Origin of the sequence: Pseudomonas sp. QLc11A (genome assembly GCF_052112305.1) — a bacterium.
GTDB classification, from domain to species: domain Bacteria; phylum Pseudomonadota; class Gammaproteobacteria; order Pseudomonadales; family Pseudomonadaceae; genus Aquipseudomonas; species Aquipseudomonas laurylsulfatiphila.
The window spans coordinates 113,404-171,074 of record NZ_JAVAJJ010000001.1 but is presented as its reverse complement, the minus strand read 5'-3'; the positions used below and the strand labels follow the sequence as shown (position 1 = coordinate 171,074).

The following is a 57,671-nucleotide window of genomic DNA, read 5'->3' as shown; positions in this document are numbered from 1 at the left end:
TCACGGATTCCCTGCGTTACCTGTATTGCGAGCCATGCCAACAGTCTTTTATCCGGGAAATTCAATGAGCGACATCAAGACAATATTTTTGAAGCAGTTGCGCCGCCTGACCCACACGGGTATCGGTGCGTGCGCGCTGATATGGGCCGTACAGGTCCACGCCGACGGCATGGTGCCTGATACCTCCGTGATCATCGTCAATGAAGCCAACGGGGAAACCGCCGTATCCGTGACCAATACCGACGCCAGCCTGGCATTGCTACACGTCACCATCGAAAACATTCCCGAAGACACCGACCCCTTGGTGTTCGTGACGCCACCCTTGGCACGCGTTGAGGCCTCCAAGACACAGTTGGTGCGTTTCATCCTGCAATCGGAAAAGCCCCTGCTCACCCAGCGTTTGAAGCGGGTGATTTTTGAAGGTATCCCCCAAGGCAGACCGGTTTCCGAAGCCGGGTATGCCCGTGTGGGTATGACGGTACGCCAGAACCTGCCGATCATCCTTCACCCCGCAGGCCTGGCGCCCAACCGCACACCATGGACCGACCTGAAGTGGTCGCTGCAGGAGGGGCAACTGACCGTACGCAACGAAACACCTTATGTCGTACGCCTGGCTCAGGAAGTACAACTGCTGCCTTCCGGAAGCGCCGCGATGCTACCGCGAACCTACGTACTGCCCGGTGAACAGATCAGCGTTTCGGTCCCTGCAAAAGCTGCCACCCAGGTTCGAATCTATCCAGCGACCGTCTATGGCTTTGCCGTGCCTCCCTATGACGCGCCGCTCGCCTTCTAGGGCGGACATCATCGATAGCGCCGCGCAGGGAAAAGCAGGCGTCGACATTTCAGCGTGACGGAATCCGAAGCGGATCAAGCCGACACCCCGGCATAACCCAAGTGAATCTCATGAACACCGTATTGAAATACCGTGATGGCGAAGCCATGCCTGCGATTCGGCCGGCCAGCCCTCCCCCTCATCTGTCGCGAGTCCGGACCGGCATGGTGTTGCTGCTTGGCAACATGCTGATAGGGCTCGAAGCCAATGCCGACGACCTCGATGCTGCTTCGTTGCTGACTTCGTTCGACCAGAAAACGCTGATTCAACGTGGTATCGACCCCAGTCTCGCAACCCAACTATTGGCCGCCCCGAGCTTCACCGCTGGCCGACATCCGATCACCCTCACGGTCAATGGCCAGCGTCGCGGCCGGGTCGACGTCACGTTCAACCGGGAGGGCGACTTGTGCTTTGACCGTTCCCTGCTTGATGCGACAAACCTGAGCGAGCCATCGAATCCGGCCAACGACAAAGGCTGTTTCGATGTGCTCGCCACTTGGCCGCAGGCGCGAATCGAACAGGATCCAGCCAATCTCGGCCTTTCATTGATAGTGCCCACCCAGGCGATACGTCCGGTGGTCCGGGATATCTCTGGTTATCAAACCGGTGGTATCGCCGGGTTACTCAATTACGACATCAACAGCCTCCACAGCCAATACGGCAATCGATCGAACCGCTACCTCTCAGCCAACACCGAAGCCGGCTTCAATGCCGGCGACTGGATTGTACGCAGCCGTCAGGTACAGAGCTGGCAGAACGATGTGTCGCGCACCACTCACCTGGCGGCTTACGCCCAGCGCACCTTTGCCAGCCACGAAACAGTGCTTCAAGCGGGTCAGGTCAATATCTACAACCCGGTACTGGCCGGCGCGCAGATCACCGGCGTTCAGCTCATGACCGAGCAGGCGCTCCAGGTCGAAGGCCAAGGCAATCCCATCGAAGGGATTGCCCGCAGCCAGGCACAGGTCGAAATACGCCAGAACGGTTCGCTGATCCACTCGACAGTGGTACCGGCCGGACCGTTTTCCCTGAGTAACGTACGTCGGCTCGACAGTCGCTCCGATGTTGAAGTCACCGTCAAGGAAGCGGATGGCAGCGAGCAACGCTTCACAGTCCCCGTCGCCATGCTCGGCGTTGGCCTGCCGGCTCCCGGTTTTTCGTTGGCCGCCGGCCAGGTACGCAGTCTCGGCGATACCCGGAGCGGCGAACCCTGGGTGATCAGCGGCGGCTGGAGTGGAGCACTCAACCCGAATGTCCTGCTCAGCACCGGTGCCACCGGCACCGCCGATTACCGTGCTGCAGGCGCTGGCCTTAGCCTGCTGCCAGGGCCTGCCACACAAATCCAGACCACCCTGCAAGCGGCGGACACCAGCACCCGCCAGGCCGACAGGGGGCTTCAGGCCGACCTGAATGTTTCGCAACGTTTGGGTGAACAGTGGTCGATCAATGCCGCAACCTCGTACCGGACCTTCGGCTATCGCGACTTGTCCGAGGCGGTGTTCGATACTCAGTCGGAGCGTAGCCAGTCGCGCTACCGCGATCAGCAGAGCCTGTCGCTGACCTGGTCACACCCCGGGTTTGGCGCGTTCAGCAGCGGCTTCAATCGCTCAACGACATTCGACGGGCAAAACAGCAGCCGCGCCCTGGCGTCCTGGGGCACCCGGATTGGCGACGTGTCGGTGTCGGCCACCGCGCAATGGCAAGTCAGCGGCACCCAACGTAGCGACGACAGTGTTTACCTGAGCCTCAGCATTCCACTGGGTGAACGTCGCCGGGCGCGTACTTGGGTACGCAGTTCCGCTGGCGAATACCGCAGCGGTGTCGGCTTGAACGAGCAGATCAACGACCAGTTGAGCTACCGGGTCGGTGTTGAGCACGACACACGAGACAAACACGTGCAGTCCTCGGCGGGGGTTTCCCTGCTGCCGCGCTACAGCCAACTGGACTTGAACTACACCCGCTCCGATGCCGAACGTTCCAGCTACCAGGTTGGCGCGCGTGGCGGGGCCGTTCTGCACGGCGATGGCCTGACGTTATCGCCATACGCCGTACGGGACACCTTCGCGCTGCTTTCGGTTGGCGACGAAAGCGCCATCAAAGTCTCGACTCCAAGCGGTCCGGTCTGGACCGACTGGAAAGGTCAGGCCGTGGTGCCTCAAGTGAGCGCCTATGGGCGCAGCCCGGTAGAAGTCGACACCCGCTCGCTGCCGCGCAACCTCGATATCAACAACGGACTGGCCGTGGTTTCCGCCGGACGCGGGGCCGTCGACAAGGTCGAGTTCGGCGTCACCTTGACCCGCCGTGCCCTGCTCAAAGTCACCACGGACGACGGTGCCCCCCTGCCCCGTGGCGCGACGGTAAGCAGCGCAGACGGTGAGTTCATCACGCTCGCTCAAGAAGGTGGATTGGTGTTTCTGCCCAACGCACTGACCACCCGCGACCTGTGGATAACCGCACCAGGGCTGGAGCGCTGCGAGCTGCGTTTCGAACTGCCGGCCAAGGCCAATACCCAGGTGTATTACGAGACCGCCGACGCCCGGTGCCGCACACTTTGAGGATCTCCCCATGAAGCTGTCCCACCCTCTGCTGTTAACACTCGGCACGTTGATGTTGAGCGGACTTGCGCCGCACGCCAGGGCCCTCGCCGATGAATGCAAGCTCACCCTGAGTCAGCCGGTACTCGATTACGGTTTGACGAATCGGGCTATACGCGCCAATGGCTCCGCAGAGCGAACCCTGGGCGAGCGTCATCTGAGCCTGAACCTGAGCTGCCCCCAACCCACTGACATGACCTTGTTCTACCGTGCCATGGCCGCGACCGCCGAGCGCTTTCGCTTTGCCGAACACGGCAGCTATGCCGTGCGCATGAGTGACGCCGTGCTCGACGGGCAACCGGTGGACCTGGGCCTGATTTCTGCCGTCGGCCAAGTACCTGAAGCAACCGCTTCGAGTCTGCTTTGGCAACCGCAGCAGGCCATCGTTCCGGTTCGGGGCGGTGTGGCGGCGCAAGGGCAAAGTCTTTCGGCGCAACTGGAGCTGACAGCCTGGGCGTCGGAGAAAGCGCTGCAGGTACGTGACGCCGTAACCTGGGAAACCACCGGCCTGTTCGACGCGGTCGCGACGGGCCGCTCAAGTGAGATAACCCTGCGCGCCAGTTTCGCCCCCACCGCGTGCAAAGTGGATCTGTCCAATGGCGGCCTGGTGAACTTCGGTCAGCTAACGAAAAACGATCTGAACGCTGACAAAAACACCCCACTGCCACCCAAGGATTTGACCCTGCGGGTTGACTGCGACGCCCCGACGGAGTTTGCCCTGGTCATGCATGACAACCGCCCTGGCTCGGCAACGGACAACAGAGAGATTTACTACGGACTGGGTCTGGATCACCGCAGCAACAAGATCGGCCTGTACTCACTCAATGTCGATCCCGCTAACGCCAGCGCCGACAGCTTCGCCCGCCTGTATCAAACCTACTCCACCACCCAGGGCGATGTCTGGAGCACCTCCAGCTCGAACCCGATTCCGTTCGCCCAGAGAAGCTATCTGGGCTTTACCGACAGGGCCGGCAGCACCGCAGGCCCGGCCTTTTTCCAGAACCTCACTACCACCGTGACGGTCGAGACCGTCATTGCCCCCACCAATAACCTGGACCTGAGCACTGCCGTTCACCTCGACGGCTCGGGGACGATCGAAATTCTATACCCGTAACACCCACCCTGCCTTGTTGAAGCCGCGGTGCACTTACGCCCCTCGGAACATTCAAGGCCAACAACTAAAGAAAGGAAGTTTTACCCATGAAAAAGTACTTCGCAGCACTTGCTACTACAGCTGTAATCAGCACCGCCCCTCAGGCCTTCGCAGTGGACAATACCCTGGAGGTCAAAGGCATTATCACTCCAGTCGCTTGCACGCCGGTCTTCTCCAATAATGGCACCATCGAACTAGGCAAGATTTCGTCCAAAGAGCTTAATCCAGACACCCATAAAAAGATCAGGGAAAATAACATTCAACTGGTCGTAACCTGTAGTGCTCCACAAAGTTTCTCACTGAACCCAATTGACAATCGACGCGAGACATCAACTGGTGATTGGTTTGGCCTTGGTCTGACCACCAACTTAGAAAAGTTGGGCTACTTTTACCCCGCAATTGTGAGTGTCAATGACGGTGCAACACCGCTGGACCCAATCGACTCAACAGACGAGGAGAACTGGTCGAAAGCAACCTCTGCCAAACCGGGACGTTACTTGTCCGTTGCCGCTATTGGCGACACCTCACCGATTAAAGCAGAAAATGTCACCTTTGATTTTAGGGTCGATACCTATATCGCCCCCGCCAACGGGCTGACCCTGGACCAGGACGTCACCATTGACGGCTCCGCAACGTTCGACCTGGCGTACTACTAAGGGCCAAGGCACTGAACCGTTCGTTGCCTGAATGAACGGTTCAGTGCCTGAACTTCTACGAGAAAAAGGAATTTATCGATGAAGCGTATTCCCATGGCTCTGACCACTGGACTGCTGATGGGCACAGCGACTGCTGCCCTTGCGGTGCCCCCCAATGAACTCTTGGTCAAAGGCACCATCACCCCGGTCGCCTGCACCCCGACTTTCTCCAACAACGGTCTTGTCGACTACGGAAAAATCTCGCGACAGGACCTGAACGTCGACACAAGGACGCAACTGCGTGACGAGTTCCTCGACCTCAGCATCAGCTGCAACACAGCGGCGCATTTCGCATTGATCATGCGGGATAACCGCGAAGGCTCGGCCATCGTCAACAGTGAAATCTACTACGGCCTGAACGTCGACCGCAGCGGCAACAGGATCGGCCTGTACTCACTGCACTTCGATCCTGCCCACACCGTAGCGGACGCTCTGCCGCAAGTGTATCGAACCGACTCCACCACTGGCGGGCGGGGGTGGAGTCAATCCACGTCCCGTCCCTTAGAGATTGCCGCCAACAGCTGGCTGGGCTTCACCGATGTGGCGGGCAGCACCGCAGGCCCTGTCGAGATCAGGAACCTGCGCAGCCGGGTCACTCTAGTCGCCGTCATTGCCCCCACCTCAACGCTGGACCTGACTGACGATGCAATACTCGACGGTTCCGCAACCCTGGAGGTTGTCTATTTATAGACATCCGTCACGGTTGAATTTTCTCGCTGCTGACTTGCACATACAGTGCCCTCCCGGCACCGAGACCGGCGATGATCGCACCCAGGCCGATGACGCCGAAGATCCAGCCCACGGCCGTCCAGCCACCGGTCCAGTCATGCACGAGACCGACCGCGAACGGCCCCATGGACGCCAGGGTATAGCCAAAACCCTGGGCCATGCTCGACAGGTTCGCCGCCACGTGGGAATCCCGCGAGCGCAGCACGATCAGGGTCAATGCCAGGCTGAACGTGGCGCCCTGCCCCAGCCCCAGCACGATCGCCCAGCCCCACAAGCCTTCGATCGGCGCATACAGGCAACCGAACAGACCACCGAGGGTCAGGGCCATCACGATGACGATCGCCAGGCGCTGGTCCTTGCCACGTGTAGCCAACCATGGCGCGGCGAGCGAGCTGACCAGTTGCACGATCACCGAACCCGACAGCACCAGCCCGGCCTGGGTCGGGGTCAGGCCGCGACCGATCAGGATCGACGGCAACCAGCCGAACACGATGTAGGCCAGGGACGATTGCAGACCCATGTACAAGGTCACCTGCCAGGCCAGCCGATCGCGCAGCAAGCCTCGAACGCGGTAGGCAACGTTGTGCGCGCCGTGTTTCTGGCCGACTTGCGGCAGCCAGAACAGCGCTGCCGCCAATGCCGGAATAACCCAGAAGCCGAGACCCAGCGCCCAGCTGTTGTCGAAGTGCTCACTCAGCGGCACGGTCGCACCCGCCGCCATCGCCGCGCCCAAGCACAGAGCCATGGTGTAGACACCGGTCATGGTCCCGGCCTGTTTCGGGAAATCGCGCTTGACGATACCTGGCAGCAACACACCAATCACGCCGATGCTGGCACCGGCCAGCACACTGCCGGCAAACAGGCCGATCCCACCGAATGAACTGCGCAGGATGATCCCGCCAGCCAGGATCAAAAGAATGCCCAGCACCACCCGCTCAGCCCCAAAACGTCTGGCCAGCAGCGGAGCCAGCGGCGCAAACAGGCCAAGGCAAAGCACCGGCAACGTGGTCAGCAAACCGGCCTGCGATGCCGACAAGCCGAGGGACTTCGAGACGTCGCTGAGCATCGGCGCCATGCTCGACAGCGCCGGGCGCAGGTTCAGCGCCACCAGAATCAGGCCCAGCAGCAACAGCCACGGCCGGCGCAGAACCGGGTGGGTTTGCTGAACCTGTTCGTCATCGGCCTCGGCATCGATCAGCAGTTCTTCCAGCTCTGCCGAACGTTTTGCGGCTGTGGATAAATTACTGCGCGGTATCGACTTCCCGGTTTCAAGGTTCATTGATCAACTGCCTCGACAAGGATTTGGCCCGCTCCGGGTCGCGTTGTTCGACGGCATCGAGCAACTCGATATGCAGGTCGAACACTTCCTGGCGGCGCGGGACGATGCTCAGGGTCTGGCGCAACTGCGCGCCGACGACGCTGGAGAAATAGCGATACAACTCGCTGAGAGTCGGGTTGTGCGCGGCGTCCACCAGGCGGCGGTGGAACACCAGATCGCAGGCGATGTAGGTGTCGAGATCGCCGTGGTAGTGACTGCCGCTGACACCCAGCGCCTCGCGCAATGCCACCAGGTCTTCATCGGTGCGACGCATGGCTGCCAGGCCGATGGCCTCGACTTCGAGGATGTGCCGGGTTTCCCGGGCCTGCTCAAGGGAGCAACGGGACAACGCCTTCAGGGTATCGAGCGGATCGACCACCGCCCGCAGGTAACTGCCGTCGCCCTGGCGGATTTCGATCAACCCGGAAAACGCCAACACGCGCATGGCTTCACGCACGGTGTTGCGACTGATGCCCAGTTCCGCCGACAACTCGGGCTCGGTGGGCAAACGCTGGCCGACGACCCAGATACCCTGGTTGATACGCTGGCGCAGTTGGTCCAAGGCCTGATCGACCAGGGATCGTTTTACCAATGGAGAGATTTCTGACATGGAATTCGCCCTTTCATCCAATCATAGGATGAATTTTCTGACATGTTAGTCAGCTTAATCCACCTACACAACCCCTGTAGGAGCTGCCGAAGGGTTGGGCACAAAATCGCAGGCAAAAATAAACCCGGAACTCAGTCCGGGTTTATTTCAGTGCCTGGGTTCGATCAATGCAGGATCTGGCTCAGGAACAGCTTGGTGCGATCATTCTGTGGGTGGTCGAAGAAGTCGTTCGGCGCGGCCTGTTCGACGATTTCGCCCTTGTCCATGAAGATCACGCGGTTGGCCACGGTGCGGGCGAAGCCCATTTCGTGGGTCACGCAGAGCATGGTCATGCCGTCTTCGGCCAGGCCGATCATGGTGTCCAGTACCTCTTTCACCATCTCCGGGTCGAGTGCCGACGTCGGCTCGTCGAACAGCATGATTTTCGGCTTCATGCACAGCGCGCGGGCGATCGCCACACGCTGTTGCTGACCGCCGGACAACTGCCCCGGGTACTTATGCGCCTGCTCCGGAATGCGCACGCGTTCCAGGTAATGCATGGCAATTTCCTCGGCTTTGCGCTTGGGCATCTTGCGCACCCACATCGGCGCCAGCGTGCAGTTCTGCAGGATGGTCAGGTGCGGGAACAGGTTGAAATGCTGGAACACCATGCCGACTTCGCGGCGGATCGCTTCGATCTGCTTGAGGTCGTTGGTCAGTTCCACGCCATCGACCACGATGCGGCCCTGCTGGTGTTCTTCCAGGCGGTTGAGGCAGCGGATAGTGGTGGACTTGCCGGAACCCGACGGGCCGCACAACACAATACGCTCGCCCTGCTTGACGTTGAGGTTGATGTCTTTCAACACGTGGAACTGGCCGTACCACTTGTTCACGCCCTGCATCTGAATAATGCCTTCAGGGCTCACAGGCTTTTTATTTGCTTCGCTCATAAAAGAACTCCTAACGCTTGTGGCCTGTGTCGAGCTTGCGTTCCAGATGCATGGAATAGCGCGACATACCAAAACAGAAAATCCAGAACACCAGGGCGGCAAACACATAGCCTTCGGTGGCCATGCCCAGCCATTTCGGATCGGCGGCGGCTTGCTTGACGCTGTTGAGCAGGTCGAACAGGCCGATGATGATCACCAGGCTGGTGTCCTTGAACAGCGCGATGAAGGTGTTGACGATGCCGGGGATCACCAGCTTCAGGGCTTGCGGCAGAATCACCAGGCCCATGCTGCGCCAGTAGCCCAGCCCCATCGCTGCAGCCGCTTCGTACTGCCCCTTGGGAATCGCTTGCAGACCACCGCGCACCACCTCGGCCACGTAGGCCGACTGGAACAGGATCACGCCGATCAGGGCCCGCAGCAGCTTGTCGAAGTTCATGCCTTCAGGCAGGAACAGCGGCAGCATCACCGAGGACATGAACAGCACCGTGATCAACGGCACGCCGCGCCAGAATTCGATGAAGGTCACGCAGACCACGCGAATCGCCGGCATGTTCGAACGACGCCCCAGGGCCAGGACAATCCCCAGCGGCAGCGCACCGGCGATGCCGACGGTGGCGATCACCAGGGTCAGCATCAGGCCGCCCCACTGGCTGGTCGCCACGGCGTCCAGACCCAATACGCCGCCATGCAGCAGGCACCAGGCAATGATCGGGTACAGCACCAGGAAGCTCAGTCCGTACACCGCCTTATGGTGAAAGCGCGAGATGAACAACGGCGCCACGCCAACGATCGCCAGCCACACCGTCAGGTCCACGCGCCAGCGCAGTTCCGGCGGGTAGTAGCCGTACATGAACTGGCCGAAGCGCTGCTGGATGAACACCCAGCAGGCGCCCTCCTTGGTGCAGTCGGCCTGGCTGGTGCCAACCCAGTTGGCATCGAGGATCGCCCACTGCAGGATCGGCGGGACAACCAGGTAAATCAGATAGAACGCAAACAGGGTCAACAGCGTGTTGAGCCAGCTGGAGAACATGTTCGCGCGCATCCACGCCACCACACCGATGCTGCTGCTCGGTGGGGGCATGTCAGGTTTGAAAGTATGAGTGCTCATGCGCTTTTCCTTACCGCTCGATCAGCGCAATGCGCTTGTTGTACCAGTTCATCAGCAGGGAAATGCTGATACTGATCGCCAGGTACACGCTCATGGTGATCGCAATCACCTCGATCGCCTGGCCGGTCTGGTTCAGCACCGTTCCTGCGAACAGCGAGACCATTTCCGGATAACCGATACCGGCCGCCAGCGAGGAGTTCTTCGCCAGGTTCAGGTATTGGCTGGTCAGCGGTGGAATGATCACGCGCAGGGCTTGCGGGATGATCACCTTGCGCAGGGTCGGACCATTGCGCAGGCCGAGGGAATGCGCCGCTTCGGTCTGGCCGTGGCTGACCGACTTGATGCCCGAGCGCACGATCTCGGCGATGAACGCCGCGGTGTACACGGTCAAAGCCAGGGTCAGCGCCAGCAGTTCCGGGATCAGTACCCAGCCACCGACGAAGTTGAAGCCCTGCAGCTTCGGCATCTCCCAGTGCACCGGTGCGCCGAAAACCAGCGCGCACAGCGCAGGGATCACCAGGAACATCGCCAGGCCAACCCAGAACTTGTGGAATGGCACACCGGTGGCTTCAAAGCGTTTGGTGGCCCAGCGGCTCATCAGCACAATGGCGACGATGGCGACTACAACGCTGATCACAAACGGCCAGAAACCGTCCGCCATCAACGCCGCCGGCATGTTCAGGCCACGGCTGCTGACAAAGAAGGTATCGCCGAAGTTGTGGCTGTTGCGCGGCCCAGGCATGGTCAGGAACACCGCGAAGTACCAGAACAGGATCTGCAGCAGCGGCGGAATGTTACGGAAGACCTCCACGTACACCGTCGCCACTTTGGCGATGATCCAGTTCTTCGACAGCCGCGCCACACCCACGATGAAACCCAGGATCGTCGCCAGGATCACACCGATGAAGGTCACCAGCAGCGTGTTGAGCAGGCCGATGACAAACACCCGGGCGTATGTGTCCGCCTCGGTGTAGTCGATCAGGTGTTGAGCGATGCCGAAACCGGCACTGCGCTCCAGAAAGTCGAAACCGGAGGTAATGCCCCGGTGCTGCAGGTTGGTCTGGGTGTTATCGAACAGATACCAGCCCAGCGAGACCACCCCGATAACCGTGATGATCTGGAATACCCACGCACGCACTCGTGGATCGCTGAGGCTGAGCCTCTGCTTAGGTGCGCCGATTGAATTTTGCATGAAGTGCCCCGGAAATAATGGAACAGAACATCACCCGGTGGTTGGCCCACCGGGTGATAGAACCATCAGCGCACTGGTGGTGCGTATTGAATGCCGCCAGCGTTCCACAGAGCGTTCAGCCCGCGGTCGATTTCCAGCGGAGTGCTCTTGCCGAGGTTTTTCTCGAACACTTCGCCGTAGTTACCAACCTGCTTGACGATCTGCACGACCCAGTCTTTCTTCACTTTCAGGTCTTTGCCGTATTCACCGTCGGTACCCAGCAGACGGGCAACATCAGGGTTCTTGGTGCCCTTGGCTTCGGCTTCGACGTTCTTCGAAGTGATACCGGCTTCTTCAGCGTTGAGCATGGCGTAGCCAGTCCAGCGCACGATGGCCAGCCACTCGTCGTCGCCATTACGCACGACCGGGCCCAGAGGCTCCTTGGAAATGGTTTCCGGCAGAACCACGTAGTCCTTCGGTGATGCCAGCTTGCTGCGCTGGGCGAACAGCTGGGATTTGTCGGAGGTCAGTACGTCGCAACGACCGGATTCCAGCGACTTGGCGCTTTCGTCGGAGGTGTCGAAGGTGATCGGGGTGTATTTCAAGCCGTTGCCGCGGAAGTAGTCGGAAACGTTCAGCTCGGTCGTGGTACCGGCCTGGATGCAGATGGTTGCACCGTCCAGCTCTTTAGCGCTTTTCACGCCCAGCTTGTTGTTTACCAGGAAGCCGATGCCGTCGTAGTAGGTGATGAAGCCCGGGAATTTCAGGCCCATGCCCGCATCACGGGAGCTGGTCATGGTGGTGTTGCGCGACAGAATGTCGATTTCGCCGGACTGCAGCGCGGTGAAGCGCTCCTTGGCGTTCAACTGGCTGAACTTGACCTTGGTCGCGTCGCCGAAGACAGCCGCCGCCACTGCACGGCAGTAGTCAGCATCGATACCGACGATCTTGCCGGTGGAATCCGGAACCGAGAAGCCTGGCAGGCCATCGCTGACGCCACACTGCACGAAACCTTTCTTCATCACTGCATCCAGGGTTGCGCCCGCCTGGGCAAACCCGCTGACACCGAGCGCTGCAGCTGCAGTCACGATAGCCAGGGTGGATTTCAACATCTTCATTCAAACCTCCAGTTTTGCTCTTGTTGTGTCGGAGCGTGAGTCCTGTCGCACCCTTTTGAGGCGTAGTCGACCCGTGTTGGCTTGTTTTTGGGTCAACCGACGTAAGACGTTAGCTATGAGTCTAGTAGGAGAAAAATCCACATCATGGAAAACTCGCTCTCACCAGTCGGCCGAACGGGCTGTAGCCCTTTCACGTTCGCGAAGCCCCGTATCGGCCTTTGGCGAACATCCATCACCGGATTCTTTTCAATCCCACTAACAACCTCGGCCTGATAGTGTTACCGACAGGCGTAGGATTTTTCATACAGAGTTCGCCATAGCAAAGCCCGTACCACACCGCTCGCCGAAGCGGTTCAGCTGCAGGTCAATAGCAAAACTTGTAACCTTGCGACATCTTCGTAACTGATCAACCACACACGCACTCAGCCCTCGCACTCAATGAGAGCGCACGCACACTTTTGGAGCAGCCATGACCAACCCCTTGATTCTTGAACCCGTCAAGACCGCAGACGCCTGCGTTATCTGGCTGCACGGCCTGGGTGCCGATCGCTACGACTTCCTGCCAGTGGCCGAAGCCCTGCAGGAATCCCTGTTGAGCACCCGCTTTGTTTTGCCCCAGGCGCCGAGCCGCGCCGTCACCATCAACGGCGGATACGAGATGCCGAGCTGGTACGACATATTGGCCATGAGCCCCGCGCGCGCGATCAACCGCGAGCAACTGGAAGAGTCTGCCAACTGGATCATCGAACTGGTCGAATCGCAGAAGGCCAGCGGAATAGACGCCTCGCGGATTTTCCTGGCCGGCTTTTCCCAAGGCGGTGCCGTGGTGATCCACACCGCTTTTCTGAAGTGGCAGGGACCGCTGGGTGGCGTCATTGCCCTTTCTACTTATGCACCGACCTTCAGCGACGAACTGCAACTGTCCGCCAGCCAGCAGCGCATTCCGGTACTGTCGATGCACGGCCAATACGACGATGTGGTGCAGAACTCGATGGGACGCAGCGCCTACGAGCACTTGAAGCATCGTGGTGTCACCGTGACATGGCAGGAATACCCAATGGGCCACGAAGTGTTACCCGAGGAAATTCGCGACATCGGCACCTGGCTCACCGAGCGCTTGCGTTGACCCTCCAGGTTCCTTTCTTTGTTTAAAAGGCCCCTTTGATCCATCCCACTACGCCGCGCCCGATTCTTGCATTACACTGGCCGGCGTACATTCCTTAACCAATTGATGAGATGACCGTGCTCAAAGCACTCAAGAAAATGTTCGGTAAAAGCGAGACTGAGCAACTCGCGCCAGTCCCCAGCGCTCCGTCTCACGCTCCCAGCCACCGCACCGACGGTAATCAGCCTGAACGGACCGCCACCACGACGGCACCCAAGCATGAGCCCAAGCCCGCACCCGCTGCCCAACCTGTGGCGATAGCAGCCCCGGAACAGCCGCTCAGCGAAACACCGAAACCCGCCAAACCGCGCCGCGAACCCAAGCCCAAAGCGCCGGTCATCCCATGGAAACTCGAAGACTTCGTTGTCGAGCCCCAGGAAGGCAAAACCCGCTTCCACGATTTCAAGCTGGCCCCTGAACTGATGCACGCCATCCAGGACCTGGGCTTCCCGTATTGCACGCCGATCCAGGCACAGGTGCTGGGCTTCACCCTCGCTGGCAAAGACGCCATCGGCCGCGCCCAGACCGGTACCGGCAAAACCGCTGCGTTCCTGATCTCGATCATCACCCAGTTGCTGCAAACCCCGCCGCCGAAAGAGCGCTACATGGGTGAGCCACGGGCGCTGATCATCGCGCCGACCCGCGAACTGGTGGTGCAGATCGCCAAGGACGCCGCCGACCTGACCAAGTACACCGGCCTCAACGTCATGACCTTCGTCGGCGGCATGGACTTCGACAAGCAGCTCAAGCACCTCGAAGCCCGCCACTGCGACATCCTGGTGGCCACGCCGGGCCGCCTGCTGGACTTCAACCAGCGCGGCGACGTGCATCTGGACATGGTCGAAGTGATGGTGCTGGACGAAGCCGACCGCATGCTCGACATGGGCTTCATCCCGCAAGTGCGCCAGATCATTCGCCAGACGCCGCCGAAGGCCGAGCGCCAGACGCTGCTGTTCTCCGCGACCTTCACCGAAGACGTGATGAACCTGGCCAAGCAATGGACCACCGACCCTGCCATCGTCGAAATCGAAGTCACCAACGTGGCCAACGAAAACGTCGAGCAGCACATCTACGCCGTGGCCGCTGCCGACAAGTACAAGCTGCTCTACAACCTGGTCAACGACAATGGCTGGGAACGGGTGATCGTGTTCGCCAACCGCAAGGATGAAGTGCGACGCATCGAAGAACGCCTGGTGCGCGACGGCATCAACGCTGCGCAACTGTCCGGCGACGTGCCGCAGCACAAGCGCATCAAGACCCTGGAAGGTTTCCGCGAAGGCAAGATCCGCGTTCTGGTCGCCACCGACGTGGCCGGTCGCGGTATCCACATCGACGGCATCAGCCACGTGATCAACTTCACCCTGCCGGAAGTGCCGGACGACTACGTGCACCGCATCGGACGGACCGGTCGTGCTGGCGCCGACGGTGTGTCCATCAGCTTTGCCGGTGAAGACGACTCCTACCAGTTACCGTCCATCGAGGAAAAACTGGGGCGCAAGATCAGCTGTGAAACACCACCGACGCATCTGCTGCGGGCGGTTGAGCGCAAGCGCCCACACTAAAGGACGCTGAAAAGACAAGCGCAGCCGGAAACGGACTGCGCTTTTTTTTCGCCCGGATATTGTGAGATACAACTAAAAGTCCATAATGGACAAATTAGTTTACTTTCAGTCCCGGAGCCGACCATGTCCAATACGCCCCAAGTGATCAACCAGAACCAGGCTCGCGAATTGCTGGCGCAGGTCGACGTGCCGCAGATCCTGCGCAAAATGTTCCGTGACCTGGCGGCCGGGCAAGCCGTGCAACCGGCACAACAACTGGTGGAATTTCCCCAGGGCGCCGGTGACTTCATCAACTACCTGGGTGTGTTGGCCGAAGACAGCGTGTACGGCATCAAGACTTCACCGTACATCGTCCGTGAGCAGGGCCCCTTGGTGACTGCATGGACTGTGCTGATGTCGATGCACACCGGTCAGCCGCTGTTGCTATGCGACGCCGGCGAATTGACCACCGCACGCACCGCCGCGACCACCGCCGTGGCGGTCGATGCCCTCGCGCCGCTTGCTGCCAATCGCCTGGCCATCATCGGCAGCGGCAAAGTGGCCCAGGCGCACCTGCATTACGTGAAAGGCCTGCGCGACTGGCAGAGCATCAGCCTGTACGCGCCGCACCTGAGCGATGATGCTCAAACCGTGAGCCTGCTGAAAAACATCGAACCACGCCTGAACATCGTTGAGAGTCGCGAAGCTGCCGTGCAGGACGCCGACGTGATCATGCTCTGCACCTCATCCGCAGGTCCGGTGATCGATCCGTCGAGCTTGCGCAAACCGGCGCTGATCACCTCCATCAGCACCAACGCCCCGCGTGCCCACGAAGTACCGCCGCAAAGCCTCAATGACATGCAGGTGTTCTGCGACTATCGCCTGACCACCCCGGGCGCGGCCGGTGAAATGCTGATCGCCGGCGAACAACATGGCTGGGACAAAAGCGCGATTGTCGGCGACCTGCCGGACCTGCTCAGCGATAAAGTCCAGCGCCCCGGTTACGATCGGCATGTGTTTTTCCGCTCCATCGGGCTGGGCCTGGAAGACATTGCGCTGGCCAATGCGATCTATCGCCTCACGCACTAACACCAACAGTCACCTGTGGGAGCGAGCTTGCTCGCGATAGCTATCTGTCATTCAGAAATGATGTTGACTGATACACCGCCATCGCGAGCAAGCTCGCTCCCACAAAGGCACCGACTTTATTGGCATTGGCGCTCTAAAGGAGACATTCATGAGCCAGGCAGATTTCATCATCATCGGCGGCGGTATCGCCGGCGCTTCCACCGGTTTCTGGCTGTCGCAGCATGGCCGTGTGATCGTACTCGAACGCGAATCCCATCCGGCCTACCATTCCACCGGACGTTCGGCTGCCCTGTACACCGCCGCCTACGGCACCCCGCAGGTTCGCGCACTGACCCTGGCCAGCCGGGACTTTTTCGACAATCCGCCCAGCGGTTTCTGCGAACACCCGCTGCTGACGCCACGCGGCGAAATGACCGTGGATTTCACCGGCGACCCGGACGAACTGAACAGGCAATACCAGAGCGCGAAAGCCACGGTGCCGGAGATGCAATTGCTCAGCACCGACGAGGCCTGCGCGCTGGTACCTATCCTGCGCCGGGAAAAAGTCCACGGCGCGATCTACGATCCGACCGCCACCGACATCGACACCGACGCCCTGCATCAGGGATACCTGCGAGGCATCCGCCGCAATCAGGGCGAAGTCCACACCGACGCCGAAGTCGTCAGCCTGAGCCGCGATGACCAGGGTACATGGCACGTCCAGACCGGCACTCAGACGTTCAGCGCCCCGGTCATCATCAACGCCGCCGGCGCCTGGGCCGACAGGATCGGCGAACTGGCCGGCGCCAGGCCCCTGGGTCTGCAACCGAAACGCCGTGCCGCGTTCATCTTCGCCGGCCCGGAGGGCGTGGACATCCATCATTGGCCAATGCTGGTCAGCCTCGACGAATCCTTCTATATGAAACCCGACGCCGGGATGTTCCTCGGTTCGCCGGCCAACGCCGATCCGGTGGAACCCCATGACGTACAGCCTGAAGAGCTGGACATCGCCATGGGCATCTACCAGATCGAAGAAGCCACGACCCTGACCATTCGCCGCCCGACCCGCACCTGGGCCGGCCTGCGCAGCTTCGTCAGCGACGGCGATTTGCTGTCCGGCTTCGATCCACAGGTGCCAGGGCTGTTCTGGGTCGCGGCGCAAGGCGGGTATGGCATCCAGACTTCGCCGGCCATGGGCCAGGCCAGCGCCGCACTGGTGCGCGGTGCGGCGTTGCCCGAGTCGCTCGGCCGGTTTGGCCTGAATGCCGACATGCTCTCCCCTGCCCGCCTCGGCTGAGCCTGATACTCAGGTGACGTGCCCCCACGATTACGGCACACTTTCAGCGCCCCTTTGATGGGGCGCTGACGCTGCCTGGAGTTCCACTGTATGAACGCCCCCGAAAAAGACTCGGCCCTGGACGACACGTCCCTGGATAACTTCCACGCGATCGCCGACGCCATCGCCACGTTGTTTTTCCCCCACGCCGAAGTGGTGCTGCACGACCTGCGCACGCAAAAGGTCGACTACATCGCCAACAACCTGTCCAAGCGGGAAATCGGCGACGATTCGGCGCTGGAAGACATGCTCAGCGACGATGTCAGCGAACGAAACATCGGGCCGTACGAAAAGCTAAATTGGGATGGCCAGAAGATTCGCAGCCTCAGCACGGTACTGCGCGACAGCGAAGGTCATCCGCTGGCGGTGCTGTGCATCAACCTGAATATTTCGCTGTTCGAGAATGCCAAGGCCGCTTTGGACCTGTTCCTGTCGCCGACCAAACTGATCCCGCAACCGGATGCACTGTTCCGCGATGACTGGCAGGAGCGGATCAACACCTTCCTCCACGCCTGGCTGCGCGAACGTCAGTTGAGCCTGAACCTGCTGACCCGTGACCACAAGCGTGAGCTGGTGCTGGCGTTGCACGCCGAAGGCGCGTTCAAGGGCAAAAGCGCATCGAACTACGTGGCCAATGTGCTGAACATGGGCCGGGCGACGGTGTACAAGCATTTGAAGGAATTGAAGGGCTAGGCCCCAAGAGATGTATTGGCTGGCAGGGCCTCATCGCGAGCAAGCTCGCTCCCACAGTGTCCGAGTCGTGCGCAAGAGATATGTACACCACTGAACCTGTGGGAGCGAGCTTGCTCGCGATAGCGGACTATCAGTCGCCGTAGATGTCCGACTTGAAGTACTTGTCCGAAATCTTCTGATACTCACCACTGGCACGAATGCCATCAATGGCCGTGTTCAACTCGCTGACCAGTTCAGTGTTGCCCTTGCGCACGGCAATCCCCGCCCCCTCGCCCACATACTTCGGATCTTTCAACTCCGGCCCGACAAAGGCATAACCCTTGCCACGCGGCATCGACAGGAAGTCATTGAGTGGAATGGTGTCGGCAAAAATCGCGTCGAGGCGACCGGCCGCCAGATCCATGTAGATTTCTTCGTTGTTGCTGTAGCGCTTGACGTTGATGCCCTTGGGCTCGAACACCTCGGTAGCGTAACGGTCCGTGGTGGTGGCGCGCTGCACGCCGACGGTCTTGCCCTTGAGGCTGGCGTACTGGTCATCCACCACCGCGCCGTCCTTCATCACCAGGCGCGAGGAGGTGAAATAGTACTTGTGGGTGAAGTCCACCGACTTCTTGCGGTCTTCGTTGATGGTCATGGACGACAGCGCCATGTCGATTTTCTTCACCTTCAGAGAAGGAATCAGACCGTCGAACTCGCCTTCGACCCACACACACTTGACCTTCATCTGCGCGCACAGGGCATTGCCGATGTCATAGTCGAAACCGACGATCTCGCCTTTGTCGGTTTTCGAAGCGAACGGTGGATACGCGGCTTCGATGCCGATGCGCAGGGTTTTCTCGGCGGCGAACACAGAACTGCACGCCAACAGGCTCAGGGCCAGACCGGTGATGAGGGGAAACTTCTTCATGTTCGTTTTCTCGCGGTTGTTGTTGGTTTGGCAAGACAGAAGAAAAAGCTGAAACGGGGGTGGAAACCTTTTTGTACTTATAATTCCATCTTGGACTTTTATGTATTAGTCGTCAATCAGGCAAATGCAGCTCGTGCCGGCCGATGGTCGGGTGGTGAATCCAGGGGTGATTGGTTGAATCTAAAGGCCTCATCGCGAGCAAGCTCGCTCCCACAGGTTCTTCGTCGTACACAAAACTCATGTTCGACCACATCCACTGTGGGAGCGAGCTTGCTCGCGATGACTGACTAAAGAACGCCGCAGGAACTACTGCTTCCAGCGATCCGCCGCCGCATGATCACTGTCACGCCCCTCGACCCAGCGCGGCCCGTCGCTGGTGTTTTCCTTCTTCCAGAACGGCGCGCGGGTTTTCAGGTAATCCATGACAAAGGCGCAGGCGTCGAATGCCGCCTGACGATGAGCGCTGGCCGCGCCGACGAAGACAATCGGCTCGCCCGGCTCCAGGGCGCCGATGCGGTGCAGCACTTCCAGCTTGAGCAGCGGCCAGCGCTGCTCCGCCTCAATGGCGATCTTGCCCAAGGCTTTTTCAGTCATGCCGGGATAGTGCTCGAGGAACATCCCGGCGACGTCCAGACCGTCATTGAAGTCGCGCACATAGCCGACAAAGCTCACCACCGCACCCACACCGACATTGGCGTCGTGCATGGCATTGACCTCGGCGCCCGGATCGAACGGCGTGGACTGCACGCGAATGGCCATGGTTCAGCCTCCGGTCACGGTCGGGAAGAACGCCACTTCATCGCCCTCGCTGACCGGCTCGTCGAGCTGGCAGAGGTCTTCGTTACGGGCGCACATCAGGTTCTGCTCGCTCAATACCTCGGCACCGTCGCGCTGGGCCAACAGCGCGCGGACATCGTCGACGGTGGCGAAGTTGCCTTCAACCTTCACCGAGTCCAGCCCCAGCGCTTCACGATAACGGGCGAAAAACTTCACGGTCACGTTCATGGCTGCTCCGCCTGGAAATGTCCGCTCTTGCCGCCGACCTTCTCCAGCAGACGCACGCTTTCGATGGTCATGCCGCGGTCCACGGCCTTGCACATGTCGTAGATGGTCAGCGCGGCGACACTGGCGGCGGTCAGCGCTTCCATCTCGACGCCGGTCTGCCCGGACAGCTTGCAGCGCGCCACGATGCGCACCGAATCGTCGCCTTCGGCACTGAGTTCGACCTTGACGCCGGTCAGCATCAGCGGATGGCACAGTGGAATCAGATCGCTGGTTTTCTTCGCCGCCTGGATGCCGGCAATGCGCGCCACGGCAAACACATCACCCTTGGGGTGGCCGCCGCTGACGATCATCTGCAGGGTCTCGGGCAGCATGCGCACCAGCGCTTGGGCCGTCGCCTCACGGAACGTCACGGCTTTTTCAGTGACGTCGACCATGTTGGCGCGGCCTTGGGAATCGAGATGAGTCAGCACGGGATTACTCCTGATCAGGAGCGTCGATTGTAAACCTGTGGGTCAATTTTTCGCACGCACGATTATCGGACCACACATCCCCCTGTAGGAGCGAGCCTGCTCGCGAAAAACGCAAGGACAACGCGGTCATTCAGGTAACACGCATTATCGTTCACGTCCATCGCGAGCAGGCTCGCTCCTACAGGGGTTATGGGTCGGGCATAAAAAACCGGGCGGCCCGCGAAGGCCGCCCGGTTTTGTGTGGAGCGATTACAAGTGCGATTCGGCGTATTCGGCCAGGATCGAACGTGGTACCCCTTGCAAGGTGATGTGCACCCCGTTCGGGAAGTCCTTGAAGCGTTCAGTGAGGTAGGTCAGCCCGGAGCTGGTCGCGGACAGGTAAGGGGTGTCGATCTGTGCCAGGTTGCCCAGGCACACCACTTTGGAGCCGGCGCCGGCACGGGTGATGATGGTTTTCATCTGGTGCGGCGTGAGGTTCTGGCATTCGTCGATCAGGATCAGGCTCTGCTGGAAGCTGCGGCCCCGGATGTAGTTGAGGGATTTGAACTGCAACGGCACTTTGCTGAGGATGTAGTCGACGCTGCCATGGGTGCTTTCGTCATCCATGTGCAAGGCTTCGAGGTTGTCGGTGATGGCGCCCAGCCACGGCTCCATTTTTTCCGCCTCGGTGCCGGGCAGGAAGCCGATTTCCTGGTCCAGGCCCTGCACGCTGCGGGTGGCGATGATGCGGCGATAACGTTTGCTGACCATGGTCTGCTCGATTGCAGCAGCCAGCGCCAGGATGGTTTTACCCGAGCCTGCGGCACCCGACAGGTTGACCAGGTGGATGTCCGGATCGAGCAAGGCGTACAACGCCAGGCTCTGATAGATATCACGCGGTTTCAGGCCCCAGGCCTCTTGGTGCAACAGTGGTTCCTGGTGCAGGTCGAGGATCAGCAAGCGGTCCTCTTCGATCTCCTTGATCCAGCCGACAAAGCCCTGTTCATCAATGATGAATTCATTGATGTGCACCGCCGGCAGATTGTCGATCAACTGCACCTGATGCCAGGTGCGGCCGTGGTCCTGACGGGTTTCAACCTTGCTCACGCGGTCCCAGAAAGAGCCGGTCATGTTGTGGTAGCCATTGGGAAGCAAGGACACGTCATCGACCAGTTGGTCGGTGCTGTAGTCCTCGGCCGCGATCCCGCAGGCGCGCGCCTTGAGGCGCATGTTGATGTCTTTGGTGACCAGCACCACGGGCTTCTTCGGGTCGCGTGTGTGCAGATCGATCAGTTGATTGATGATTTTGTTGTCATTCAGGTGCTCGGGCAGAATCAGGTTCGGCTCGGCATGCTTGCTCATCAGAATTGACAGCAAACCCTTGGGTCCGCTTTTGCCACGCTGGATCGGCACACCCTGCTCGACGTCCTCGGGTGAGGCATCGCCCAGGGTCTTGTCGATCAGGCGGATGGCCTGGCGGCATTCGGCGGCAACGCTGTGATGCCCGCTCTTGAGCTTGTCGAGCTCTTCTAGCACGGTCATCGGGATTGCGACGTGGTGTTCTTCGAAGTTGAGCAGCGCGTTTGGATCGTGAATCAATACGTTGGTATCGAGTACATAAAGGATTGGCTGGTTGGAAGAAGAGCTACGTCCGTGATCATCCATACTCGGTCACCTTTGTGGGAGCCATTCGACGCAATACCCTGACGGTGCTGCGCCTCGAAGTGACTGCCGAATACACCTGCGGGGACTCAAGTGTTTTGCCTGCATAGCTGGGTCTTGGGAGACGCCACCTGTGTTGCAGGTTTCGGCGGTCTGTCTTCGTAATACTCCAAAACGTGTGACAGAAAAAAGTACTTTGACGCTTTTTTGAAGTTTATTTTTCAGAGTGACCAATAACACTTGGCGGACTGCCATCACCCGTTTACAGTCGGAAGTCAACCTGCAACAAACTCCCCTGCAAAATCGCCAAAAACCCAATGTTTACTGGGTTTGGCCGTTTCAGCGAAATGCATCCTGGCAATCCTCCCAACCGATCCCGACCGGCGCCGTTTGTGTGACCAGCCACGGCAACGCCGTTTTCACCCCATCCTGCTTCACATTGAAATTGATGACCCCGTGCCGCCACAGCAGCATCAGGGTCAGCACCCGTTGCGCACTCGGGTTGCCCTTGAGTTTGCCGGCGCCGTCCTGGGCGTCGATGTCCCACAGCGCTACCTGCAATCCCTGAGCCTTGAAGAAGCCTTCGGCATCGGAACGGCGCTGGCCATCGGGCGGACGGAACAGTGGCACGAAGTTCTCCGGCAGCTTGCTTTTGACCAGTTCGGCGCTGCGGCGCACCGAGTCCTGCCAGTCCTGCCAGTGACTGTGGGAGCGAAATTCCCAGCCTTGCACGCCGATGCACTGGGTCGAGTAGGTCGCTTGCAGGTGACTCACCGATTGCTCGGCCAAACGGGCCTGGATGTCCTTGCCGAGGACAAAGAACGTCCCGCTCATGTTCGACTTGCGCAGGTACTCGGTGACCCAGGCGGTGTTGTCCGGCGCGGCGTTGGCAGCACTGTCGAAGGTCAGCAGAAACAGCCGGTCGTGCATCCCGTCGCCGGAGCGCTCATAGTCGCCAAAATGATCGACTTCGCTGCTGGTTTGCGGGAACAGGGCGGCCTTGCGCAATTGTTCGTCCAGGTACTGGGTGTGGAACACACGACTCGGCTCGGCCCACTTGATGTAGTAGCTGTCTGCACTGACCTGGAACTTGGCAGCTTGTTCGCGCAGGGTGGGCATGTCTTCGACCAGAAAACAGAACGACGCATCCTGGTCGCAACTCTGTTGGGCGTAGTTGTAGTTGGCCAGCAGCCGTTGCCACAGATGCTGGCGAACCCGGTTGACCGATTCCAGGTTGATCGTACGCAAGCCCAGGCGCTGGGCCATGGCGGGCTCGTCCAGCGCTTCGCTGGCCAACAGCACACTGGAAAACATGAGGATCTCGGCCCTCGACGCCACGTCGAACAGCGTTGGACTGACGAGTTTTTCTGGCCAGGTGCTGCGATCAAGCGTCGCCACATCGCCCGGTGCCGCGATGGCAGCGACGCTCAGTAGCCAGATCGAGATGAGAAAAGCGATACGCAATGGGATGTCTCCATAACAAAACCCGCGCGGCACTATAGCTGATCGCGGCCCTCATTCCCGCAGCAACCCCAACCTCCTGTGGGAGCGAGCTTGCTCGCGATGACGGTGCATCAGCCAACATCTTTTCCGAATGTCAGACCGCTATCGCGAGCAAGCTCGCTCCCACAGGTTTTGGTGCAAAGCCACCGGCCATCCACCTATGGACGCCATAGCTGGAGTCAACGCCGACAACCCCCTAGAATCGCCGCCATGATTAAAGGAGATGACTCATGCTGATGGTGATTTCACCCGCCAAGACCCTCGATTATGAAACACCGCCGGCGACCCAGCGCTTCACCCAGCCGCAGTACCTCGACCACTCCCAGGAGCTGATCCTGCAGTTGCGCGAACTGTCCCCGGCACAGATCAGCGAATTGATGCACGTTTCCGACAAGATCGGCGGGCTCAACGCCGCGCGTTTCGGCAGCTGGACGCCCGCGTTCACCCCGGAAAACGCCAAGCAGGCGCTGCTGGCCTTCAAGGGCGATGTGTACACCGGCCTGAATGCACAAACCTTCAGCGAAGCCGATTTTGACTATGCCCAGCAACATCTGCGCATGTTGTCCGGCCTGTACGGCCTGCTGCGTCCACTGGACCTGATGCAACCCTATCGCCTGGAAATGGGCACCAAATTGCCCAACGCCCGGGGCAAGGACCTGTATGCCTTCTGGGGTACACGCATCAGCGAATGGCTGAACGAAGCGCTGGTCGATCAAGGCGATGACGTGCTGCTCAACCTGGCGTCCAACGAGTACTTCTCGGCGGTCAAACGCAACGCCTTGAACGCACGCATCATCAATACCGAGTTCAAGGACCTGAAGAACGGCCAGTACAAGATCATCAGCTTCTACGCGAAAAAGGCTCGCGGCTTGATGAGCCGCTTCGTCATCGAAGAACGCATCAACGATCCGGCCACCCTCAAGCAATTCGACGTTCAAGGCTATCGCTACAGCGCTGAACAGTCCAAACCGGACAACCTGGTGTTTCTGCGCGATCACGCACCAGAGTGATGCAGCCGGTCGGCGCATGAGCGAACAACCCCTCATGCGCTGTCCATTGATCGTCCGACAATTTCCCCTCCGATCGCCAACCTATTGGCGTCAAAAAACCTTGATCATTTCCTAACTTTAGTTTCACTCGACTTCAATCATTTTTTTGCGTAGTGGCACTGATTTTTTTTAACAGTAGTGGCAAAAAACTATCCGACCCAATTATCAGCCTATATATCAAGGGCCAAACGGCAAGTGCTATCAATATGAGAGCAGTGCCATCTTTCTCAATATTTCAAGAAATTTCAGATTTCACGATGAGCGGACTGGAACTATGTCCAAACGCGCCGTTCATACCACTGGTAACGATTCTCGCCGAGCCTGTACGAGATAACTTACGCAGATAAGCGATTCTTGTAGCGAAGTTGCAATACCAACTTGCGCTGACTAATCACTGATTTGAGCAACGGCAAGCGGACAGGAGATAACGCAGCATGACTATCCCCTACAAGGCCACGGCTGTGCCCCTATAAACGTGCTCACCCGAGCACCCAACCGCTTGATCTACGGGCTTCCGGCCTGAGATCAAGCGTGCAAGGCCGTTGCACCTGCATCCTTCGAAAGGAGGATCGGCTGCATAACAGGGCAAATCATAACAACAAGGCCTAGTTGCGCACCCCTTGAGTGCATTTATTTAGACACTCGTAACTTATATGCCAGCACACGGCATTGCTGCGCCTGTAAGGCGCACTTGCGAGTGCACTAAAACACGCTGAACACCATTAACTCCGGCCATCTAAATGGCTTGATCAATACAGAGGTAATTGCGATGCGCATCAGCATATTTGGTTTGGGTTACGTTGGCGCAGTATGTGCCGGTTGCCTGTCTGCACGGGGTCATGACGTCGTTGGCGTCGATGTGGCCAAAGACAAGATCGATATGATCAATGCCGGCAAATCGCCGATTGTTGAACCAGGCCTGGGCGAACTTCTGGCCCAAGGCATCCAGACCGGTCGCCTGCGTGGCACCACCAACTTCGCCGAGGCGATTCGCGACACCGACCTGTCGATGATCTGCGTGGGCACGCCGAGCAAAAAGAACGGCGACCTGGAACTGAACTACATCGAGGCAGTGTGCCGCGAAATCGGTTTTGTCCTGCGTGACAAGACCACCCGCCACACCATCGTCGTGCGCAGCACCGTGTTGCCGGGCACCGTGGCCAACGTGGTCATCCCGATTCTCGAAGACTGCTCCGGCAAGAAGGCCGGCGTTGATTTCGGCGTGGCCGTGAACCCTGAGTTCCTGCGCGAAAGCACCGCCATCGCCGACTACGACCAGCCGCCAATGACCGTCATCGGCGAGTTCGACAAAGCGTCCGGTGACGTTCTGCAATCGCTGTACGAAGAACTCGACGCGCCGATCATCCGCAAGGACATCGCGGTCGCCGAGATGATCAAGTACACCTGCAACGTGTGGCACGCCACCAAGGTCACCTTCGCCAACGAAATCGGCAACATCGCCAAGGCGGTCGGCGTCGACGGTCGCGAAGTGATGGACGTGGTCTGCCAGGACAAGACCCTCAACCTGTCCCAGTACTACATGCGCCCGGGCTTCGCCTTCGGCGGCTCGTGCCTGCCAAAGGACGTGCGTGCACTGACCTACCGCGCCGGCTCCCTGGACGTGGAAGCACCGTTGCTCAACTCGCTGATGCGCAGCAACGAATCCCAGGTGCAGAACGCTTTCGACATCGTTTCCAGCCACGACAAACGCAAAGTCGCCCTGCTGGGCCTGAGCTTCAAGGCCGGTACCGACGACCTGCGCGAAAGCCCGCTGGTTGACCTGGCGGAAATGCTGATCGGCAAGGGCTACGACCTGAGCATCTACGACAGCAACGTCGAGTACGCCCGCGTTCACGGTGCCAACAAGGACTACATCGAGTCGAAGATTCCGCACGTCTCGTCCTTGCTCAACGCCGACTTCGACGCGGTGATCAACAACTCCGACGTGATCATCCTCGGCAACCGTGACGAGAAATTCCGTGCCCTGGTGCAGGACGTTCCACACGGCAAGCAGGTGATCGACCTGGTGGGCTTCATGTCCAAGGCCACCAGCGTCAAAGGTCGCACCGAAGGTATCTGCTGGTAAGCCCCCTGTAGGAGCGAGCTTGCTCGCGATGCACCTGAGTACACCGCTGGGTATCAGATACCCAGCGTCATCGTTGGCGACCATCGCGAGCAAGCTCGCTCCTACAGGTTTGTACGCCTGCGTTAACCCGAGATCTAGACGGATGCAGATTATGCACAGGCTAAAGCACGGCCTACTCCAGGCCGCCGGTTGGCTGTTCTACCTGAGTTTACTGATGGGCCTCGCCATGGCGTTGCCCCTGTCCACGTTCGACTCCGAGTCGAAGGACTTCATTTTCCTGATTGGCGCCGTGGGTATCTGGCGCTACTCGATGGGTGCCACGCACTTTGTGCGCGGCATGATTTTTCTGTACGTCGTCTACCCGCACCTGCGGCGCAAAGTGCGCAAGCTGGGCAAAGCGGCTGACCCGTCCCACGTGTTTCTGATGGTCACCAGCTTTCGTATCGATGCGCTGACCACTGCGCAGGTCTACAGCTCGGTGATCCGCGAAGCCATCGACTGCGACCTGCCGACCACCGTGGTCTGCTCCATCGTGGAAATGTCCGATGAGCTGCTGGTCAAAAGCCTGTGGAACCGGATGAACCCACCGGCCCGGGTCAAGCTCGACTTCGTGCGCATTCCCGGCACCGGCAAGCGCGATGGCCTGGCCTACGGCTTCCGCGCCATCTCCCGGCACCTGCCGGACGATCGCGCCGTGGTCGCAGTGATTGATGGTGACACCGTGCTCGGCGAAGGCGTGGTGCGCAAGACCGTGCCGTGGTTCCAGTTGTTCGGCAATGTCGGCGGCCTGACCACCAACGAATTCTGCGAAGTGCGCGGCGGCTACATCATGAGCGAATGGCACAAGCTGCGTTTCGCCCAGCGTCACATCAACATGTGCTCGATGGCCCTGTCCAAGCGCGTGCTGACCATGACCGGGCGCATGTCGGTGTTCCGCGCCACCGTGGTCACCAACCCGGAGTTCATCGCCGACGTGGAAAGCGACTCGCTGCAACACTGGCGCCTGGGTCGTTTCAAGTTCCTTACCGGCGATGACAAGTCGAGCTGGTTCAGCCTGATGCGCCTGGGCTACGACACCTTCTACGTGCCCGACGCGGCGATCAATACCGTTGAACACCCGCCGGAAAAGAGCTTCATCAAGGCCAGTCGCAAACTGATGTTCCGCTGGTACGGCAACAACCTGCGGCAGAACTCCCGTGCCCTGGGCCTGGGGATCAAGCGCCTCGGCATGTTCACTTCGGTGGTGCTGTTCGACCAGCGCGTGTCGATGTGGACCTCGCTGCTGGGCCTGACCGTGGCGCTGATCGCCAGCTTCAAGTACGGCACCGCGTTCATCCTGGTGTACCTGCTGTGGATCGGCATCACCCGGTTCATCCTGACCTTGTTGCTGTCGTGCTCCGGACACCGGATCGGCCCGGCCTACCCGGCGATTCTCTATTACAACCAGATCGTCGGCGCGCTGGTGAAGATCTACGTGTTCTTCCGCCTCGACCAACAGTCCTGGACTCGCCAACCCACTTCTCTGACCCGTGATCTCGCCAGCTTTCAACGTTGGTTCAACACCTGGTCGTCTCGGACCATGACCTTCTCTGCCGGCAGCATTTTTGTCGCCGTGCTGCTGTTGATGGTCTGACCGCCCCCTTATTGAATTAACCAGGAAATCGCCCTTATGAATACCGCCGTCAACGCCAACGTAGTGCACGAATCCGAAGCCCAGCGCCAACACGCCCGCGTGAAAATCCCGGCCAAGTTGCGCTTCTTCGGCCCTGACCGGACACCGGTCGAAGCCCGGGTGATCGACCTTTCCGCCGGTGGCCTGGCGTTCAACGCCGGTCAGTTGCCGCTGAAAATTGGCGATGTGTACAAGGCCCGCCTGCAATTCGTCATCGACAACCTCGGCCTGGCCATGGACGTCGAGTTGCAGGTCCGCTCCTTCGACCGCGAAACCGGACGTGCCGGCTGCCAGTTCCAGAACCTGGAACCACGGGACATCTCGACCCTGCGCCACCTGATCACTTCGCACCTGGCTGGCGACATCGTCAGCGTGGGTGAAATGCTGGCGACCCTGCAGCGCGACAACTTCACCAAGGCGCGCAAGATGAAGGACGGCGGCCACGGTATGACCGCGTTCGGACGCCTGAAAGCCGTGACCTTCAGCCTGGGGATCTTTGTGGTAGGTGTTGCCGCCTTCGGCTTCGTTTTCAAATCGGTGTACGGCATGTACTTCGTCAGTCACGCCCAGGCCGGTCTGGTCAGCGTGCCGGGCGTGAACATCACTATGCCTCGCGACGGTACCGTACAGAGCCTGGTGAAAGCCGACGGCGTAGCCGCCAAGGGCGCACCGCTGGCGACTTTCAGCACCAGCATGCTCGACGTGCTCAAGGGCCATCTGGACGAAGACCAACTGCAACCGGCCAAGGTTGCAGAACTGTTCGGCAAGCAGATGACCGGCACCCTGACCTCGCCTTGCGATTGCACCGTGGCCCAGCAAATGGTCGCCAACGGTCAGTACGCCAGCAAGGGCGACGTGATCTTCCAACTGGTCCCGCGGGGCGGCGAAGCCAATGTTGAAGCGCGCTTCTCCTATCGCCAGTTCGGCGACGTACGCCCGGGTACTTCGGTGCGCTTCCAGATCGCCGGCGAAGACAAGAGCCGCACCGGCAAGATCGTCAGCAGCACCAGCCTGAAAAGCGCCGACCTGTCCTCGGACATCCGCGTGCTGATCCAGCCGGACGAAACCCTGGACAGCGCCCTCGCCGGCCGCCCGGTGGAAGTCAGCAGCGACCGTGGCCCGAACCTGAACTGGCTGATCGACAAAGCCATGGCTGTCGGTCTTTAAGTCGAGGATATGCCTGTGACTACTCCAACCCTCAACACGCCGCCGACCCTGTGGGAGCGAGCTTGCTCGCGATGGGATCGACGCGGTTTGTCTGATGCACCGAGCCAGCCGCATCGCGAGCAAGCTCGCTCCCACATGGGATTTGCGTTCTGTTCGCTAGCCCTGGCGGTCAGCCTCAGCGGCTGCGCCGGCCTCCCCGACCAGCGCCTGGCCAACGAAGCGCTCAAGCGCGGCGATACCGCCACCGCTGCGGCGAACTACCGGCAACTGGCAGACCTGGGCTACAGCGAAGCACAGGTCGGCCTGGCCGATATCCAGGTCGACAGCCATGACCCGGCGCAGATGAAACAGGCCGAGGCGACTTACCGCGCCGCGGCCAGCGTTTCGCCGCGCGCCCAGGCACGCCTCGGTCGCCTGCTGGTGGCCAAGCCCGGCTCCACCGAAGCCGAGCAGCACGAAGCCGAAACCCTGTTGAAAAAAGCCGCCGCCGCGGGCGAAGGCAACACGCTGATTCCGCTGGCGATGCTGTACCTGCAATACCCGCACAGCTTTCCCAACGTGAATGCCCAGCAGCAGATCAGCCAATGGCGTGCCGAGAACAAGCCGGAAGCCGGCTTGGCGCAAGTGCTGCTCTATCGCACCCAGGGCACCTACGACCAGCATCTGGATGACGTGGAAAAGATCTGCAAGGCCGCGCTCAACACCAGCGACATCTGTTACGTCGAACTGGCCACGGTCTACCAGAAACAGGCCAAGCCAGAACAACAGGCCGAGCTGATCAAGCAGATGCAAGCGGCTCACACTCGCGGCAGCGTTTCGGCGCAGCGCGTCGACAGCGTCGCCCGTGTGCTCGCCGATGCGACCCTGGGCAAGACCGACGAGAAGACCGCGCAATCGCTGCTCGAACCGATCGCCCCGGGCTACCCGGCGTCGTGGGTCACCCTCGCGCAGTTGATCTACGACTTCCCGGAACTCGGCGACGTCGACCAGATGATGAAGTACCTGGACAACGGCCGCGCCGCCGACCAGCCCCGCGCCGAGCTGTTGCTGGGCAAGCTCTACTTCGAAGGCAAACTGGTGCCGGCCGACGCCAAGGTCGCCGAGGAGCATTTCCAGAAAGCCGTCGGCCGCGAAGTCGCCGCCGATTACTACCTCGGCCAGATCTATCGCCGTGGCTACCTGGGCAAGGTCTATCCGCAGAAGGCCCTCGACCATCTGTTGACCGCTGCGCGCAACGGCCAGAACAGCGCCGACTTCGCCATCGCCCAACTGTTTTCCCAAGGCAAGGGCACCAAGCCTGATCCGCTGAACGCCTACGTCTTCAGCCAACTGGCCCTGGCCCAGAACACGCCGCAAGCCACCGAGCTTGCGCAAACAATCCAAACGCAATTGCCGCCCGACCGGTTGGCCGAAGCCCAACGCCTGTTGAAACAAGAACAGGCCGTGCGCGGTGCCCTGAGCCCGAACACGCCGGAACTGCACACCCTGCAAGAAGAAGTCAGCGAGGAAACCCAATGAAGTTGAATCCATTCATGAAGGCCGGCATCGGCCTGACATTCGCGCTGATCTGGTCTTGCCCGACGCTTGCTGCGATGACTGAAGAAACCAAGAACTTCGGCCTGGACGTGAAAATCACCGGCCAGTCCGAAGACGATCGCGACCTCGGCACCCAGCGCGGCGGCGACGTCAACGGCCTCGGCCTTGACCTGCGCCCGTGGGTGTATGGCGAAAGCGGCGCGTGGAGCGCTTACGCCATGGGTCAGGCGGTGACGTCCACCGACATCATCGAGACCGACACACTGCAAGAGTCCGAAGGCACCGAGAACACCAGCAACAATGACCGCCAGACCAAGAAGAACTACCTGGCGATGCGCGAATTCTGGGTCGGCTACAGCGGTTTCACGCCCTACCCCGGCGAGATCCTGAAACTCGGTCGTCAGCGTCTGCACAACGACGACGGTCAATGGCGCGATACCAACATCGAAGCCCTGAACTGGACCTTCGACACCACCTTGTTGCGCGCCAACGCGGGTGTCGCCGAGCGCTTCAGCGAGTACCGCACTGACCTGAAAGAGCTGTCCCCCAAGGACAAGGATCGCCTGCACGCCTACGCCGATGCCGAATACCAATGGACACCGGGTCACTGGGCCGGCATTCGCGGTCACCACACTCACGATGACGGCAAGCTCGACTATCCGGAACCGGGCGTACCTTCCGATTCGCTGGACAAAAAACAGAATGGCGACATCAGCTGGCTGGGCTTGCAGGCCAACAGCGATGCCTACAACTGGCGCAACACTAATACCTTCAACTACTGGGGCAGCATCACCGGCATGAGTGGCGACCGCGACACGGTCAACCCGCTGAACGCTGATGGCACCGCCCCCGCACAACCCAAGAGCAGCGGCAATGTCGATGGCTGGGCCACCGACCTGGGCGTGCGCCTGCGCCTCGATCCGCAATGGCAAGTCGGTGCGGCCTACGCCCGGGCCAGCGCCGATTACGAACAGAACGGCCTGGAAAGCAACCGCTCGAACTACACCGGTACACGTTCACGCGTGCACCGTTTCGGCGAAGCCTTCCGTGGCGAAATGAACAACATGCAATCGGCCACGCTGTTCGGTTCGTGGATGCTCAACGACGAGTACGACGCCAGCCTGATCTACCACAAATTCTGGCGCGTCGACGGCAACAAGCCGATCACCAGCGACGGCATCGATGCCGTGCAGAACAACACCGACGACGTGACCGGCGCCGTGTTGTCCAGCACCTCCCTGCCGCTGAACGATGGCGAAAAAGACCTCGGCCAGGAAATGGATCTGGTCGTCACCAAGTACTTCAAGCAAGGCCTGTTGCCAGCGGCGTTGAGCCAGAAGATCGATGAGCCTTCGGCCCTGGTGCGCTTCCGTGGCGGTGTGTTCAAGCCCGGCGACGCCTATGGCAAAGAAGTCGATTCGTACATGCATCGCGCGTTCATCGACGTGGTCTGGAAATTCTGATGCAGAGCGCGAAGGGAGTCCTCGACATGAACAGTGCCAAGAAAGGTTCCTTGACCTTGCTGGCCGGCGCGATGCTACTGGCAAGTGCGGCAGCCTTCGCGACTGTGGAGCCGGCTGCCCCCGCCAAGCCGGCCTCTGTTGCCAAGGAACTGCAACAGGCCAAGACCTACACCGTCAGCAGCGCGCCGACCGCGCCGCTGGAACTGGCCAAGCCGACGCTGCCGGACGTCTCGGGCTACACCGCCGAGGCCATCGCGAAAAAAATCGTGCGCAGCAAGGTCGGCAAAGTCAGCCTGCGCCGGATGATGCAGGAAGACGCCCTGAAGGACTTCATCGGTGGCGACAACAAGATGGCCGAGTGGGTGGTGCGTCAGCACGGCATCCCGCAGGCGATCTTCGTCGACGACGGCTACATGAACCTCAAGGACGTGGCGAAGAAACTGCCGAAGTACGTCATCGAAACGTCACCGGGCGTTTACCTCGCCAGGCTGCCGATCGTGGTCGGTCGTCACGGCATCCTCGAAATCGACAAACAGACTCAGGAACTGCGCCTGTCCCAGGAGGGCGGTGCGTTCCTGGTCAACGACGGTCAGTTGTTCGTACGCGATACCAAAATCACTGGCTGGCGCGAAAAGGACAACGGCCCGGCAACGTTCAATTCGCCGAAGGAATTCCGTCCGTTCCTGCTGTCCTGGGGCGGCACCGAGACCTACATCGCCAACAGCAAGATCGCCAGTTTCGGCTATGCCAACAGTAAGTCCTACGGCGTGAGTATTTCCCAGTACACGCCGAACATGGCCAAGGTGCTCAAGCGTCCTGAGCCGACCGGCTGGATCGTCGGCTCCGAGTTCTCGGACATGTGGTACGGCTTCTACTGCTATGAGACCCGCGACTTCGTGGTCAAGGGCAACACCTACAAAGACAACATCGTCTACGGCATCGACCCGCACGACCGTTCCCACGGCCTGATCATTGCCGACAACACGGTCTACGGGACCAAGAAGAAGCACGGGATCATTATTTCCCGTGAGGTCAACGACAGCTTCATTTTCAACAACCGCAGCTACGACAACAAGTTGTCGGGCCTGGTGATCGACCGTAACAGCGTGAACAACCTGATCGCCTACAACGAGATCTACCAGAACCACACCGACGGCATCACTCTCTACGAGAGTGCCGACAACCTGCTGTGGGGAAACAAGGTCATCAGCAACCGTCGCCACGGCATCCGCATTCGTAACAGCGTGAACATTCGCCTGTACGAAAACGTCGCCATGGCCAACGGGCTGACCGGCGTCTACGGCCACATCAAGGACCTGAGCAACACCGACCGTGACATCAAGCTCGACCCGTTCGACGCCCAGGTGTCGCTGATCGTGGTCGGCGGTGAGCTGGCGGCCAACGGCAGCGGCCCGCTGTCCATCGACTCGCCGCTGAGTGTCGAGTTGTATCGCGTGTCCATGCTCGCCCCGACCAAATCCAGCGGTATCAGCTTCACCGGCATCCTTGGCGAGCGTCAGGATGAAATTCTCGACCTGCTGGTGCGCCAGCAGAAAGCCGTGCTGATCGACCCCGTCGAACGCCAGACCGAAATGCAGGACTGAGGATAATCTTATGCACCCACACTTGATCAAATTACTCAGCCTGTCGGCCCTGACCGCCGGCATTCTCGCGGCCAGCACTGGCGCGCGTGCCGATGAAGTTCAAGCGCCCAAGTTCAGCGCCGAACCGTGCTGCAGCCTGTGCCCGGCCGCTCACGATGCGAAGAACTACACCACCCGCTATCAGCAGAACTTCACCACGCTGGTACAGGCCCAGGGCGACTGGCTGTTCCGTACGCAAGAAGACTTGCGCACAGAATTCGACACCACGCCCGCCGGCTACAAACGCATGAAGCAATTGCACGATGCGTTCAAGAGCAAAGGCGTGGAACTGGTTGTCGTGTACCAGCCGACCCGTGGCCTGGTGAACCGCAACAAGCTCAACCCGGCGGAGAAAGCCAGCTTCGACTTCGACAAGGCGCTGAGGAACTACAAGACCATGCTGGGCCGTTTCGCGCAGATGGGCTACGTCGTTCCGGACCTGTCGCCGCTGACCGACGAGTCGCTGCCCGAGACTCTTCCCGCCCACGACTTCTACTTCCGCGGCGACCAGCACTGGACCCCGTACGGTGCCCAGCGCACGGCGAAAATCGTCGCCGAGAAGGTCAAGCAATTGCCTGAATTCGCCGACATTCCCAAGCGCGAATTCGAGACCAAAAAGTCAGGTCGCATGGGCAAGACCGGAACGTTGCACAACATGGCCGGTCAACTCTGTGGCACCAGCTACGCGATCCAGTACATGGATCAGTTCATCACCGAGCCGAAGGGCGAAGCGGGCGATGGCGATCTGTTCGGCGATTCCGGCAATCCGCAAATCACCCTCGTGGGTACCTCCCACAGTGGCAAGAACTACAACTTCGCCGGTTTCCTCGAAGAGGCCATCGGCGCCGACATTCTCAACGTGGCGTTCCCCGGCGGCGGCCTGGAAGGTTCGATGCTGCAGTATCTGGGCAGCGACGAGTTCCAGAAGAACCCGCCGAAGATTCTCATCTGGGAATTCTCGCCGCTGTACCGCCTCGACCAGGAAACCATCTACCGCCAGATGATGGCGCTGCTGGACAACGGTTGCGAAGGCAAGGATGCACAGATGTCCGGCAGCGCCACGCTCAAGCCGGGCAAAAACGAATTGATGGTCAACAGCAAGAATATGGACCTGCGCAACAGCAGCCACCAGGTCGACATCCGCTTCGCCGATACGTCGGTGAAAACCCTGCAAGCCACCCTCTGGTACATGAACGGTCGCCACGAGGACATCAAGATCGACAAACCGGAAACTTCCGAGACTGACGGGCGTTTCGCTTTCGAGTTGCGCACGGACGAAGACTGGGCCTCGCAGAACCTGCTGGCCGTTGAAGTCCAGGGCCCCGAAGCCGGTGCCACGCCTCAGAAAGTCGAAGCGAAAATCTGCAAACGCAACGTATTCCCGAGCGCCGAGCAGCGTACTGCTTCGGTCGGGCAATGAGGTCTGCTATGCGAAATCCGAAACTGAAGCATCTGTTGGCACCGACGCTGTTGAGCCTGGCGATGTTTGCTGGCGCCACACAAGCGGCGGCGCCATTGCGTCCGCCACAGGGTTACTTTGCACCGATAGAGAAGGTCAAAACCGGCGACAAGAGCGAAAGCTGCGATGCGATGCCGACGCCCTACACCGGCTCGTTGCAATTTCGCAGCAAGTACGAAGGTTCGGACAAGGCCCGCTCGACCCTGAACGTGCAGTCGGAAAAAGCCTTCCGTGAAAGTACTGCCGACATCACCAAGATCGAGCGCGGCACCAGCAAGCAAGTGATGCAGTTCATGCGTGACGGTCGCCCGGAACAACTGGAATGCACGCTCAATTGGTTGACCGCGTGGGCCAAGGCCGATGCCTTGATGTCCAAGGACTTCAACCACACCGGCAAGTCGATGCGTAAATGGGCGTTGGGCAGCATGGCGTCTTCATACATTCGCCTGAAGTTTTCCGACTCCCGTCCGCTGGCCAACCATCAGCAAGAGTCGCAGTTGATCGAAGCCTGGTTCAGCAAGATGGCCGACCAGGTGGTCAGCGACTGGGACAACCTGCCGCTCGAGCAGACCAACAACCACTCGTACTGGGCCGCGTGGTCGGTGATGGCCACTTCCGTCGCCACCAACCGCCGCGACCTGTTCGACTGGGCCGTGAAGGAATTCAAGGTCGGCGCCAACCAGGTCGACGCCAGCGGTTATCTGCCCAACGAACTCAAGCGTGAACAACGGGCGCTGGCGTACCACAACTATGCCCTGCCGCCGCTGGCGATGATCGCCAGTTTCGCCCAGGTCAACGGTGTGGACTTGCGTCAGGAAAACAACGGTGCATTGAAACGCCTGGGAGATCGGGTGCTGTCCGGGGTGAAAGACCCGGATGAGTTCGAGGAAAAGAACGGCAAGGAACAGGACATGACCGACCTTAAGGTCGACTCGAAATTCGCCTGGCTCGAACCGTTCTGCACGCTCTACACCTGCTCGCCCGAGGTGCTGGCGAAGAAGCACAAGATGCAACCGTTCAAGACCTTCCGCCTCGGCGGTGACCTGACCAAGGTCTACGACCCGGCCAATGAAAAGGGCAGCAAGGGTTCTTGAAGACAGACACAAAACCTGTGGGAGCGAGCTTGCTCGCGATAGCGGTCTGACATTCAACATCGATGTCGACTGACACTCCCTCATCGCGAGCAAGCTCGCTCCCACAGGGTTAGTGCAGGACATGAGTTTTTGTGTGTTGCCCTCCAGATTTTTTTGGGGGGTTTGGGGGGGCCGTTGGCCCTTGACTGTTGGTTAAACATGGAGAGATCGGGATGGTATTTTCATCCAACGTGTTCCTGTTTCTGTTCTTGCCGATCTTCCTCGGCTTGTACTACCTGAGCGGGCAACGCTATCGCAATTTGCTGCTGCTGATTGCCAGTTACGTGTTCTACGCCTGGTGGCGTGTGGACTTCCTCGCACTGTTCGCCGGCGTCACGCTGTGGAACTACTGGATCGGCCTGAAAGTCGGGGCCGCCGGGGTCAGGACCAAACCGGCGCAGCGCTGGCTGCTGCTCGGCGTGGCCGTCGACCTGTGCATCCTCGGCTACTTCAAGTACGCCAACTTCGGCGTCGACAGCATCAACGCGATGATGACGTCGGTGGGCCTGGAACCCTTCATCCTGACCCACGTGCTGCTGCCGATCGGGATCTCGTTCTACGTCTTCGAGTCCATCAGCTACATCATCGACGTCTACCGTGGCGACACCCCGGCGACCCGCAACCTGATCGACTTCGCAGCGTTTGTGGCGATCTTCCCGCACTTGATCGCCGGTCCCGTGTTGCGCTTTCGCGACCTGGCCGACCAGTTCAACAACCGCACCCATACCCTCGACAAGTTCTCCGAGGGCTGCACGCGGTTCATGCAGGGTTTCATCAAGAAAGTCTTCATCGCCGACACCCTGGCGGTGGTGGCCGACCACTGCTTCGCCCTGCAAAACCCGACCACGGGCGATGCCTGGCTCGGCGCCCTGGCGTACACCGCGCAGCTGTATTTCGACTTCTCCGGCTACAGCGACATGGCCATCGGCCTGGGCTTGATGATGGGTTTCCGTTTCATGGAAAACTTCAAGCAGCCGTATATCAGCCAGTCGATCACCGAGTTCTGGCGGCGCTGGCACATCAGCCTGTCGACCTGGCTGCGTGACTATCTGTACATCACCCTGGGCGGCAACCGCAAAGGCACGTTGATGACCTATCGCAACCTGTTCCTGACCATGCTGCTCGGTGGTCTGTGGCACGGCGCGAACATCACCTACATCGTCTGGGGTGCTTGGCACGGCATGTGGCTGGCGATTGAAAAAGCCATCGGCCTGAACACCTCGCCACGCAGCATCAACCCGATCCGCTGGGCACTGACCTTCCTGCTGGTGGTGATGGGCTGGGTGATCTTCCGTGCGGAAAACCTGCACGTGGCCGGGCGCATGTACGGCGCGATGTTCAGCTTCAGCGACTGGTCGCTGTCGGAACTCAACCAGGCCAGCCTCACCGGCCTGCAAGTGGCAACGCTGATCGTAGCCTACGTGACCCTGGCGTTTTTCGGCCTGCGCGATTTCTACAGCAATCAGCCTCCGGTCAAGACCAAGCCTGCAGTGAACGTCGACGCCGACGGCCCTGCCGCTGCGACACCGGGAACGATCAAGGCCGTGCCTGGGGATAACCCGGCGAGCATCCACCAGCCTGGCTACACCGTCGGCGTCGAAGCCCAGGTGCAACCGGCCTACTGGACCGCTGACTGGTCGCGCTACGTGATGCGTGCGCTGGTGCTGCTGCTGTTCATCGCCTCGATTCTCAAACTCTCGGCGCAAAGCTTCTCGCCGTTCCTTTACTTCCAGTTCTGAGGGATCTGACCATGACCCGCTCATTACGCATCTTCTACATCGCGCTGTTCCTGGTGACCCTGCTGGTGCTCGGTCTGTGGTCGGTGCGCAGCTTCTTCGGCTTCAGCACCAACGCGGATGCGACGGTGCTCAACGGCCGCTGGAGCAAAGCCGTGGAAACGCACTACGACGACGAGTTCCCGATCAAGCGCCTGGGCACCAACCTCTGGGCCGCGCTGGATTTCAAACTGTTCAACGAAGGTCGTCCGGGCGTAGTGCTCGGTCGCGACCAGTGGTTGTACAGCGATGAAGAATTCCACCCGGTGGTCAACGAAGAGCTGAACCTGCAAGGCAACTACGCGCTGGTCGAAGGCGTGCGCCAGACCTTGAAGGAAAAAGGCGTGCAACTGGTGATGGCAGTGGTGCCGGCCAAGGCGCGCCTGTACCCGGAACACCTCGGTGAAGTGAAACCGGCGAGCATCCACGCCAACCTCTACAAGGACTTCCACCAGCGCCTGGCCGCCGACCGGATTCCGGCCCCTGACCTGCTCGGCCCGCTGCAACAGGCCAAGCAGAATGGCCAGCAAGTGTTCCTGCGCACCGACACCCACTGGACGCCGCAAGGCGCCGAGATCGCCGCCAACCGTCTGGCCAGGACCATCGCCGACAAGTACCCGCTGAGCGGCGAGCCGCAGCGCTTCGTCACCGAACCTGCCGAGACCATCACCCACAAGGGCGACCTGCGTCTGTTCCTGCCGCTGGACCCGCTGTTCGAAAACCTGATGCCTAAACAAGAGCAATTGCAAAAGCGCAATACGGTCGCGGCTGAAGACCAGTCCGCCGGTGACGACGCCTTGTTCGCCAACACCGAAGTGCCCGTGGCCCTGATCGGCACCAGCTACAGCGCCAACCCGAACTGGAACTTCGTCGGTGCGCTCAAGCAAGCGCTGAACAGCGACGTGGTCAACTACGCCGAAGACGGTCACGGCCCGATTCTGCCGATGCTCAGCTACCTGAAAAGCGATGCCTTCAAGAACAGCCCGCCACAAGTGCTGATCTGGGAGTTCCCTGAACGATATCTGCCTGTGAACAACGAAATCGGCGACGCCGACCCGCAGTGGGTCGCAGAGCTTAAACAAGCCGGCGCCCGCCAACAAAACGTAGCCATCAACAACAAATCCGAGACGCCCGACCGGGCGCAAAACTGAAAGAGAGGTACACCATGACTTTCACTACTACTCCTCGTCGTCTCGCCAAACGCCTTGCCCTGGTTGCCGGCCTCAGCGTGCTGTCGGTACAGGCTTTCGCCGCTGGCGACGCCGCCCTGTACGGCCCGACCGCACCGAAAGGCTCGACCTTCGTGCGCATCTACAACGCCAGCAACGCCGAAGTCAGCGCCACCGTCGGCAGCACCAACCTGAGCGAGGTTGCGCCACTGTCGAGCACTGACTTCAGCTTCATGCCGGGCGGCGACTACAGCGCCAAGGTCGGTAGCCAGAGCCTGCCGGTGAAACTGGCCGGCGACCACTATTACACCCTGGTCAACAACGCCAGCGGCGCACCGCAACTGATCGAGGAGCCGCCGTTCAAGAACAAGCAGAAGTCCCTGGTCCGCGTACAAAACCTCAGCGACAAGGCGCTGACCCTGAAAACCGCCGATGGCAAGACCGACGTGGTCCCGAACGTTGCGCCCAAGGGTCGCGGCGAGCGTGAAATCAACCCGGTCAAGGTCAGCCTGGCGCTCTATGACGGCACCACCAAAGTCGGCGACGTGAAACCGGTCGCCCTGGAACGCGGTGAAGCCGCGGTGCTGTACGTCACCGGCAGTGGCAGCAGCCTGTCGCCGGTCTGGGTGAAACGCCCGGTATCGACGCGCTAACAAATTTCCGGACTGACCCATGTCCCCTGTAGGAGCGAGCTTGCTCGCGATGAACTCAAAGGTATCGCGTTTCTTCTGGTACCCAACATCATCGTTAGCCTCCATCGCGAGCAAGCTCGCTCCTACAAAGGCCAGCCCGGACACGGAACAAAAACAAGAGTGAAACGACAGAACGCAGTAGCTCTAACCAATCGATATTCCAGGAGTAACAACATGATTCCAGTGATCTTGTCAGGTGGTAGTGGCTCACGTCTTTGGCCGCTTTCCCGCAAACAATTCCCTAAACAGTTCCTGGCCCTGACCGGCGAACACACCCTGTTCCAGCAAACCCTGGAGCGACTGGTGTTCGAAGGCATGGACACGCCCATCGTGGTCTGCAACAAAGACCACCGCTTCATCGTCAACGAGCAATTGGCGGCGCGCAAACTGGAATCCCAGCGCATCCTGATGGAGCCGTTCGGGCGCAACACTGCGCCGGCCGTGGCCCTGACCGCGATGATGCTGGTCAATGAAGGTCGCGACGAACTGATGCTGGTACTGCCGGCCGACCACGTCCTGGAAGACCAGAAAGCCCTGCAACGCGCCCTGGCCTTGGCCACAGTCGCTGCCGAAAATGGTGAAATGGTGCTGTTCGGCGTGCCGGCGACCAAGCCGGAAACCGGTTATGGCTACATCAAGTCGACCAACGATTCGCTGCTGCCCGAAGGCGTCAGCCGCGTCTCGCACTTCGTCGAAAAACCCGACGTGAAGCGCGCCACCGAGTTCGTCCAGTCCGGCGGTTACTTCTGGAACAGCGGCATGTTCCTGTTCCGCGCCAGCCGCTTCCTCGAAGAGTTGAAAAAGCACGATCCGGACATCTACGACACCTGCCTGCTGACCCTGGAACGCAGCCACCAGGACGCCGACACCATCACCCTCGACGAAGCCACCTTCGCCTGCTGCCCGGACAATTCCATCGACTACTCGGTGATGGAAAAAACCCAACGCGCCTGCGTCGTGCCGCTGACCGCCGGCTGGAGCGATGTCGGCTGCTGGTCGTCGCTGTGGGAAGTCAATGCAAAAGACGCCAACGGCAACGTCACCAAGGGCGACGTGGTGATCCAGGACAGCAAAAACTGCATGATCCACGGCAACGGCAAACTGGTGTCGGTGATCGGCCTGGAAAACATCGTCGTGGTCGAAACCAAGGACGCCATGATGATCGTCCACAAGGACAAGGTCCAAGGCGTGAAACAGATGGTCAACACCCTCAACGAACAGGGCCGCAGCGAAACCCAGAACCACTGCGAAGTCTACCGTCCGTGGGGCTCCTACGACTCGGTCGACATGGGCGGCCGCTTCCAGGTCAAGCACATCTCGGTCAAACCGGGCGCGTGCCTGTCGCTGCAGATGCACCACCACCGTGCTGAACACTGGATCGTGGTCAGCGGCACGGCGGAAGTGACCTGTGACGAGAACGTGTTCCTGCTGACCGAGAACCAGTCGACCTACATTCCGATTGCTTCGGTGCATCGCCTGCGTAACCCGGGGAAGATTCCGTTGGAGATCATCGAGGTGCAATCCGGGAGCTATCTGGGTGAGGACGATATCGAGCGGTTTGAAGATATCTACGGGCGGTCTACGCCGGTTGAGCGTGGGGTTGCGGTGAAGACGATCGCGCAGTAAGCCTCTGTAAACCTTGAGCCCCCGATCCACGTGCTGCGTTCCCTATCCGCAGCGGGTGGTTCGGGGGCTTTTTTTGTACTGGTTTTTTGTAGTGCCTCGACTGGCCTCTTCGCGGGCAAGCCCGCTCCCACATTGGACCGGGTGGAACACAACATTCGTGAACAACCAAAAAACCTGTGGGAGCGGGCTTACCCGCGAAGGGGCCCCCACAGTCACCGCGAAAATCTCTCCCATCGCCAATCGCACCTACGCTTAGGTAGGATGCACTTCTCTGCTCCCGAGGTTTGCGCGTCATGTTCATCGGCGTCCTGCTGGTCATCACCTGGCTGATCCTGCTGCTGCGCTATCCGGCCAAGGCCTTGCCCGTTTCCCTGGCCGCCGCCGCTGGGCTGGGCATCGTCGCGACCTGGGTCATCTGGATGGACCACCGCGAACTCAAGCAACTGCAACGCCTGGAGTTGCGCATCAGCTATGCGCCCGAGCACTGCCCGGCCGACCGACCGCTGAAACTGACGATGAACAATGGCAATGACGTGCCGCTGACCGAGTTGCGCTGGCGGGTTGCGGCCTATGCTCCGGGCGACACGGTGAACCTGGCCGACAACCAATACACCGCCCCGCGTTATCGCGGCCCCGGCGAATTGCAGGCCGGTGGCAACTGGGAAGATTGCTTGCCGCTGCCGCCATTGCGCCCTGGCTACCGGCCGGAAACCCTGGAGTTTCGCGCCGAGCGATTGCAGGGTAGTTTTTCCGACTGATCCCTCCCCCATTTTTTGCACAAGGAATGCGCCATGCCCGTTGCGTTGATTACCGGTTGCTCCAGCGGCATTGGCCGTGCCCTTGCCGATGCGTTCAAGGTCGCCGGCTATGAAGTCTGGGCCAGTGCCCGCAAGGCCGAAGATGTCGCGGCACTCAACGCCGCGGGCTTCACAGCCGTGCAACTGGATGTCAACGATGCAGCGGCGCTCGAAGCCTTGAGTGAGCGGATCAACCAGCAAACCGGCGGCCTCGATGTGCTGATCAACAACGCGGGTTATGGCGCCATGGGGCCGTTGCTCGATGGCGGCGTACCGGCCATGCAGCGCCAGTTCGAAACCAATGTGTTCGCCATCGTCGGCGTCACCCGCGCCTTGTTCCCGGTGCTGCGCCGGGCCAAGGGGCTGGTGGTGAATATCGGTAGCGTGTCCGGCGTACTGGTCACGCCATTCGCCGGCGCCTACTGCGCCTCGAAAGCCGCCGTGCATGCCTTGAGCGATGCCTTGCGCATGGAACTGGCGCCGTTCGGCGTGCGGGTCATGGAGGTGCAGCCGGGGGCCATCGCTTCCAGTTTTGCCAAGAATGCCGGGCACGAAGCCGAGCAACTGATCAGTGAGCAATCGCCGTGGTTTCCGCTGCGCGAAGGCATTCGCGCACGGGCCAGAGCTTCCCAGGACAGGCCGACCCCGGCCAGTGAGTTTGCCGCCGGATTGCTCAAGGCCGTGCAGCAAGCCAAACCGCCACGGCTGATCCGTCTGGGCAATGGCAGCCGCGCGTTGCCGCTGATGGCCAGTTTGCTGCCCAAGGGCTTGCTCGAATCCGGGCTGATGAAGCGGTTCGGGTTGCGTGGGCAGCTCTGAGACCGCGTCATCGTTCTTCGCGGGCAAGCCCGCTCCCACAGGTCATGCGCAGATTTTGAAATAGCGCTAATCCTGTGGGAGCGGGCTTGCCCGCGAAGGCGTCAGAACAGACACCACAGAATTTCAGGAAACACCATGACCGACTACACCGAATACTTCGACGAAGTGATCCAGGCCCACGTGGCCATCGAACAATGGCTGGCCGAGGAGCGCGACGCGTCCGATCTCGAAAAACTGCTGACGCGTTTTTCGCCGCAATTTTCCATGGTCTCGCCGCTCGGCCGGGTACTGGACTTTGACGCGCTGAACGAACTGTTCACGCTGGCGGGTGGCAAGAAACTCGGGTTCCGCATTGAGCTCAGCGAGTTGCGTGGCATTGCGTTATACGACGGCGGCGCCACCGTGAGCTACCGCGAGCAACAGACCGATGCGACCGGGCTGCACTCCAGTCGTCGTTCCACGGTTGTGTTCGAGAAGGTAGATGAAAGGATTCTTTGGCGGCATTTGCAAGAGACCTTCTGCTGAACACGACGATCGACTGTAGGAGCGAGCCTGCTCGCGATGGACGTCAACGATAACGCGTGCATTCTGAATACACGCGGCGCGCTCTGGTTCATCGCGAGCAGGCTCGCTCCTACAGGGGGTTGCATTCAAAAATGTGGGTGCGGCGGTGCTCGCGAAGCAGGCGACTCGGTCTACCGGCTATGCCCCACCCTCTTGCTTCACTACCACCGTACAAGTAATCCCCGCCGCCAACACCACACCCTCCGGCACTTCATCGATGTGAATGCGCACCGGTACCCGTTGCGCCAGGCGCACCCAGTTGAAGGTCGGGTTGACGTCGGCGATCAGTTCACGACTCTCCGGGTTGTCGCGGTCGTAGATGCCGCGCGAGATGCTTTCCACGTGGCCCTTGAGCACTTCGCCGCTCATCAGTTGCATGTCGGCCTTATCACCGACGCGTACTCGGGGCAGCTTGGTTTCTTCGAAGAAGCCGTAGACCCAGAACGAGTTCATGTCGACCACGGCCATTTTCGCCTCGCCGATGCGCGCGTAGTCGCCGCGATGCACGTTGAGGTTGGTCACGTAGCCGTCTACCGCGGCGCGCACTTCAGTGCGTTTGAGGTTGAGTTCGGCGGCCTCCAGTTGCGCCTGGGCCTGCTGGTAATCGGCCAGGGCCGAGTCGGCGAGGTTACTGGCGTCGTCGCGGTTTTCCCGGGAGATCACCAGGTTGTCCATATCGGCGCGACGATGGGCGTTGACCTTGCGCATCTCCCAGGTCGCCTTGCGCGATGCCACCAGACTCTGCGCTTGCTTGACCGCCAGGCGGTAGTGCTCGGGGTCGATCTGCATCAGCAAATCGCCTTTTTTCACCAGCTGGTTGTCACGCACCGGCACCTCCACCACTTCGCCGGTGACGTCGGCGGCGACGTTGATGATGTCGGCGCGCACGCGGCCGTCGCGGGTCCACGGCGTGTTCATGTAGTGCTCCCACAGGGTGCGGCCGACCCACAGCGCGAGGGCCAGCACCAGCAGGGTCGCGAGCAGGCTGAAAAACTTTTTCATCAGGGCATTCTCAGTGATAGAGAGTCAACGGTAGACAGTCAGCGCCATGGCGCCGAACAGACAGGTAAACAGACTCAGGCGCAGCAACGCCGGGTGCCAGAAAAAACGGTACAGATCGAACCCGGACAGGAACCGGTCCAGCGCCCAGGCCAGGGCCGCTGCGATGAAAAACATCAGGGTCATGGTCGGCATGTACACGCCGTGGAAAGCGATTTCACGAGGCATGTTCAAGTCCTTGTGGCTTGGCGCTGGCACTGGCATTCATGTAGCCGGCGAGCGGTGATTGCGGATCGAGCAGAGAGGTGCGGATGAAGTGCAGGTAGCTCTTCACCCGGCGCAACGCCGAGGTATCGAAGTGCGGGGCGAAGGGCTCGTCGGTGGACTGCACACGGCTGATCGCGTGATCGACGGCGATCAGCGCGCGTTCGAGGTTGCTGCTGTTCGGTTGCAGGAACAGCCGCACCAGTGCACGTCCCATCACCCGGATCGCCTGGCGCCATGGCTGGGATTCGGTATAGGCCGGATGCACCGGCAGAATCGCCTGCTCCTTGCGCAATTCGATGATCGCGTGGCCGACTTCCAGCACCACGAACATCCAGCGCAGCAATTCCCGCTGCACCTGCGGTTGGCCCGCCGCGAAGCCGTAGGCCTGATGCACCAGGTCACGGGTGCGGCTCTCGAAACTCGACGCCAGGCCCTTGAGCTTGCCGCTGATGGCGTACACCACCTGACCACGCAGGTCCTGCTCCAGACGACGCCACAACCAGCGGCTGTTGGGCGGCAGAATGATCGCCCCGGCCGCTGCGCACACCAGCATGCCCAGCACCATGGCGATGTAGTCGTTGATGAAGGTGTAGGGGTTGTAGACCGTGAAGTTGTCCGGCACTGAACCGGTGCTGAAGAAGATCAGCAAACCCAGGCCGACGCCCACGTATTGCGGCCGCGAAGTCAGGAACGAGCCAAGTACGATCACCGGTGCGAGCATCACGCACAGCAACGGAAATCCGTCGATCCACGGGAAAATGAAAAACATCTCGACGAAGCCGATCAGCGCCCCGAGCAATGTCCCGCACGCCATCTGAAAGGCCATGCGCTTGGGGTTCGGGGTAGCGGCGGACAGGCCCACGGTCGCGGCGGCAATCAGGGTCATGGTCGCGCCGCTCGGCCAGGCGGTTGCCACCCAGTAGCTACCCAATACCACCAGAATAAATGCCGCACGTATCCCCGATGCTGCCGCTGCCAGCCAGTTGGTTTGCGGGGTGAACGGCTCGTCCCAGCGCTCCCGTTCGTGACTGTGATCGGCCAGCGACGCGTGGGTCTGTGCATAACTGTGCAAGTCGTCGACAAAGCGATAGAGCAGTTCGTAGGCGGTGTGGAAATCCAGTTGCCCGGCATCGCTCGGATTGCTCTGCTGGAACGTCGCCCGCAGACTGCGCACCCGCGCCGGCAGACCTTCCTTGTAGGCGGTAAGCACCGCGACCAGACGCGCCGCATCGGCGCTGGTCAGGGCACGACCGCTGAAGCCGTCGAGCAGCTCGGCGAGGTCCTGCAAGCCGGGTTTGATCGCCTCCACCACCTGGCCTGCCGCGCTGCTGCGCAGGCGTTCGAGTAACTGGTGCAAGGCGTTGAAGCGCGTGGTGATGCCCATGAATTCGCTGTTCAGGCGACTGAGCCGGCCATTGCGCCGACGCATGTGCGGGTCTTCGAAAACAGTGACGCTGCGCAAGCCTTCCAGGCCTACGGCTTCGGCGATGAAACGCACGTTGCCGGCCTCGAACGCCTCGCGCTGACTGCGACCACGCAAGCCGTCGGTGACGAACAGGGCGAACACGCCGAAGCGCTGATACAACGCATTGCGCATCGCCGCGCTGGCCGATTGCGGCAGGATCGCCGCACTGACCAGGGTCGAACAGAGAATGCCCAACGAGATCTCCAGCACCCGCCAGACCGCCGCCATGAACGCGCCATCCGGATGGGCCAGCGCGGGTAGACCGACCATCGCGGCGGTGTATCCGGCGAGGACAAATCCGTAGGCGCGGAAGTTGCGGCAGCGCGCGGCACCGGCCGTGCAGATACCGACCCAGATCGCCAGCGAACCGAGGAACAGTTCAGTGTTCTGCGCAAACAGGGCGATCAGCGCAACCATCACCGCCGACCCGGCCAGGGTGCCGAGAAAACGATAGAAACTCTTGGCGAACACTTGGCCGCTTTGCGGCTGCATGACGATGAACACGGTGATCATCGCCGTGCGCGGTTGCGGCAGCTCCAGGCGCATGGCCAGCCAAAGCGTCAGGAATGCCGCGAACAGCACCTTGAAGATGTAGACCCAGGTCACGCCGTCGCTGCGTGCCCAGTCGAAGAAACCCCGGCGCCATTCAAGGGAGTACAGCCAGCGCAAGGGTGCGGGCAAGGGAGTCATCAAATGCTGCTCACTTAAGAAAGGTTTGGGTCAAACGAAACCCTGTGGCGAGGGGACTTGCCCCCGTTCGGCTGCGAAGCAGTCGTAAAGCAGGTGAATGCGGTACGTCAGCCAAAACGAGTTGTCAGGTTTTGGGGCCGCTTCGCGCCCCAACGGGGGCAAGCCCCCTCGCCACAAATATGGAGCTGCAAGAAACATCGCGCTTACCTCAACAGGGCAGGGGTTTTCGGCGCCTGGGTCTGGCTGTCGTTCGGCACGTCGCTGCCGGCACCGAGACCACCGCCCAACGCCGTCACCAATTGCGCATGGGCGCTCAAACGCGCCGCCTGGACCTGCTGCTGCACTTGCTGCTGCTTGAACAACAGAGTCTGGGCGTTGAGCACGTTGAGGTAGTCGGTCAGGCCACGCTGGTAGGCGATCATCGCGATGTCGTAGGTCTTCTGCGCGGTGGCCACCGACTCGGCGGCGAACGCCTGCTGCTTGTCCATGGACTCGCGGCGGATCAACTGGTCGGAGATGTTTTTCAGGGCATTGACCAGGGTCTGGTTGTATTTGGCCACGGCGATGTCATACCCGGCCGAGGCTTCGCCCAACTCGGCACGCAAACGCCCACCATCAAAAATCGGCAACGAAATCGCCGGACCCACGCTATAGTTGAGCTTCTTGCCGGTCAGGAACTCCAGGGCCCCGCCGCCAGTAGCCATATAACCGAGGCTGCCGACCAGATCGACGTTGGGATAAAACCCGGCATGGGCGACATCGATGCCCCGCGCCTGCGCCGCCACTTGCCAGCGGCTGGCGACCACGTCCGGGCGCTGGCCGAGCAATTGCGCCGGCAGCGACGACGGCAGTTTCAGTGGCGCTCCCAGCGACAGCGTTGGCCGCTGCAGCTGCGCGCCCTCACCCGGCCCCTTGCCGGCGAGGGCGGCGAGCTGGTTGCGGCTCAGGGCGATTTCTTCGTCGAGGGCATCGAGCTGGCGATGGGTTTCCGGCAGCGGCGTCTCGGCCTGGCTGACTTCGAAATGGGTGCCGATGCCGCCCTTCAAACGCTTCTGCGCCAGCTCAAGGATCTGCTGTTGCTGCTTCAAGGTTGCATCAACGATGTCCCGTTGCGCGTAATGCAGCGAGAGTTCGATGTAGGCGCGCACGATGTTGTCCTGCAATTCCAGCTGGGCCTGTCGCGCTTCGGCGACGCTCATGTGCGCCATGTCCACGGCGCGCTCGGTGGCATTGCTTTCGCGGCCCCAGAGGTCGAGGGCATAACTGAAACCCAGTGCGGCGTTGTTGTCCCAGGTCGTGGAGTTGGCCAGCTCACCCGGCCCGTAGAACTGGTCGGTGGGCCAGTTGTGGCGCTTGAGGGTGGCATCGCCATTGATCTGCAGCGACTCGGCCGCTTCGGCCACGCCGGCCATGGATTTGGCCTGACGCACCCGGGCGGCGGCGATGGCCAGGGTCGGACTGCCTTGCAGGGCGAGGTCGATCCAGCGATTCAGTTGCGGGTCGCCATAGACTTGCCACCATTGCGCGGTGGGCCAATTCGCATCTTGTGCGGCGCTCTGGATTGCTTCGTCGGTGGCCAGTGAATTGGCTTCCAGCGCCTTGCCCTGCGGGGCAATACCTCCGGTTCCGATGCAGCCGCTGATTGCCAGGGTTAAAGCCAAAACACTGAGCGGCTGAAGCGCTCTGCTGATGCGACGCGGCACTGCTGAAAATTCCTGAGGTGAGGGAGATCCCATGTCTGGACCGTAAACACGGTCCCCTGTAGGAGCTGCCGAAGGCTGCGATCTTTTGATCTTGCTTGTAAAAGATCGCAGCCTTCGGCAGCTCCTACAGAGGTGGGCGCAATTCTATGGGGGGGCTTTGACGGCGATAAGCTGGGATTCCTGTGAATCTTTGTTACCGTTAACGAGATAATCCGTAAGTCGATCTTTAGTCGCCTGTAAATAAACAGAAACTTCGTGTCACAATTTGTCATTCGACGAGAGAGCACCCCATGGACACTTTGCAAAACATGCGCGCCTTCAGTTACGTGGCCGAAGCCGGCAGCTTCACCGCCGCCGCCGTGCAACTGGACACCACCACGGCCAACGTCTCGCGCGCGGTCTCCAACCTGGAAGCCCACCTGCAAACCCGCCTGCTCAACCGAACGACCCGCCGCATCGCCCTGACCGAAGCCGGCAAGCGTTACCTGTTGCGTTGCGAGCAGATCCTGGCCTACGTCGAAGAAGCCGAAGCCGAGGCCAGCGACGCCCACGCACGCCCGGCCGGGCAACTGAAAGTGCACACCATGACCGGCATCGGCCAGCACTTCGTGATCGACGCCATCGCCCGCTACCGCAAGACCCACCCGGACGTAACCTTCGACCTGACCATGGCCAACCGCGTGCCGGACCTGCTCGACGAGGGTTACGACGTGTCCATCGTCCTCGCCCGCGAACTGCCGGATTCGGGTTTCGTCTCCCAACGCCTGGGCATCACCTACAGCATCGTTTGCGCCTCGCCGGCCTACGTCAAAGCCAACGGCTGCGCACAAAAACCCAGCGACCTGCTCAACCACGCCTGCCTGCGCCTGGTCAGCCCGGTGATCCCGCTGGAAAAATGGGCCTTCGACGGTCCTGACGGCCAGGAAATGGTCACCATCAACAGCTCACCGTTTCTGGTGAACTCCGCCGACGCGATGAAATCCGCGATCATCAGTGGCATGGGCGTTGGCGTCCTGCCGCTGTACGCCGCCATTGAAGGCCTGCGCAACGGCACGCTGGTGAGGGTGATGCCCAAATACCGCTCGCAGGAACTGAACCTGTATGCGATCTACCCTTCGCGCCAGTACCTGGATGCGAAGATCAAGACCTGGGTCGAGTATTTGCGCGGATCGTTGCCGGAGTTGCTGGCGGCGCATCAGGCGGAACTGGCGGCGTATGAATTGAGCGGGAGTCTGGGCGGGATCCGGGTGGCGAATTGAAAATCTCTCAGTTCACAGATTGATCCTTTGTGGGAGCGAGCTTGCTCGCGATAGCGTTCTCACCTTCAACATCACTGTGAGCAGATACACCGCTTTCGCGAGCAGGCTCGCTCCCACAGGAATCGAGTACATCTGCAAGAGATTGGTCGGCTGTCAGGCCGCCTTCGCGGGCAAGCCCGCTCCCACAGGTACTGTGTACACCGAACCAGACAATCAGGCCGGCCGGTAGGTCGCCTCGGGCGCTTTTGCGGTACACGCCCCCTCGAGAGGCTTCGTTCCGGTTCTGCGTAGTGGGCTCTGTAGGAGCGAGCTTGCTCCGGGCGGCGTTCCGACGAAAAACCTGAGAGCACCGCGGGGTGTCAGGCTCCCCGCATCATCGTTGACCTCCATCGCGAGCAAGCTCGCTCCTACAGGCCGGGCGGCGTTCCGCTCTTCCAAGTAACCCGCCGAAAGGGCGGAACCATAAGCCGCCATTACCAAAGAAACGGATATGTACTCGGTCAACCAAGAACATGGTCGGCTGAAAGGCCGCCAAGTCCCCCCAAACTGACAGCGCCGTCAGTTAGCAGTCACCCTCCTGACCAGCAAACAGGTTTATAAAGGAAACTACCTTACTCACCTACCGACCACCCAGCCCCGGCGCCCCACTCGCATGCGAACCCAGAAAAAATCCGCCCTGCTCGTCGCCCTTCTGATCGTCCTGGCAGCGCTGGGCCTGTGGTACGCCACCCAACCGGTCAAGACCAAACTCGCCACCCCCACCGCCATCCCGGTGCGCGTGGTCGCCGTCACCGAAAAAGACGTGCCACGCTACGTCAGCGGCATCGGGTCGGTGCTGTCCCTGCACAGCGTCGTGGTCCGTCCGCAAATCGACGGCATCCTCACCAAAATCATGGTCAAGGAAGGCCAACTGGTGAAAAAAGACGACCTGCTGGCCACCATCGACGACCGCTCGATCCGCGCCAGCCTCGACCAGGCCCGGGCACAGCTGGGCGAAAGCCAGGCGCAGCTGCAAGTGGCGCTGGTCAACCTTAAACGCTACAAACTGCTGAGCGTTGACGACGGTGTTTCCAAGCAGACCTACGACCAGCAACAGGCGCTGGTGAACCAACTCAAAGCCACCGCCCAAGGCAATCAAGCTTCAATCGACGCAGCTCAGGTACAACTTTCCTACACACAGATTCGCTCCCCAGTGACCGGTCGCGTCGGCATTCGCACCGTGGATGAAGGCAACTTCCTGCGCATGACCGACACCCAAGGCCTGTTCACCGTGACCCAGATCGACCCGATCGCCGTGGAGTTCTCCCTGCCGCAGCAAATGCTGCCGACCTTGCAGGGCCTGATCAACGACCCGCAGCACGCCCGGGTCAAGGCCTACATCGGAGCTGACACCGACGGCGAAACCGGCAACCTGCTCGGCGAAGGTCACCTGACCCTGATCGACAACCAGATCAATGCCAACACTGGCACCATCCGCGCCAAGGCCGAGTTCGACAATCCAGGGCAGAAGCTGTGGCCGGGTCTGTTGGTAACGGTAAAGATTCAGACAGCCCTGGATAAAGATGCGCTGGTGGTACCGCCGACAGTCGTACAACGCGGTCTGGACCAACACTTCGTGTACCGGGTCAATGGCGACAAGGTCGAAGCCGTACAGGTGCAAATGGTCTATCAAGGCAGCGGCCAGGACATCATCAAGGGCGTGAAACCGGGTGATGTACTGGTCAGCGATGGTCAGTCGCGGCTCAAACCGGGGTCGACGGTGCAGGTGATGACCGAGCCGCCGCAAGTGGTGCAATCGGAGGCGGCACAATGAAGGGCCACGGTTCGGTATCCGCCTGGTGCATCGACCACCCGGTGGCCACGGTCCTGCTGACGTTCGCCCTGGTGCTGCTGGGCGTCATCGCCTTTCCGCGCCTGCCGGTAGCGCCGTTGCCGGAGGCAGAATTCCCGACCATCCAGGTGGCCGCGCAGTTGCCCGGCGCCAGCCCGGAAACCATGGCCTCCTCGGTGGCCACCCCCCTTGAAGTGCAATTCAGTGCCATTCCCGGCGTGACCCAGATGACCTCGAGCAGTGCACTGGGCTCGACCATCCTGACCCTGCAATTCACCCTCGACAAGAGCATCGACACCGCCGCCCAGGAAGTGCAGGCGGCGATCAATACGGCCGCGGGCAAGCTGCCCAAGGACATGCCGAACCTGCCGACCTGGCGCAAGGTCAACCCGGCCGACAGCCCGGTGCTGATCCTCAGCGTCAACTCCTCGCTGATGCCCGGTCCGGAACTCAGCGACCTGACGGAAACCCTGTTGTCCCGTCAGCTCAGTCAGGTCGACGGTGTAGGCCAGGTCGCCATCACCGGTCAACAGCGTCCGGCGATCCGCGTCCAGGTTTCGGCGGACAAACTCGCCGCCATCGGCCTGACCCTTGCCGACATCCGCCTGGCGATCCAGCAGACCAGCCTCAACCTGGCCAAGGGTGCGCTGTACGGGGAGTCGAGCATCTCGACCCTGTCCACCAACGACCAGTTGTTCCACCCGGAGGACTACAGCCAGCTGATTGTTTCCTACAAGGACGGCGCGCCGGTTCATCTGCGCGATGTCGCCAAAGTCGTCAACGGATCGGAAGATGCTTACGTGCAGGCTTGGGCGGGCTCACAACCGGGGGTGAACCTGGTGATCTTCCGCCAACCAGGCGCCAACATCGTCGAAACCGTGGACCGCATCCAGGCCGCCTTGCCGGCGCTGGAAGCGATGCTCCCCGCCTCGGTGCAGGTCAAGGTGCTGATCGACCGGACCCAGACCATTCGCGCGTCCCTGCATGAAGTGGAAATCACCCTGCTGATCGCGATCATGCTGGTGGTGGCGGTGATGGCGCTGTTCCTGCGCCAGTTGTCGGCGACCCTGATTGTGTCGGCGGTGCTGGGGGTTTCGCTGGTCGCCAGTTTTGCGCTGATGTACGTCATGGGCTTCAGCCTGAACAACCTGACGCTGGTGGCGATCGTGGTGGCCGTGGGCTTTGTGGTCGATGATGCGATCGTGGTGGTGGAAAACATTCACCGGCACCTGGAGGCCGGCGACAGCATGCGCGAAGCGGCGATCAAGGGCGCGGGCGAGATTGGTTTCACCGTGGTGTCGATCAGCTTTTCGCTGGTGGCGGCGTTCATTCCGCTGCTGTTCATGGGGGGCGTGGTCGGGCGATTGTTCAAGGAGTTCGCCCTGACCGCTACCTCGACCATCTTGATTTCGGTGGTGGTGTCGCTGACCCTGGCGCCAACCCTGGCCGCGCTGTTCATGCGCGCGCCGGTGCAACATGCCCACGACAAACCGGGCTTTGGTGAGCGTCTGTTGGCCTGGTACGAAAAAGGCCTGCGCCGCGCCCTCGCCCATCAGAAAACGATGATCGGCGTGTTCGCTTTGTCGCTGGGTCTGGCCGTCGCCGGTTACATCTTCATTCCTAAAGGCTTCTTCCCGATCCAGGACACCGGCTTCGTCCTCGGCACCACCGAAGCCGCCGCTGACATTTCCTACGGCGACATGGTGAAAAAACACCTCGCCATGGCGGAAATCGTCGCCGCCGACCCTGCTGTGGAAACGTTCTCGCACTCGGTCGGTGTCTCCGGCAGCAACCAGACCATCGCCAACGGCCGTTTCTGGATCACCCTGAAAAAACGCAGCGACCGCGATGTCTCGGCCAGTCAGTTCATCGACCGGATTCGTCCGCAACTGATGAAAGTACCGGGCATCGTCCTGTACCTGCGCGCCGGCCAGGACATCAACCTCAGTTCAGGCCCGAGCCGTGCCCAGTATCAATATGTGCTCAAGAGCAACGATGGCCCGACCCTGAGCACCTGGACCCAGCGCCTGACGGAAAAACTGCGCGCCAACCCGGCCTTCCGCGATGTTTCCAACGATTTGCAACTGGGCGGCAGCATCACCCACATCAGCATCGACCGCAGCGCCGCGGCGCGTTTCGGCCTGACCGCCAGCGACGTCGACGAAGCCCTGTACGATGCCTTCGGCCAGCGCCAGATCAATGAATTCCAGACCCAGGTCAACCAGTACAATGTGATCCTGGAGCTGGACACCCAGCAACGCGGCAAGGCCGAAAGCCTCAACTATTTCTACCTGCGCTCACCCCTGAGCGGGGAAATGGTACCGCTGTCGGCCCTGGCCAGGTTCGATGCGCCCACCATCGGCCCACTGTCCATCGCCCATGACGGCATGTTCCCGGCCGCCAACCTGTCGTTCAACCTGGCGCCCGGCGTGGCTTTGGGCGATGCAGTGATCATGCTCGACCAGGCCAAGGCCGACATCGGCATGCCAACCGCCATCAGCGGTAATTTCCAGGGCGCGGCCCAAGCGTTCCAGAGTTCACTGGCCAGCCAGCCGTGGCTGATCCTGGCGGCGCTGTTGGCGGTGTACATCATTCTCGGCGTGCTCTACGAGAGCTTCGTGCATCCGCTGACGATCATTTCGACCTTGCCTTCGGCGGGCCTCGGCGCAGTGATCATGCTGTGGATCTGCGGCCAGGACTTTTCGATCATGGCCTTGATCGGGCTGGTGCTGTTGATCGGTATCGTCAAGAAAAACGGCATCCTGATGATCGACTTCGCCCTCGACGCGCAGCGCAATGGCGGACTGTCGCCTGAAGAAGCGATCTTCAAGGCCTGCATCACGCGGTTCCGACCGATCATCATGACCACCCTCGCCGCGCTGCTTGGCGCCCTGCCGCTGATGCTCGGCTACGGCACCGGCGCCGAGTTGCGCCAACCCCTGGGGATCGCGGTAGTCGGCGGCTTGCTGGTGAGCCAGGCGCTGACGCTGTTCACCACGCCGGTCATATACTTGTGGCTGGAGCGGTTATTTCATCGGCCTAAACCTTCGCCAGTACCGGCGCTGGCGACCACAGACTGAGGCGGGGTCATGCGCGTCCTGATTATCGAAGACGAGGAAAAAACCGCGGACTATCTGCACCGCGGCCTGACGGAACAGGGTTACACCGTGGACCTGGCGCAGGATGGGGTCGAAGGCCTGCATCTGGCGCTGGAGAGCGACTACGCGGTGATCGTCCTGGACGTGATGTTGCCGGGCCTCGACGGCTTTGGCGTGTTGCGCGCCTTGCGTGCGCGCAAGCAAACCCCGGTGATCATGCTCACCGCCCGCGAACGCGTGGAAGATCGCATCAGGGGCCTGCGTGACGGCGCCGATGATTACCTGGGCAAACCGTTTTCCTTCCTTGAGCTGGTGGCACGCCTGCAAGCGCTGACCCGGCGCAGCGGCGGTCATGAACCGGTGCAAGTGAGCATTGCCGACCTGTGGATAGATTTGATCAGCCGCAAGGCTACTCGCGGCGGCGCACGGCTGGACCTGACCGCCAAAGAGTTCTCGCTGCTCAGCGTGCTTGCCCGGCGCCAGGGGGAAATCCTCTCGAAAACCGCCATTGCCGAGATGGTCTGGGACATCAATTTCGACAGCGACGCCAACGTCGTCGAAGTCGCGATCAAACGCCTGCGGGCCAAGCTCGACGGGCCGTTCGAAGAGAAATTGCTGCACACCATTCGCGGCATGGGTTATGTGCTGGAGAGCCGTGGTGTCCAGTAACAGTATCGCCTTGCGCCTGAGCGGGATGTTCACGCTGGTGGCGCTGCTGGTGTTCCTGTTGATCGGCTGGGCCTTGTACCAGCAGGTCGACAAAGGCCTGGGCCTGTTGCCCGAAGCCGAGCTGGATGCGCGCTACAGCGTGCTCGAATCCACGGTCGGCCGTTACGGCACGCCTGAGCATTGGGTGAAGATCAACAACAAGCTCAACCTGCTGAGCGAAGAAGACAAGCGCATCAGCTTCTGGATCATCAGCGGCGATCCACATTACGAATACGGCAACCTGACCCCGCTGGTCCGCGCCTTTGCCCAAGGTCCACTGGGCATGCGCGACATGCATCTGCCGGATCACCCCTATCCGCTGAAAGTGCTGGTCAGCGAGTTCCCGGCCAAGGACCAGCGCCCACCGCTGCGCTTCATGATCGCCATCGACACCGAGACGTTTTTCCATACCCAGCATCATCTGCTGGTCGCGCTGATCAGCTTGGCGATTGTCGGCGTGCTGCTGGCCTCGGCACTGGGTTATTGGGTGGCGCGGATCGGCCTCAAGCCGCTGATCAAACTGTCCCAGGAAGCCCGGCGTCTGGCCCCGCCGTTGCGCTCGGGGCGCTTGCGAATGTCACCGTTGCCCCCGGAACTCGATCAGTTCGTCAGCTCGTTCAACTCGACCCTGGAACGGGTCGAGCAGGCTTACTCACGCCTTGAATCGTTCAATGCCGATGTCGCCCATGAACTGCGCTCGCCACTGACCAACCTGATCGGCCAGACCCAGGTCGCCTTGACCCGCGGACGCTCCGCCGAGCACTACTTCGAAGTGCTGCAATCGAATCTCGAAGAGCTTGAGCGACTGCGTTCGATCATCAACGACATGCTGTTCCTGGCCAGTGCCGATCAGGGCAGCAAGGCAACCAAACTGACGTCCACGTCACTGGCCGATGAAGTGGCCACGACCCTGGAATATCTGGACTTCATTCTCGAGGACGCTCAGGTCCAGGTAGAGGTCAGTGGTGACGCGCAAGTGAGCATCGAGATCGCCCATCTGCGCCGGGCGTTGATCAATCTGCTGAACAACGCGGTGCAGCACACTGCGCCCGGCCAGGTGATTGAAGTGCACATTGAAGCCGCAGAACATCAGGTCAGCATCGGCGTCGCCAACCCCGGCTCACCGATTGCCCACGAACACCTGCCACGGCTGTTCGAACGCTTCTACCGGGTCGATGCATCGCGCAGCAACAGCGGCCACAACCATGGCCTTGGGCTGGCCATCGTCAAGGCGATTGCGTTGATGCATGGCGGCGATGTGTTCGTGCGCAGTGACCATGGGATGAATACGTTCGGGATTCATCTTCCCGTCTGACGGGCACACACCCTGTGGCGAGGGGGCTTGCCCCCGTTCGGCGGCGAAGCCGTCGTAAATCCGGTATGCACGGTGTATCAGGTAAATCGTGGTTGCAGGT

Annotated in this window: 47 protein-coding genes; 31 read left to right on the top strand and 16 right to left on the bottom strand. The window is 60.6% G+C overall.

The window, feature by feature from the left end; all coding sequences use genetic code 11:
- Window positions 1-64: 64 nt before the first annotated feature.
- The 5 genes from Q8X48_RS00805 to Q8X48_RS00785 all read left to right on the top strand — a co-directional run bounded on the left by Q8X48_RS00805 (window position 65) and on the right by Q8X48_RS00785 (window position 5,964).
- The gene (locus Q8X48_RS00805; protein ID WP_407799173.1) at window positions 65-793 is read left to right on the top strand and encodes a fimbria/pilus chaperone family protein; all 729 of its coding nucleotides are present in this window, start codon (window positions 65-67) and stop codon (window positions 791-793) included.
- Window positions 794-903: 110 nt separating this feature from the next.
- A complete protein-coding gene (locus tag Q8X48_RS00800) occupies window positions 904-3,387 on the top strand; it encodes a fimbria/pilus outer membrane usher protein (RefSeq protein ID WP_407799172.1) in 2,484 nt (827 codons plus the stop codon).
- Between the two features lie 10 nt (window positions 3,388-3,397).
- The gene (locus Q8X48_RS00795) at window positions 3,398-4,540 is read left to right on the top strand and encodes a DUF1120 domain-containing protein (RefSeq protein WP_407799171.1); all 1,143 of its coding nucleotides are present in this window, start codon (window positions 3,398-3,400) and stop codon (window positions 4,538-4,540) included.
- Window positions 4,541-4,626: 86 nt separating this feature from the next.
- A complete protein-coding gene (locus tag Q8X48_RS00790) occupies window positions 4,627-5,235 on the top strand; it encodes a DUF1120 domain-containing protein (protein ID WP_407799170.1) in 609 nt (202 codons plus the stop codon).
- 78 nt (window positions 5,236-5,313) lie between these two features.
- Complete coding sequence (locus tag Q8X48_RS00785; protein ID WP_407799169.1) at window positions 5,314-5,964, top strand: DUF1120 domain-containing protein; 651 nt, start codon at window positions 5,314-5,316, stop codon at window positions 5,962-5,964.
- A 7-nt stretch (window positions 5,965-5,971) separates the two neighbouring features.
- On the opposite strand, the gene Q8X48_RS00780 is transcribed toward Q8X48_RS00785, so the two are convergent.
- The 6 genes from Q8X48_RS00780 to Q8X48_RS00755 all read right to left on the bottom strand — a co-directional run bounded on the left by Q8X48_RS00780 (window position 5,972) and on the right by Q8X48_RS00755 (window position 12,257).
- Complete coding sequence (locus Q8X48_RS00780; protein WP_407799168.1) at window positions 5,972-7,282, bottom strand: CynX/NimT family MFS transporter; 1,311 nt, start codon at window positions 7,280-7,282, stop codon at window positions 5,972-5,974.
- Window positions 7,272-7,931, bottom strand: a complete 660-nt coding sequence (locus Q8X48_RS00775; protein WP_126047426.1) for a FadR/GntR family transcriptional regulator — start codon at window positions 7,929-7,931, stop codon at window positions 7,272-7,274. Before Q8X48_RS00775 ends, Q8X48_RS00780 begins: the two co-directional genes overlap by 11 nt.
- Window positions 7,932-8,095: 164 nt before the next feature.
- Window positions 8,096-8,860: an amino acid ABC transporter ATP-binding protein gene (locus tag Q8X48_RS00770; protein WP_007972685.1), complete on the bottom strand. Its 765-nt coding sequence runs from the start codon at window positions 8,858-8,860 to the stop codon at window positions 8,096-8,098.
- Between the two features lie 10 nt (window positions 8,861-8,870).
- Entirely contained in the window at window positions 8,871-9,968 is a 1,098-nt protein-coding gene (locus tag Q8X48_RS00765) for an amino acid ABC transporter permease (protein WP_407799167.1), read from the bottom strand.
- Between the two features lie 10 nt (window positions 9,969-9,978).
- On the bottom strand, window positions 9,979-11,160 hold the full coding sequence (locus Q8X48_RS00760) for an amino acid ABC transporter permease (RefSeq protein WP_218482047.1): 1,182 nt from the start codon (window positions 11,158-11,160) through the stop codon (window positions 9,979-9,981).
- 65 nt (window positions 11,161-11,225) lie between these two features.
- Complete coding sequence (locus Q8X48_RS00755) at window positions 11,226-12,257, bottom strand: amino acid ABC transporter substrate-binding protein (protein WP_102698486.1); 1,032 nt, start codon at window positions 12,255-12,257, stop codon at window positions 11,226-11,228.
- A 469-nt stretch (window positions 12,258-12,726) separates the two neighbouring features.
- On the opposite strand from Q8X48_RS00755, the gene Q8X48_RS00750 reads away from it, so the two are divergent.
- From Q8X48_RS00750 to Q8X48_RS00730, 5 genes are all read left to right on the top strand, one after another.
- Window positions 12,727-13,383: an alpha/beta hydrolase gene (locus tag Q8X48_RS00750; RefSeq protein ID WP_126047430.1), complete on the top strand. Its 657-nt coding sequence runs from the start codon at window positions 12,727-12,729 to the stop codon at window positions 13,381-13,383.
- A 110-nt stretch (window positions 13,384-13,493) separates the two neighbouring features.
- A complete protein-coding gene (rhlB, locus tag Q8X48_RS00745; protein ID WP_015096727.1) occupies window positions 13,494-14,984 on the top strand; it encodes an ATP-dependent RNA helicase RhlB in 1,491 nt (496 codons plus the stop codon).
- A gap of 123 nt (window positions 14,985-15,107) precedes the next feature.
- Window positions 15,108-16,052: an ornithine cyclodeaminase family protein gene (locus Q8X48_RS00740; RefSeq protein ID WP_407799166.1), complete on the top strand. Its 945-nt coding sequence runs from the start codon at window positions 15,108-15,110 to the stop codon at window positions 16,050-16,052.
- Between the two features lie 148 nt (window positions 16,053-16,200).
- Complete coding sequence (locus Q8X48_RS00735; RefSeq protein WP_015096729.1) at window positions 16,201-17,328, top strand: NAD(P)/FAD-dependent oxidoreductase; 1,128 nt, start codon at window positions 16,201-16,203, stop codon at window positions 17,326-17,328.
- A gap of 90 nt (window positions 17,329-17,418) precedes the next feature.
- Window positions 17,419-18,060: a helix-turn-helix transcriptional regulator gene (locus Q8X48_RS00730; RefSeq protein WP_007972668.1), complete on the top strand. Its 642-nt coding sequence runs from the start codon at window positions 17,419-17,421 to the stop codon at window positions 18,058-18,060.
- Between the two features lie 130 nt (window positions 18,061-18,190).
- Here Q8X48_RS00730 and Q8X48_RS00725 read toward each other — a convergent pair whose 3' ends face one another.
- The 6 genes from Q8X48_RS00725 to Q8X48_RS00700 form a co-directional block, all read right to left on the bottom strand.
- Window positions 18,191-18,967 (bottom strand): ABC transporter substrate-binding protein, encoded by a 777-nt coding sequence (locus Q8X48_RS00725; RefSeq protein WP_015096730.1) that lies wholly within the window; start codon window positions 18,965-18,967, stop codon window positions 18,191-18,193.
- Window positions 18,968-19,273: 306 nt separating this feature from the next.
- Window positions 19,274-19,726 (bottom strand): molybdopterin synthase catalytic subunit MoaE, encoded by a 453-nt coding sequence (gene moaE / locus Q8X48_RS00720; protein WP_015096731.1) that lies wholly within the window; start codon window positions 19,724-19,726, stop codon window positions 19,274-19,276.
- 3 nt (window positions 19,727-19,729) lie between these two features.
- Window positions 19,730-19,972, bottom strand: coding sequence for a molybdopterin converting factor subunit 1 (gene moaD, locus Q8X48_RS00715; RefSeq protein WP_075945584.1), 243 nt, complete (start codon window positions 19,970-19,972; stop codon window positions 19,730-19,732).
- Entirely contained in the window at window positions 19,969-20,442 is a 474-nt protein-coding gene (gene moaC / locus Q8X48_RS00710; protein WP_007972660.1) for a cyclic pyranopterin monophosphate synthase MoaC, read from the bottom strand. Before moaC ends, moaD begins: the two co-directional genes overlap by 4 nt.
- 249 nt (window positions 20,443-20,691) lie before the next feature.
- On the bottom strand, window positions 20,692-22,086 hold the full coding sequence (locus Q8X48_RS00705; RefSeq protein ID WP_007972659.1) for a PhoH family protein: 1,395 nt from the start codon (window positions 22,084-22,086) through the stop codon (window positions 20,692-20,694).
- Between the two features lie 336 nt (window positions 22,087-22,422).
- Window positions 22,423-23,547: a polysaccharide deacetylase family protein gene (locus tag Q8X48_RS00700; protein WP_407799165.1), complete on the bottom strand. Its 1,125-nt coding sequence runs from the start codon at window positions 23,545-23,547 to the stop codon at window positions 22,423-22,425.
- Window positions 23,548-23,816: 269 nt separating this feature from the next.
- Between Q8X48_RS00700 and yaaA the strand changes: the two genes are divergently transcribed.
- From yaaA to Q8X48_RS00620, 16 genes are all read left to right on the top strand, one after another.
- A complete protein-coding gene (gene yaaA / locus Q8X48_RS00695) occupies window positions 23,817-24,596 on the top strand; it encodes a peroxide stress protein YaaA (protein WP_095965506.1) in 780 nt (259 codons plus the stop codon).
- An 808-nt stretch (window positions 24,597-25,404) separates the two neighbouring features.
- Window positions 25,405-26,721 (top strand): nucleotide sugar dehydrogenase, encoded by a 1,317-nt coding sequence (locus Q8X48_RS00690; protein ID WP_007972653.1) that lies wholly within the window; start codon window positions 25,405-25,407, stop codon window positions 26,719-26,721.
- Window positions 26,722-26,872: 151 nt separating this feature from the next.
- Window positions 26,873-28,354 (top strand): mannuronan synthase, encoded by a 1,482-nt coding sequence (gene alg8, locus Q8X48_RS00685; protein ID WP_407799164.1) that lies wholly within the window; start codon window positions 26,873-26,875, stop codon window positions 28,352-28,354.
- 36 nt (window positions 28,355-28,390) lie between these two features.
- Window positions 28,391-29,560 carry a PilZ domain-containing protein gene (locus tag Q8X48_RS00680; protein ID WP_407799163.1) on the top strand — a complete coding sequence of 390 codons (1,170 nt, stop codon included), beginning with the start codon at window positions 28,391-28,393 and terminating at the stop codon, window positions 29,558-29,560.
- A 15-nt stretch (window positions 29,561-29,575) separates the two neighbouring features.
- Complete coding sequence (algK, locus tag Q8X48_RS00675) at window positions 29,576-31,078, top strand: alginate biosynthesis TPR repeat lipoprotein AlgK (RefSeq protein WP_407799162.1); 1,503 nt, start codon at window positions 29,576-29,578, stop codon at window positions 31,076-31,078.
- Window positions 31,075-32,559 (top strand): alginate export family protein, encoded by a 1,485-nt coding sequence (locus tag Q8X48_RS00670; RefSeq protein WP_407799161.1) that lies wholly within the window; start codon window positions 31,075-31,077, stop codon window positions 32,557-32,559. The genes algK and Q8X48_RS00670 overlap by 4 nt, the downstream gene beginning before the upstream one ends.
- 26 nt (window positions 32,560-32,585) lie before the next feature.
- Window positions 32,586-34,163, top strand: a complete 1,578-nt coding sequence (gene algG / locus Q8X48_RS00665; protein WP_015096740.1) for a mannuronan 5-epimerase AlgG — start codon at window positions 32,586-32,588, stop codon at window positions 34,161-34,163.
- 10 nt (window positions 34,164-34,173) lie between these two features.
- Entirely contained in the window at window positions 34,174-35,622 is a 1,449-nt protein-coding gene (locus Q8X48_RS00660; RefSeq protein WP_407799158.1) for an alginate O-acetyltransferase, read from the top strand.
- 8 nt (window positions 35,623-35,630) lie between these two features.
- Window positions 35,631-36,755 (top strand): mannuronate-specific alginate lyase, encoded by a 1,125-nt coding sequence (locus tag Q8X48_RS00655; RefSeq protein WP_407799157.1) that lies wholly within the window; start codon window positions 35,631-35,633, stop codon window positions 36,753-36,755.
- Window positions 36,756-36,967: 212 nt separating this feature from the next.
- Complete coding sequence (locus Q8X48_RS00650) at window positions 36,968-38,533, top strand: MBOAT family O-acyltransferase (RefSeq protein ID WP_407799156.1); 1,566 nt, start codon at window positions 36,968-36,970, stop codon at window positions 38,531-38,533.
- An 11-nt stretch (window positions 38,534-38,544) separates the two neighbouring features.
- Window positions 38,545-39,720 carry an alginate O-acetyltransferase gene (locus Q8X48_RS00645; protein WP_407799155.1) on the top strand — a complete coding sequence of 392 codons (1,176 nt, stop codon included), beginning with the start codon at window positions 38,545-38,547 and terminating at the stop codon, window positions 39,718-39,720.
- 14 nt (window positions 39,721-39,734) lie between these two features.
- Window positions 39,735-40,391 carry an alginate O-acetyltransferase AlgF gene (locus tag Q8X48_RS00640; protein ID WP_015096745.1) on the top strand — a complete coding sequence of 219 codons (657 nt, stop codon included), beginning with the start codon at window positions 39,735-39,737 and terminating at the stop codon, window positions 40,389-40,391.
- A 213-nt stretch (window positions 40,392-40,604) separates the two neighbouring features.
- Entirely contained in the window at window positions 40,605-42,056 is a 1,452-nt protein-coding gene (locus tag Q8X48_RS00635; protein WP_015096746.1) for a mannose-1-phosphate guanylyltransferase/mannose-6-phosphate isomerase, read from the top strand.
- A 293-nt stretch (window positions 42,057-42,349) separates the two neighbouring features.
- Entirely contained in the window at window positions 42,350-42,814 is a 465-nt protein-coding gene (locus tag Q8X48_RS00630; protein ID WP_407799154.1) for a multidrug transporter, read from the top strand.
- A 33-nt stretch (window positions 42,815-42,847) separates the two neighbouring features.
- Complete coding sequence (locus Q8X48_RS00625) at window positions 42,848-43,672, top strand: SDR family oxidoreductase (RefSeq protein ID WP_015096748.1); 825 nt, start codon at window positions 42,848-42,850, stop codon at window positions 43,670-43,672.
- 135 nt (window positions 43,673-43,807) lie between these two features.
- Window positions 43,808-44,197: a DUF4440 domain-containing protein gene (locus tag Q8X48_RS00620; protein ID WP_407799153.1), complete on the top strand. Its 390-nt coding sequence runs from the start codon at window positions 43,808-43,810 to the stop codon at window positions 44,195-44,197.
- Between the two features lie 177 nt (window positions 44,198-44,374).
- Here the strand turns inward: Q8X48_RS00620 and Q8X48_RS00615 are convergent, their stop codons facing one another.
- The 4 genes from Q8X48_RS00615 to Q8X48_RS00600 form a co-directional block, all read right to left on the bottom strand.
- On the bottom strand, window positions 44,375-45,238 hold the full coding sequence (locus Q8X48_RS00615; protein ID WP_407799152.1) for an efflux RND transporter periplasmic adaptor subunit: 864 nt from the start codon (window positions 45,236-45,238) through the stop codon (window positions 44,375-44,377).
- 24 nt (window positions 45,239-45,262) lie between these two features.
- On the bottom strand, window positions 45,263-45,463 hold the full coding sequence (locus tag Q8X48_RS00610; RefSeq protein ID WP_015096751.1) for a DUF1656 domain-containing protein: 201 nt from the start codon (window positions 45,461-45,463) through the stop codon (window positions 45,263-45,265).
- Window positions 45,453-47,657, bottom strand: coding sequence for an FUSC family protein (locus Q8X48_RS00605; RefSeq protein ID WP_407799151.1), 2,205 nt, complete (start codon window positions 47,655-47,657; stop codon window positions 45,453-45,455). The genes Q8X48_RS00610 and Q8X48_RS00605 overlap by 11 nt, the downstream gene beginning before the upstream one ends.
- A 203-nt stretch (window positions 47,658-47,860) precedes the next feature.
- Window positions 47,861-49,360 (bottom strand): efflux transporter outer membrane subunit, encoded by a 1,500-nt coding sequence (locus tag Q8X48_RS00600; RefSeq protein ID WP_407799150.1) that lies wholly within the window; start codon window positions 49,358-49,360, stop codon window positions 47,861-47,863.
- A gap of 290 nt (window positions 49,361-49,650) precedes the next feature.
- On the opposite strand from Q8X48_RS00600, the gene Q8X48_RS00595 reads away from it, so the two are divergent.
- The 5 genes from Q8X48_RS00595 to Q8X48_RS00575 all read left to right on the top strand — a co-directional run bounded on the left by Q8X48_RS00595 (window position 49,651) and on the right by Q8X48_RS00575 (window position 57,571).
- Window positions 49,651-50,619 carry a LysR family transcriptional regulator gene (locus Q8X48_RS00595; protein ID WP_407799149.1) on the top strand — a complete coding sequence of 323 codons (969 nt, stop codon included), beginning with the start codon at window positions 49,651-49,653 and terminating at the stop codon, window positions 50,617-50,619.
- Window positions 50,620-51,271: 652 nt separating this feature from the next.
- Window positions 51,272-52,432, top strand: coding sequence for an efflux RND transporter periplasmic adaptor subunit (locus Q8X48_RS00590; RefSeq protein ID WP_407799148.1), 1,161 nt, complete (start codon window positions 51,272-51,274; stop codon window positions 52,430-52,432).
- The gene (locus Q8X48_RS00585; RefSeq protein WP_407799147.1) at window positions 52,429-55,530 is read left to right on the top strand and encodes a multidrug efflux RND transporter permease subunit; all 3,102 of its coding nucleotides are present in this window, start codon (window positions 52,429-52,431) and stop codon (window positions 55,528-55,530) included. The genes Q8X48_RS00590 and Q8X48_RS00585 overlap by 4 nt, the downstream gene beginning before the upstream one ends.
- Window positions 55,531-55,539: 9 nt before the next feature.
- Complete coding sequence (locus tag Q8X48_RS00580) at window positions 55,540-56,217, top strand: heavy metal response regulator transcription factor (protein WP_015096757.1); 678 nt, start codon at window positions 55,540-55,542, stop codon at window positions 56,215-56,217.
- Window positions 56,207-57,571 carry a heavy metal sensor histidine kinase gene (locus Q8X48_RS00575; protein ID WP_407799146.1) on the top strand — a complete coding sequence of 455 codons (1,365 nt, stop codon included), beginning with the start codon at window positions 56,207-56,209 and terminating at the stop codon, window positions 57,569-57,571. The genes Q8X48_RS00580 and Q8X48_RS00575 overlap by 11 nt, the downstream gene beginning before the upstream one ends.
- Window positions 57,572-57,671: the final 100 nt, after the last annotated feature.

Bases quoted from the DNA above. Each gene is read 5' to 3' on its own strand.
- Q8X48_RS00800 (WP_407799172.1), top strand. From the start codon at position 904: ATGAACACCGTATTGAAATACCGTGATGGCGAAGCCATGCCTGCGATT.
- Q8X48_RS00635 (WP_015096746.1), top strand. From the start codon at position 40,605: ATGATTCCAGTGATCTTGTCAGGTGGTAGTGGCTCACGTCTTTGGCCG.
- Q8X48_RS00775 (WP_126047426.1), bottom strand. From the start codon at position 7,931: ATGTCAGAAATCTCTCCATTGGTAAAACGATCCCTGGTCGATCAGGCC.
- Q8X48_RS00770 (WP_007972685.1), bottom strand. From the start codon at position 8,860: ATGAGCGAAGCAAATAAAAAGCCTGTGAGCCCTGAAGGCATTATTCAG.
- Q8X48_RS00670 (WP_407799161.1), top strand. From the start codon at position 31,075: ATGAAGTTGAATCCATTCATGAAGGCCGGCATCGGCCTGACATTCGCG.
- Q8X48_RS00605 (WP_407799151.1), bottom strand. From the start codon at position 47,657: ATGACTCCCTTGCCCGCACCCTTGCGCTGGCTGTACTCCCTTGAATGG.
- Q8X48_RS00655 (WP_407799157.1), top strand. From the start codon at position 35,631: ATGCGAAATCCGAAACTGAAGCATCTGTTGGCACCGACGCTGTTGAGC.
- Q8X48_RS00660 (WP_407799158.1), top strand. From the start codon at position 34,174: ATGCACCCACACTTGATCAAATTACTCAGCCTGTCGGCCCTGACCGCC.
- Q8X48_RS00585 (WP_407799147.1), top strand. From the start codon at position 52,429: ATGAAGGGCCACGGTTCGGTATCCGCCTGGTGCATCGACCACCCGGTG.
- Q8X48_RS00595 (WP_407799149.1), top strand. From the start codon at position 49,651: ATGGACACTTTGCAAAACATGCGCGCCTTCAGTTACGTGGCCGAAGCC.
- Q8X48_RS00645 (WP_407799155.1), top strand. From the start codon at position 38,545: ATGACCCGCTCATTACGCATCTTCTACATCGCGCTGTTCCTGGTGACC.
- Q8X48_RS00625 (WP_015096748.1), top strand. From the start codon at position 42,848: ATGCCCGTTGCGTTGATTACCGGTTGCTCCAGCGGCATTGGCCGTGCC.
- Q8X48_RS00765 (WP_407799167.1), bottom strand. From the start codon at position 9,968: ATGAGCACTCATACTTTCAAACCTGACATGCCCCCACCGAGCAGCAGC.
- alg8 (WP_407799164.1), top strand. From the start codon at position 26,873: ATGCACAGGCTAAAGCACGGCCTACTCCAGGCCGCCGGTTGGCTGTTC.
- Q8X48_RS00785 (WP_407799169.1), top strand. From the start codon at position 5,314: ATGAAGCGTATTCCCATGGCTCTGACCACTGGACTGCTGATGGGCACA.
- moaD (WP_075945584.1), bottom strand. From the start codon at position 19,972: ATGAACGTGACCGTGAAGTTTTTCGCCCGTTATCGTGAAGCGCTGGGG.
- Q8X48_RS00620 (WP_407799153.1), top strand. From the start codon at position 43,808: ATGACCGACTACACCGAATACTTCGACGAAGTGATCCAGGCCCACGTG.
- rhlB (WP_015096727.1), top strand. From the start codon at position 13,494: ATGACCGTGCTCAAAGCACTCAAGAAAATGTTCGGTAAAAGCGAGACT.
- Q8X48_RS00760 (WP_218482047.1), bottom strand. From the start codon at position 11,160: ATGCAAAATTCAATCGGCGCACCTAAGCAGAGGCTCAGCCTCAGCGAT.
- Q8X48_RS00750 (WP_126047430.1), top strand. From the start codon at position 12,727: ATGACCAACCCCTTGATTCTTGAACCCGTCAAGACCGCAGACGCCTGC.
- moaE (WP_015096731.1), bottom strand. From the start codon at position 19,726: ATGGCCATTCGCGTGCAGTCCACGCCGTTCGATCCGGGCGCCGAGGTC.
- Q8X48_RS00690 (WP_007972653.1), top strand. From the start codon at position 25,405: ATGCGCATCAGCATATTTGGTTTGGGTTACGTTGGCGCAGTATGTGCC.
- Q8X48_RS00650 (WP_407799156.1), top strand. From the start codon at position 36,968: ATGGTATTTTCATCCAACGTGTTCCTGTTTCTGTTCTTGCCGATCTTC.
- Q8X48_RS00795 (WP_407799171.1), top strand. From the start codon at position 3,398: ATGAAGCTGTCCCACCCTCTGCTGTTAACACTCGGCACGTTGATGTTG.
- Q8X48_RS00725 (WP_015096730.1), bottom strand. From the start codon at position 18,967: ATGAAGAAGTTTCCCCTCATCACCGGTCTGGCCCTGAGCCTGTTGGCG.
- Q8X48_RS00640 (WP_015096745.1), top strand. From the start codon at position 39,735: ATGACTTTCACTACTACTCCTCGTCGTCTCGCCAAACGCCTTGCCCTG.
- Q8X48_RS00705 (WP_007972659.1), bottom strand. From the start codon at position 22,086: ATGGATGATCACGGACGTAGCTCTTCTTCCAACCAGCCAATCCTTTAT.
- Q8X48_RS00730 (WP_007972668.1), top strand. From the start codon at position 17,419: ATGAACGCCCCCGAAAAAGACTCGGCCCTGGACGACACGTCCCTGGAT.
- Q8X48_RS00580 (WP_015096757.1), top strand. From the start codon at position 55,540: ATGCGCGTCCTGATTATCGAAGACGAGGAAAAAACCGCGGACTATCTG.
- Q8X48_RS00755 (WP_102698486.1), bottom strand. From the start codon at position 12,257: ATGAAGATGTTGAAATCCACCCTGGCTATCGTGACTGCAGCTGCAGCG.
- Q8X48_RS00805 (WP_407799173.1), top strand. From the start codon at position 65: ATGAGCGACATCAAGACAATATTTTTGAAGCAGTTGCGCCGCCTGACC.
- Q8X48_RS00780 (WP_407799168.1), bottom strand. From the start codon at position 7,282: ATGAACCTTGAAACCGGGAAGTCGATACCGCGCAGTAATTTATCCACA.
- Q8X48_RS00740 (WP_407799166.1), top strand. From the start codon at position 15,108: ATGTCCAATACGCCCCAAGTGATCAACCAGAACCAGGCTCGCGAATTG.
- Q8X48_RS00630 (WP_407799154.1), top strand. From the start codon at position 42,350: ATGTTCATCGGCGTCCTGCTGGTCATCACCTGGCTGATCCTGCTGCTG.
- Q8X48_RS00615 (WP_407799152.1), bottom strand. From the start codon at position 45,238: ATGAAAAAGTTTTTCAGCCTGCTCGCGACCCTGCTGGTGCTGGCCCTC.
- Q8X48_RS00735 (WP_015096729.1), top strand. From the start codon at position 16,201: ATGAGCCAGGCAGATTTCATCATCATCGGCGGCGGTATCGCCGGCGCT.
- Q8X48_RS00610 (WP_015096751.1), bottom strand. From the start codon at position 45,463: ATGCCTCGTGAAATCGCTTTCCACGGCGTGTACATGCCGACCATGACC.
- Q8X48_RS00590 (WP_407799148.1), top strand. From the start codon at position 51,272: ATGCGAACCCAGAAAAAATCCGCCCTGCTCGTCGCCCTTCTGATCGTC.
- algG (WP_015096740.1), top strand. From the start codon at position 32,586: ATGAACAGTGCCAAGAAAGGTTCCTTGACCTTGCTGGCCGGCGCGATG.
- Q8X48_RS00790 (WP_407799170.1), top strand. From the start codon at position 4,627: ATGAAAAAGTACTTCGCAGCACTTGCTACTACAGCTGTAATCAGCACC.
- yaaA (WP_095965506.1), top strand. From the start codon at position 23,817: ATGCTGATGGTGATTTCACCCGCCAAGACCCTCGATTATGAAACACCG.
- Q8X48_RS00680 (WP_407799163.1), top strand. From the start codon at position 28,391: ATGAATACCGCCGTCAACGCCAACGTAGTGCACGAATCCGAAGCCCAG.